The sequence below is a fragment of the Martinezella sp. CNPSo 3959 genome, assembly GCF_057784355.1.
Map to the genome: position 1 here is coordinate 171,821 of NZ_JBXSOV010000009.1, position 55,446 is coordinate 227,266.

Sequence of the window (55,446 nt, forward strand, 5' to 3'; positions counted from 1 at the left end):
GAAACCAGAAATGCGCAGCCACTGCGCTCCATCGTGCCGAATGCACGAAGCACGATATTTTTCCTAAGAAGAGGCTGCAACTTCAGGCGGCAAGCCTATGAATTTCAGAATGATTTCTTTCTTCGAAATGCGATTTGGACGGCCCGGTTCAGCGCGACCGGAAGGACTGACATGTGGTTCTCTCCGGCGTATTCTTCAAAGGTGATCGTTCCTGTGGATGACACCAGTTTGCCCCAGCTCTCAGCCATCTCGCGGGCAAGTTCTATCGTACGTGTTTCCTTCGCACGTTCCTGTCGTTTTTGCTCGTCGGCGGTGCCTTTGTGGAAGGGCGCGAGGTTCTCGCCTTCATACTGACCGGCGGAAAGATGCAGTTCCAGGTCGAGCGGCTCTTGGTGCCTGTCGAGGAATTCTCTCTCCATCGAAAGAATTGCTGAATCTTCCCAGTAGATCGCTGGGCTTGCGGAAATCCAGCGGCTAAAGGCATCGGGTTTGCAAAACAGCGCGTAGAGCGTGAACAGGCCACCAAACGAATGGCCGAAAAGCGTCTGGCGCGAGCGGTCGATCCGAGCTTGCCGCTCTATCCAAGGCTTGAGCTCGTCCTCGATGAGCGCCAGAAAGCGTTCGGCACCCCCGGTCTTTACATCCGGCGTATCGGGAAAGAACGGCGGATAGACGCGTCCGGGCGGCGGGCTCAAATCCCAGGAGCGGCGGAGCGGGTCATATGGCTCGTCCGTGGGATAGCCGATGGCAACGATGACGCCTTCCGCGACATTGGTTCCGTTCGGATAGCTCGCCTGCACTTTCAGCGCGTCGACGGCGGTCGCAAAGCAGGCGTTACCGTCGGTCAGGTATAGGATCGGCCAGCCCTCCGGCGGTGCCGGTTTGTCCGGGCGATAAAGAAAGATCCTGTGCGGATGATCGGCATTGTCAAACTTCAGGTCGATGAATGTGCAACCGGGAAGGGTGGCCGGCGCCAGGATGGAAGCGGCATTGTATGACGATGTATGAAACATGGCCTCTCCGGCTGACCGATCATGTGGGGCGCCGGAATAACAGCGCCGATATTTGCAGAAAGATGACGAAAAGTCTCATATTATTGGTGGCGCGATCTGGCAAGCGGGCCAAATGCTTTGCTAAGCGTAATTTTCAGGTGCCTTCCGCAGTTCGGTGTTCGGCCATCAGGGGCGATTCTGCAACATGAGAGTGGAAACGAATAAAAAATATGACTCTTGTACTCATGTATTCTTGACGCCGGCTACGCCTGCGAACTAATTTGCGCCATCTTTTCCGAAACGGGCAGGCGCAAAGGGCTTATGAAGCAGAAATCCCATAACTATATCAGTAATTTGACACGAAAGAGATTTCATCTTGCAAGCGGCGCCACCGCACTTGCGACAGTGTTTGCTTTAAGCGGAAATGCCTTCGCGCAAGATGCTGCGGCCGATGCGAACAATGGAAATGCCACCCAGCTCGCGCCGATCATCGTCAGCGGCCAGTCGAGTGACGCAAGCGATAACACGACCGTGGCGGCGAAGAAGAGCATGGGCGCCACCAAGATCAATACGCCGATCCTCGAGACGCCTCGCTCCGTATCGGTGGTGACCAAAGAGGAGCTCGAACAGCGCGGCGCTCAGGATATCGTCGAGGCGGTACGCTATTCGGCTGGCGTCCAGACCGGCTCCTATGGCTTCGATCCGCGCTTCGATCAGGTCTATATTCGCGGCAATGATGTTACAACCGTCGGCGATTATCGCGACGGGCTGCGTCAGCCCTACATGAATTATGCGATGTTCCGGACGGATCCCTATGCGCTCGACCGCGTCGAGATCATCAAGGGACCGGTATCCGTGCTCTATGGCGCCGGTTCGCCGGGCGGGATCGTCAATAAAATATCGAAGCTGCCGACAGACGAGACGATCAGGGAGGTCGGTGTTCTCTACGGGACATCGGACCGTGCCCAGACGATGTTCGACTTCGGCGGCCGGGTCAATCAGGACGATGACAGTATGCTGTATCGCATCGTCGGCCTGGCACGAAAGGGCGACACCAATTTCGATATCGCCGACGATCGTTATCTGATCCAGCCGTCCTTCACTTGGAAGCCGGACGACACGACAAAAATCACCATCTATGGCTCGGCGCAATCCACCGAGACGGACGCAAATCCCGGCGCGATGATCGGCCCCGATGGCAATGTTCTCGATTATCGCGACAGCGACCCGGATTACGATTATCAGAGGACCAAACAGCAGCAGGTCGGCTATCAGTTCGAGCACGAGTTCGATGGCGGCTTCACCTTCCGTCAGAATCTTCGTTTCTCGCATCTTGATCTGAAGTCGCGTTATCTCGGCACTTACAGCTGGGTCGGCGACGTTGCCCAGCGTGGTGCGACTTCGATCGGCGACAGGATGAACGTCTTTCAGGTCGACAACCAGCTTGAATCCAAATTCGATACCGGTCCGGCAGCCCATACCATGCTGTTCGGCCTCGATTATACCCGCATGAGCGATTCCTTCGCCTATGGGATGGATGCGACGACCAGCCCCGCCTATGACTTTGATATCAGCAATCCGAGATATGGCGTATCCGGCCCGACACCGGCCTATAATTTCAGCCGGGTTGACGCCAGCCTGCAGCAGTTCGGCGCCTATGCCATGGATCAGATCGAACTCGACAGGTGGCGCTTCACGCTCGGCGGGCGTCAGACCTGGGTGAAGCAGTCGACCGACACCACCATTGTCTCCACTGATACGACAACCAAAGACAGCTTCAACAAGAATGCATTTTCCTACCAGGCTGGTGCGCTCTATCTCTTCGACAACGGCATTGCACCCTTCACCAGCTATTCCACCTCGTTTAATCCGGTCACGCAGCGGTCTGCATCCGGCAGTATTCTCGATCCGACCAAGGGCGAACAGTACGAGCTTGGCGTAAAATACCAGCCGCCAGGCACCGACATTCTGCTTTCGGCCGTCGCCTATCATCTGGTGGAGAAGAACAAGCCGGTTCTCGTCGATCCGCTGTTGGGCATTTATGCCTCGCTCGGTGAAGTGACCAATAAGGGGATCGAACTGGAAGCCAGGGCAAACATCACCGATGGCTGGGATGTGGTTGCCGCCTATGCCTATAACCACTCCGAAATCACGCGTGGTGACAATGCCGGAAACGCACCGGCCGTAACGCCCCAAAACATTGCCAGCCTGTGGTCGAACTACACGTTCCAGGATGATTCTGCCGCCAAGGGTCTGACCGTCGGCGCCGGCATTCGCTATACCGGCGAGACCTATACCAGCACGGCCAACACCGACAAGAATGATGCAAGCGTCTACCTGGATGCTGCCGTGTCTTACGACTTCGGCGCGGTCGATCAGAAATATAAGGGCCTGATCGCATCCGTCGATGTCCGCAACATCGCCAACCGCCGCCTGACGGTCTGCAACGAAGGCTATTGCTACCTCGGGCAGGGCCGCAACGTCACGGCCTCGTTGAAGTATCGCTGGTAAGCTTATCGGGGCGCCGTATTCTGTGCGGCGCCCGCTCCGCCCCGGTAGCGTCCTTTCGTCGGCTGAACTCGACCTTACTGTCAGCAACGCTACTTTGCGGCCTGAGCCTGCTGCAAAAGATACCCGCATTCTTGCCGATGCGGCTATGAGGCTGTAGCTAGCAGAAAATGTACCCGACCATCCCATCGCGAGGTTCCGTATGGCTGAGGTTCTTTTGTTCCACCACGCACAGGGATTGACCCTGGGTGTGCGAGCATTCGCTGATGAGTTGCGGGGTGCCGGTCACATCGTGCACACGCCTGACCTATTCGATGGGCGCATTTTTCAAAGCATCGAAGAGGGGCTCGCCTATATCGGCGATGTTGGATTCGACGATATGCGGGAGCGCGGCGCCTGTGTCGCTGACGATCTGCCTCCTGCGCTCGTCTATGCCGGGTTCTCGTTCGGTGTGCTGCCTGCGCAGAAGCTGGCCCAGACACGGCTCGGAGCCCGAGGAGCTCTCTTCTTCCATTCCTGCCTGCCGATCAGTGGCGAATGGGCCTTCGGACCTTGGCCAGATGGCGTGCCTGTCCAGATTCACGGGATGGAAAACGACCCGATCTTCGTAGGCGAGGGTGATATCGATGCCGCCCGGGAGATTGTGGCGAAGGTCGAGGACGCGAAGCTTTTCCTTTATCCCGGCGATCAGCACTATTTCGCCGACAGTTCGCTTCCGTCATATGATGCGCGTGCAACTGCGCTGCTGACGAGCCGAGTACTTGAGTTCCTGGGTCGCGTCTGATCGAAGCCAGTGTTTTGATTTGAACTTGGTTCCCAAAAGTGGTCGTGCAGCAACGCAAGCAATCTGCCCGCCTTCGGCTGGCAAGCATCCCGTTTGCATTATATGCCGCGCTCGGGGCGCAACTGCTACGTGAGACTATGCCACCCTTCGCCGTTTCATCAGCAATATCAGCAGAAGCGGAGCGCCGACGAGAGCCGACACAAGGCCGGCTGGCATCTGATAGGGAAAGGCGATCATCCGGCCGAACCAATCCGCAAGCACCATGAGACTGCCGCCGGCGAGTGCTGCACCCATAAGCTGGGGAGCCGCGCGTCGCAGGCCGAGCTCTCGTGCCAGATGCGGCCCCATGAGGCCGATGAAGCTCAAGGGGCCGACGACAAGGGTGGCGGCCGCGGTCATGGCGGCGGCGAGGGCAAATAGGCAGGCGCGGGCGAAGTTGACGCGAATGCCGATTGCCTGCGCCGCCTGAGCCCCAAGCGGCAGCAGGTCGAGCCAGCGATGAGCCAGAAAGGCAATTGCGAGGCCCGCTGTCGCCGCAGTCATCGCCGAAATTGCCTTTGGTGTATCAACGAGATAAGTCGATCCGCTCATCCATTGCATGACGATCATAGCGCGCGGATCGCCGCTCGCGGCCAGCACGCTGATGAAGGAATCCAGCATGGCGCCGAGCGCAATGCCCGTCAGAAGTACTCGTTCCGGCGCGAAACCGGATCGGATGCCGAACAGGAAGATGGCGATGAGCACGGCGAAAGCACCGATACCCCCGAAGCCCAGTTGGGCGGCCATGCCGGGAGCATGTAGAAGGAAAAGCGCGGCGGTGACGCCGAGCGTGGCGCCTGCCGAAATACCCAGAACCTCCGGACTTGCCATCTCATTGCCGCTGAGGCGTTGCAGGATCGCGCCGACAACGCCAAGCATCGCGCCCGCAGCAAAGGCACCGGCGATGCGCGGAAGGCGATAAGGCAGCACGTCGGGCCAATGAAGATAGGCAAGCAGCGTCCATGTTCCATCCGGTGCGCGCCCGAAGAGGATCGCTCCGGCCAGGAGAAGGACGAGCGCCGGAACTGATGCAAACAATAGTAAGCGCGGCGTATGTAAGGCGCGGCTCGCATTCTGAGAGGGAGAGGGCGCGCTGCGCTGCACGGCCTTCAAACGCGGCAGCATCAGGAGCAGCAACGGTGCGCCTAGCAGTGCAGTGATAGCGCCCGTCGGCAGGAAGGTCGAAGAGGCTCCGGAAAGCAGCACGAGGGCTTCATCGGTCAGCAGCAGCAATCCTGCGCCGATGAGGGGCGACCAGACGAGTTGGCTCTTCATCTGTCTAGCGCCGGCAAGCTGGGCGATGCGCGGCGCGATGAGGCCGATGAAGCCGATAACGCCGACCGCACTGGTGACGATCGCGGCAAGCGCAATCGCGATGCAAACGGCAGCAATGCGCGTGCGCTTCACCGACAGGCCAAGTCCGCTCGCGCCGCTGTCGCCCAGCTCCATGAGCGCCAACGGCCGCGCCATTAGCAATGCCGCGACAGAGAGGGCGGCGATTTTCGGGAGAAGGGAAAGCGGAATGGTCCAGCTTTGCTGCGCCAGCGATCCGGCGCCCCAGATGAAGAGGCCGGAGAGATAGCGATCGTTCATCAGAACGAGAATGGCAGCGAGTGCTCCGCTCCAGACGCCGACGATCAAGCCGGCAAGCACCAGCGCCAAGGCCGAAAAGCCGCGTCTTGCGCCGATCAGGAAGACGACTGCAGCGGCAGCGGCGCTCCCGAATAGGGCAACGGCGTCGCGGCTGAGACCCTGAAGAGCGGGAAAGGCAAGCATGACTGCGACGAGCGCGAGATTGGCGCCTGCGGAAATGCCGAGTGTGGAGGGCGAGGCGAGCGGATTGCGCAGTACCTGCTGCAGCAGGCTTCCCGACAGCGAGAGTGCTGCACCCGCCAGCAAGGCGGTGACGATCCTCGGCAGCGTCGAATAGATGAGTAGCAGGCGTTGCGGGTCGTAGCCTGCTTTCTGCTCGAACAAGCGTGAAAGGTCAGGCGCCAGTTGATGCCCGGCAAGCAGGCTGGCGAGCGCGAACAGCGTCAGAGCCACGGCTGGAGCACCGAGGCCGTTATTTGCTTCGGTGCGGATCATGCGAATGTTTCCAGATGGTCAAGCAATATGCGCGCGAAACGCTGCGCCTCCTGCACCATGCCGAACATCAAGGTGCCCGGCAGTACGGATACCCGCCCGGCTCGGACAAAGGGTAGGCTGGTCCACAACGGACTATCCTGGAGATTGTCGAGCACGTTCGGCGGAAGCAGGGGTTCGAATGCGATCAGACGCAAGCTTTGATCGAGCGTCGCCAATTGCTCCAGCCCGATCGTCTCGAAGCCCCAGTAATCGCCCGGCCTGGTCCAGGCGTTTTTGAGGCCGATCCTGGTCATGACGTTCTGGTAGAGGCCTGTGCCGCAATAAATGCGAGCATGGCGCGGATCGACAAAATTAATGAGCGCCAACGGCGGAGGGTTGAGCTTTTTGACGCGGTTTGCGCAGTCATCGAAGAATTGTTCCGACCGGGCAAGGAATTCTTCCGCCTGTTGCCGCCGGCCGATGGCGTCGGCCAGCCGACGCGTCGCCTCGATGGAGCGTGGCAAAGCCTCGCCGCCTTCGGCATAGATCGTCAGTTCCAGGACCGGCGAAATTGCCTCCAGTTGCGGCTTCAAAGGCGCGAGATAGGGCGTGGTCAGGATCAGTGCCGGCTTGACGCTTGCCAGGACCTCGAGATTGATCTCGCTGGTGGTACCGAGATCGATGACGCCAGCAGGCATTTTCGGTTCGACGACCCATGTGTCCCAATCGGCAAGCGAAGCGATGGCGGCCGGTGTTACTCCGAGTGCCAGCAGCGTCGAGGCGAGCCCATAATCGAGGGAAACGATCGGGCCGGACATGGTTTCTGCAGCTACTCCCACTTGCGGAACGGCAAAAAACGCCGCGGTGGCAAGCAGCGTGCGTCGCGAAAGCATCAGGTTCTCGAGGCTGCTTTCAGATGACATAGGCAAGCGGCGTTCCGTGTACGGGATGGGCGGTGACGCCCATGTTCGTGCCGTAGATCATATTGAGCGTTTCGGCCTTCATGAGGGTTGGCGACGGGCCTGCCGCAATGAGACGCCCTTGCTTCAGCGCATGCAGATGATCGCAGAAATGTGCCGCGACATTGATATCGTGCAGGACGAGAATAACGCTCAGATCCTTCGTCCGGCAAAGCTCGCGAACGAGGCCGAGGATTTCCAACTGGTGGGCGATGTCGAGTGCCGATGTCGGCTCGTCGAGTAGCAGGCAGCGGCTGTCCTGCGCGACCAGCATGGCGATCCAGACGCGCTGGCGCTCGCCGCCGGAGAGCGTATCCACCATGCGGCCCGCCAAGGTATCGACATGCGTGAGCTTCATCGCTGTTTCCACCTTTTCCCGGTCGACATCGGTGAAGCGCCCGAGCGCACCGTGCCAGGGATAGCGCCCGCAGGCGACGAGTTCCTCGACGGTCATGCCGGCCGCCGATGAGGTGTCCTGCGGCAGATAGGCGACGGCGCGCGCAAAGGCGCGCATATCGTAGGAGCCGGCGGCGACGCCATCGAACAGGATGCGTCCGCCCGTCGGCTGAATCTGTCTGGCAAGCATCTTGATCAGCGTGGATTTGCCCGAGCCGTTATGGCCGATCAGACCGGAAATCTCGCCCGCCTTGAAGCTGATATCGAGCGGATGAAGAATGGTTTTGCCGTCGACCTCGAAACGCAGGCCTTCCGTCGCGAAGACCGTTGCGTGACTTTGATCATTTCCGGTGATCCTATCGTTTTTCATTGTCATTCCTGCTGAAGCCCACCGGCTCCCTAAAATTCCGGTCGCCGGTGAGCGATGCGTTAGTTGATCGAAGTCAATGGCTTGACGAAGAAGAGACACGGATCGCTTTCGCGCCAGAGGGTTGGAAATATTTCGGCGCGGATGAAGCCGTTTCTGTCGTAGAAGGCGCGCGTCTTTTCATACTGCGGTTCGTCCCGGCCGCGCGGCGCGAGCGTCTTGACCGTTAGAAGCTTGCAATCGGAAGAGCGGGCGAAAGTCTCGGCTGCGGCCAGCAATCGCTTGCCGACGCCGCTGCGATGATGCCGGGGCCGCGTTGCGATCACGAGAATCTCCATCGCGGATGGCGGATGGGCGCGCAGCGACACGAAACCGGCCACAGTATCCGCCTCGACGCAGCCGAACATCGGCAAGTTTTCCACAGCGCCGGCGCAAGCTTCGATAACATCCGGATCGGCGAACCAGTCGGTGAGTTCCGACATGATGTCACGACAGATGGCACCCTTCGATTCGGTTATCTCGATGGTTTCCTGCATCTATTCCTCCCTTTCCTCGTTGTGGAGCATTGATTGCAGACCGGGAGAGTGCGCGGCCATCAGGCCCGCATCTCCCGCACGCGTGTCGGCCGGTTTCGCCTGTGAGTACCGCCTGCATCGCAGTCATGCGCCGCTTCGAGCGAGATTGCGGCGAGGCACCGCGAATGAGCTTCGCGCAGAAGTCCGCATACGAGCGCGCAGGACACACCTGCCTCTTTGGCGATGGTTTTCTGAGGGACATCGTCGAAATAATGCTCCTCATAGAACTTTCTGGTTCTTGCGGGCATGGCTTCGACGGTGCAGCGGAAGGCCTTATAGGCTTGAGCTTCGTGAAGATGTTCCTCGGGGCTCCCATAGGCGGAGGTATTGCCGCCGACTTCCTCTTCAAGGAAAAGGCCGCGCTCATATTGCAGTCGCCGCATATGATCCGTCGCCAGATTGCGCACCATGCGCATCACATAGGGCGCGGGTGCCGCTATATCTTCCTTCAGCGGTTTGGAGACCAGCTGCAGGAGAACCTCTTGCACCACATCCTCTGCCAAGCTCATGCAGCCGGTGATCCGGCGTGCGACGGAGAGGAGCTTCGGATAGGCGTGAAGTGCTGTTTGGAGTTGCTCATTGGAAGTCGACTGCGAATGGTGGGCAATCATGTCGGGCTCTCGCTGAAATCCAAAGTTGCATTTCTGTGTGCCCCTCTTTTTGAGAGGGAACCTATAAAACATGACAATGATAGTCAAGATAGCAGAGTCGAAAAGTGAAGCATCTCGTAAATCGAGGCTTATCCGCCTGATTTTATTTTAATTTTTTTGCCGATCTAGAAGAAAATCCCGCTTTTGTGATGCTGCCATTTCGGTCTTGTTGCAGCTCTGGATGTCGCGATAGCCCATTGAAAATCCCCACTTTCTCCATTGCTGATCCGGCCGGAATGGATGAAAAATGCTTCGCCCGACATCTGATTTTTGCTTTTAAAGGTTGTATATCCTGGCATCAACATCACGCTTTGCGGGTCGGCCAGGAAACCCTGGCCGAAGCATTTCAGCGCGGCCTCTTTTTGGACCCAATAGGCGAGAAAAACATCGCGGCGATCTCGCTCATCCAATTGATGCACCTGATTGAGCTCTTGTTCGGAAAGGATTATCGGCATGATCTCCGAGGCTTCCTTCTCCGAAAATGCGTCGAGGCGCTCGATATCGATGCCGATGTGGCCGCCGCGACAGATCGCGAGCGCTACGCCGTCTTTCGTGTGTGACAGATTGAAGTCGATGTCGGGATAATCGCGCAGGTAGGGCCTGCCGGAAGGGGTAATCGCAAGACAAAGTGCTTGCGGGGCGCAGCCAAGCCGATTGGCGAGAATGCTTCGGCATAGGACCCGCCCAGCAACGAAAAGCCGCCGCGCCGAGCGTGATTTGAATGCTGCGGCACGGCTTTTTTCTGCCTCGCTCAAAATCGAGTCCGGTACGGGATGCCCGTCAGGCAGGTGCAGGCTATGAAGTTCCACCTGCGCCGTCTCTTCCCCCGATTGGCCCGTCTTCACCTATTCGGCTGCCTGTCCCATGTGAGAGGGAAGGTTCGAGGCCTGTCCGTGTGTTTCCCACTGTACGATGGGATCGAGCTGATCGAGATCGAAATGCTGGCGGCCGAGCAATGCGTTGGCGATGACCGCGCTACGCCATGCGGCAAGGCTGAGCTGCGGCTCGGCGATGCCGTGGCTGTGGCGTCCGGCATTGAGAACGAAGATGCGGTTATTACGCGGCCCATCCCATCTGAGCGAGAAATCGCTTTCCAGCACCGGTTCGCCGATGGAGTTGAGCTCGATGCGATTTTCGAGCGAATGCAGAAACTCCGGAAGCACGAAACGATAGCCGGTTGCAAAGACGACCATGTCGACCGTCAGTGTCTCGATGGTGTCATCGAAGCCGTTGCGCATGGTCAGCGTGATTTCGGGACCATCCTGCTCGGCTGCGATGACGTTGCGGAAGGGGCGCAGCGATATGCCGTGATCGGGGTTACCGGCGGCATCGAACTTTCGCTCGTAGAGCCGGCGATAAAGCTTCTTCAAGGTGGAGGCGGAAACGCCGTCGCTCGCCAGTACCTGCCGGCGCGTGTGCGTGAGCCGCAGCTCCTCGGGCAGTCCGTGGAAGCGCTCCATATAGCTTGGTGTGAAGAGCTCATTGGTGAACGGCGTCGCATCGAGCGGCTCGAAATTCGGCCGGCGGCTGATCCAGTGGATGGATGAAACCCTGTTCAGATCCAGGAGCGCGTCGACGATCTCAGCGCCGCTTTGGCCGCCGCCGATAACGGCTATGCGGGGCGCTCTGACATCACCGATGCGCTGCATCGCTTCGCTGCTATGGAAGGTCAAAGATTTGGGCAGTTGCTCGGCCCAGCTTGGCCGAGAGGGGATCTTGCCGACGCCGACGGATAGATTACGGGCGCTGATCGCGCCGTCGTCGGTGATGATGGCGAAGAAGCCGTCATTGGCATGGACTTCACGCACGCTGTTGCCGAAGCGGAGCGAGGCCAGGCCGCGCGCGACCCATCCGAGATAGTCGGCGAATTCCTTGCGCGGAACGGCTTCATATTCCGCATTGAGAAACTGATAAAAGCGTTTATGCGCAACAAGATAGGAGAGAAAGCTCCAGCGGCTTGTCGGATTGGTGGCGGTGACCAGATCCTTGAGGATGGATGTCTGCATTTCCGCACCCGGCAGCATCATTCCCGGATGCCATGCGAAGGATGGACGCCGTTCGAAGAAGCGGACGGAAAGTTGCGGTATGGAATCGAGCTGAGCGGCAAGGCTGAGGTTGAAAGGACCGATTCCGGCCCCGGCGAGGTCGAGCACGTGCGATGTCATGATGCAGCTCCAGAATGATGTCGAAGAGGGGGTTACTTGACGGCGTCTTTGGACAGCGGCGCCGGCGCAAAAGCATGGTCGAGGCGCCGGGCGAACCGCTGGTGGAAGGGCGTCTTGCCGATGATCGTCAAATGATTGGTGCCGGTGACGATCTCCGATGCCGTGGCATTGGGCGAATAGCGTCGCCAGTCGATGACGTTGAGGGCACGCGTGAGAGAATCTTCGGCCGCAAAGGCATGGATGCGGAAATCGGATTGCTCCAGGCGGTAATTTCGGAAGATCATCGCATTATCGATGAGGATCCAGAATGTGTGCTCTTCCGAGCCGATATCGGGACCATCCGTTGGCAGTTTGACGTTATGCTTGACGATATGGTGGAGGAATTGTTCGTAAACCTCCTCGTTCATGGCGGCGAATAGCCTCTTCCAGTCCTCGCGCATCGGCGTAGTCGCAAGCCAGCTCTGCACGGCGACATGGGTGCGATCGCGGATACCGTCCTCGAAGTGCGGCATAATGCCGACGGTGAACTCCTCGTCCATGTCGCAGACATCGACCATGCCGATCATGCGCAGGTCGATATCGTTGCCGAGCTGACGCGCGGCCTCATAGGCGAGCAGCCCGCCCCACGACCAGCCGAGAAAGGCGCAAGGCCTACCCTTGGCTTGTCTGCGTACGGCTTCGGCGTAACGCGCGGTGATATCTTCGACGCGGGTACTCAGCGTCTTGGTCTCGGTCAGCGAATAGCAGATGAAGCCGGTCGCCGGCTGTTCCGGGCCGAGATAATCGACGAGGCGCATATATTCGCGCGTGCTGACGAGGAGGCCCGGGAAGCAGTAGAGCACCGGCCGGTCACCGTTGCGTCTGAGGTAGACGACATCGACGCCGGTTTCGTCGCGACTGCCGTCGATGGCGAGCGCAAGATCGCGCACGGTAGGGTGATTGAACATATCGGCGATCGTCAGCGGCCATTCGGGATGGCGCATCTTCAGGCGCGAGACGATGCGCACGGCCATCAGAGACTGTCCGCCAATATCGAAGAAATTCTCCGTGGCACCGATATCGCCGATGTCGAGGATATCCTTCCAGACATCCAGGATCGCTTTTTCCTTGTCGTTGGCAGGTAACGCCATTTCACGTTCGATGCGCGGTGCGGGCAGGGCCGCGCGGTCTAGCTTGCTGTTCGGCCCCATCGGCAGCTTGTCGATCAGCATGATGGTCTGTGGCACCATGTAGTCGGGCAGGGCGGTCATGGCGGTCCGGCGCAGCTCGGTCACACTGAGGCTTTCACCCTCGCGCGGCACAACATAGGCGACCAGCGAACTGCGGCCGCCGTCATTGTGAAGCAGGATAACGGCCTCGGCGACACGCTGATCGGAGCGCAGCACGGCTTCGATTTCGCCCGGCTCGATGCGGAAGCCGCGCAATTTGATCTGGTGATCGACGCGGCCGGCGAATTCGACGATGCCGTCTTCCCGCCAGCGGCCGAGATCGCCGGACTTGTACAGTCGTCCGCCAGGCGTGAAAGGATCCGGAATGAAACGATCCGCCGTCAGCTCCGGCTGGCCGAGATAGCCGCGTGCCAGGCCGCTGCCGCCGATATAGATTTCGCCAATCACGCCGATCGGAACCGGCGCAAGGTCGGCATCGAGCACATAGATGCGCCGATCGCCCACGCCGCGGCCAATCGGTGCAACGGTCCCCTCGAAGCGGGTGCCAGCCGGGATCTTCCAGATCATCGGCGTCATGATCGTTTCGGTCGGGCCGTAGCCATTGATCAGCAGCTGCGCCTTCAGGTTCTCGGTGATCATGTCGAATACCGCCTGCGACAGCGCCTCGCCGCCGAAGGAATAGAGCCGCAGCCGCGGGATTTCGCCGTTCTCCCCGGCATATTCGGCAAGGCCGCGGACATAGCTTGTGGGCAGGCTTGCATTGTTGACGCCGTGCCGCTTCATCGCCGCGAAGGCATCTTCTGGTGTGGCGAGCTTGTCCTGCGTCAACACCACACCTCCGCCGGCCATCAGTGGCACCATCCAGCGCTCATGGCCACCGTCCGAGGTGAAGGGAAGCACGGGATATTCGCAGGATTCCTCGCTCATCTCGTAGATGCGCAGGGTCGCCTTGCAATGGTGCGCGAGTGGTCCGTGCTCGACCGCCACTCCCTTCGGGACGCCTGTCGAGCCTGACGTGTAGATCACATAGGCAAGTTGCTGCGGGGCAATGGTCGTTGCCGGCGCGCCCACGTTCTCCGCGGACAGGTCGATGGCATCGAGATTGAGATAGGGCGTGGCGATATCGCTCGGCAGGTTGGCGATGTGCTTTGCGCGGGAAATGACGAGCGAGAGGCCCGGGGCCGTCAGGATGTGACGATTGCGCGCTTCAGGATGATCCGGCTCTACCGGCGTGAATGCGCCGCCAGCCTTTAGCACAGCAAGGATGGCGATGATCGCGTCGATCGATTTTTCAAGGGCGATGGCAACGCGCTTTTCCGGGCCGATCCCCATCGCGATCAACCGATGAGCCAGCCGGTTGGCGGCAGCTTCGAGTTCGCCATGTGTCACGGATTTCTCACCCTGTGCGACGGCAAACGCATTCGGCCGCCGTTTCGCCTGCGCGGAGATGACCTCGTGGATCGGCGTGCCGTCGTCGGGCTCCGGTGCGTCCGGATAGGGTGCCGAAAGCCTGTCCAGCTCTTCTGGTGACACGAAGGGAATATGTTTGAGCTGAAGGCCGGGGCTAGCCTGTACCTGCGCAAGTGCCAAGGCAAGATCGTCGGCGAAGCGTATGATTTGTTTTTGATCATGCTTCTGCGGGTCGAAGCCGATGCCGATGCGCAATTTGCCGATGGATGCGGGGGAAACGGTAACGACCAGATCGGCATCGCGGCGCGCCGGCGGTGCGATGGGGCTGCGCAGCGTGACTTCGTTCGAGGTTGCTTGCAGGAGATGCAGGGGCGGACGCACATCGAGGAGCGTCTTGACGAGGACGGTAGTGTCGAAGGATTCGTCCCGTCTTATCAGCGCATCGGCAAGGGACTCGAAAGGCAGGGATTGCCTGATAGCCGTATCGATTTCGTTGACGAATGCGTTACGAACGTCCTTGAGTGTCATGGTGCCGTCGAGTTCCGGCGTCAGGATCAACACGTCCTCGCAGCGGGCGACAACTTTCTGCCCTTCCGGCCGCCTGACCAGGCCGATCCTTTGAGTGCCGTATCCGGTATGGCGCCGCAGGGCGATTCCGAGGGCGGCAAGCATGTCGCCGGAGACGTTAGCGGACGATTGTACCGGCACTTCAAGCATATGCTCGACCCAGGCCTCGTCGACCGTGTTTTTTCCCGCCGATGTTTGCGGCGGGAGTGACGCAATGTTCTCCTGAGCCGTCAGCCGCTGGAACCAGAAGTCGACCAGTTCCGGTGCCGCATGGCGCGGTGCGCCATTGGCAATCATCCACGAAGCGGCGTTGGGCAGTACGGTCTCTGCGATATCCGCCGGGTCATGACCGTCGATGTTGTGAAGGAAATCCGTCGCAAGCAGGTCGAGCGCCGCAGCGTCGGCAAGGATGGCGTGGAGGGAGAATAGGGCGCCCACCGCCCGCGCTTCTTGCGTCAGGAGGATGAAGCGGGCCGGATTGCCATCGGTAAGGTCGATCGGGCGGGCCTGTTCCGCTGTGGCAGCCGCGGTCAGCGCGTCGTCCAGGTTTTCGCCTGCAGTCAACTTCGTCTCGATGATCTCGACGAAACGGCCGTTCCTCAGGATCTGCTGGACGGCGCCGCCTGCCCGTGCCTCGAATTCCGAGGTAATGAGGGGATGTTGCCGTGAAAGCTTTGACAGGCCCTGATGTGCGACAGCAAGAGGGACGGGAGGAAACGCGATGGCGAGTATTTGTCGCCCGTAGACGACTTCGTTACCAGTCTCGGACAAGAGCCAGATACGTGACTGTGTCGGCGATAGGGAGCATTTGGCGAGAAAATCCGTATCGTTTGCTGCCTTGGCGTTGCGATCGTGGATAGTCATTTCTTCGCGGCTCTCCTTGAATGTATTGAAATACATATCCAATCGATCGAAATACAATAACGTATACTTCTCAATATCTATGAGAGATATTAAGTTAAATCGATCGATATCCATGTCTTATGGCGTCGATAAACTCGGATGTTCCGAAAGTTACATTGACGTAGCTGCATAACGAATGAGGTTTTGGAAAATTCAGATGATTTTCGAAAAATATTTTTTTGGAAAATATTTTGAATTTTTGCTGACGTCGTTCGTCACCGCAGAATTAGCGCTGTGTTTGGCCTGCGGTTTTCAACCGGCGTGGTTCTGAAGATATGGAGATGAAAGATGGATGCTTCCCTGGCGATCAGGAGCGATGGGACGGCGGAGAAATCCTTTGATCTGCGCCTGCCGGCTTCGGGCTTCGAGAGCAGCGCGCTTGCCTGCGGCCAGCCGCTCATCATATCGGCAGGGCATGCACCGGGGAGTTTCCGTGTCGAGCACTACGGAGTGAAGGTGGCCTCAGGTCATCTAGCGGGGCCGGCCACCAATCTCCTCGTCTTCGATACAATCTCCACCGCGGTCCCGCCGCTTTCTGACGAGGATATCGTCAACGCCGTGTCGGAAGCCGTTCTGGCATGCAATCCGCATCTGGACTGCTTCCAGATCGAGCTCCCAGATGGCGACCTCGTAAGGCGCCTGATGGAAGCGGGTGCCATCGAACGGCGCGGCGAGCGCCTGATCGTGCGGCCGGAATCCCTCTTCCAGCAGCCAAGATCCTGGCTTGGAAGCGTGCCAAGCAGCTATCCGGAAGTGTCGACATTGACAAATGGCGCCGTTCACCCGCAGCGGCCGCCGAAGCCCGCCGGCCCTGTCTACAGCCGCTTCATTCCCTGGCTGAATACCCAGCTCGGCTTCCATGTCGCCGATATCGAGGCCGATCTTCCCCATTTCCATCGCTGGATGAACGATCCGAGGGTCGCCGCCATATGGGAAGATAGCGGCGATCTTTCCTATCACCGCGATTTCATCGCCGGCCGCCTTGCCGATCCCCGCACTCTGCCGCTGATCGGAACCATCGGGGGTGCGCCCTTCGGCTATTTCGAGCTCTATTGGGCGAAGGAAGACAGGATCGGACCGCATTACGAGGCCGACGGGTATGACCGAGGCTGGCATGTGGCGATCGGCGAGGATGATTTCCGCGGGAAGGCCTTCGTTAGCGCCTGGCTGCCGTCGCTGATGCACTACATGTTCCTGGCCGATCCACGCACGCGACGTATCGTCGGCGAGCCGATCCATCATCACACCCAGCAGATCCGCAATCTCGACCGTTCCGGCTTCGCTAAGGTCAAGCATATTCAGTTCCCGCACAAGAAGGCGTTGCTGGTCATGCTCCTGCGTGAGCGCTTCTTCATGGACCGGCTGCTGTTGCCGGATCTCACCGGCTTGTCCACAGAGGATGGACAGCCTGTCCTTGGCTCGCTGGCGCGAGGCGCCTGATGAAAACAGCCGTCGATATGAACGATCCGCGCGTCAAGCGGCTCGTTCTGGCGGTCGCGCTTCCGGCCGTGGCAGGACTTGCCGCAAGTGCCGGCCATCATGCGATTAACGCGATCTTCCTGGGAACGCTCGGCCCGGACATGCTGGCAGGCATCAGTCTGGTCATGCCACTGTTTTTGCTTGTCGCGGCCGCCGGTCAGGGGCTGGGCATCGGGCTTGCGACGCTGCTTGCGCGCTACCTTGGCGAAGGGGATCTCAAAACTGCAGCGTCGGTCGCCACGACAGCGCTCGCGGCGACGATCCCGCTCGGTATTTTCTTGTCGATCCTGATCTATCTCGGCCTGCCGGATTTTGTCGGCGCACTCGGCGCCAGCGACAATCTCCTCGCTCCTGGGCTCGATTATGGGCGGCTGCTTGCTCTCGGTCTGACACTCGGGCTTTTGCAGGCTATCTGCGATTTCATAGCGATCGCCGAGGGCAATTCACGCTTCTCGATGATCGTGCTGATCGCGAGCTTCGCCTTGAACGCGGTTCTCGATCCGGTCTTCATCTTCCTCTTCAAGCTCGGCGCGTCCGGCGCGGCACTAGCGACCATTGTTTCGTCCATTGCAGCCCATGCATGCTATGCCGTCTACTTTCTGCGCCGATGGGGAACGGTAAGCGTGACCGGCGGGGCGATATGCTGGCAACTGCTTTGGCCGATCGCGCGGATCGGCCTTCCCGCTGCCGCAACAAGCATTGTCACGGGCCTCGGCTTTCTGGTCCTGATGCGGGAGGCGGCGGTCCATGGCGGGGATAAAGGTGTCGCGGCAACGGCGATTGCCATCCGTCTGATGACCTTGGGACAGCTACCGTTGTTCGGCTTTTGCCTCGGCGCCCAGAGTGTCGTCAGTCATGCCTTTGGCGCCGGCGATGCTGAGCGGCTTAAAGCCGTTATTCGGTTCATGCTGGCTGTGACGATACCGGTCGCATTGCTCTATTCCATCCTGCTGTTCTTGGCTGCCGAGCCGATCGCGCGCCTGTTCACGGATAGCCAGGACGTCGTGGATGAGGCAGTCGCCTGGCTGCGGTCCCTCTTTCCTATCTTTCCGCTTGCGGCCTTTCAATCCGTCCTGCTCGTCATGCTGCAATCGCGGGGCAGGGCGGGTCTGTCCGCCCTCGTCGGGCTTGCGCCGCAGGGCTATCTGCTGATCCCGCTTCTGCTCCTGCTGCCGCTTTGGATGGGCTTTGCCGGCGTTTCAGCCGCCGTGGCTACCGCTGCCATCCTTGCTGCCATCCTCGGCGGTCTTGTCTGCTGGCGGGAATGGCTCGCCATTCTGCCGGCCGACGCACCGGGCCGCCTTGTTGGCCAATCGACACTTCACTCCTGACCCAAGAGGACCGCTATGAACGAGACGCCGAGATTCGATGCCTACCGCCACGCCATTCCCGATACGCTGATGCCGCCGCGCGACGATCCCTTCGATGCCGCCGTGCCGCCGATCTATCAGACATCGCTCTTCCTGTTCGATAGCTACAAGGAGCTGGAGGACGTCTTCGCCGGTCGTTCGAAGAAGCCGATCTATTCGCGCGGCGACAATCCGACCGTGCGGCTTCTGGAGCGCAAGATCGCCGAAATGGAGGGCGCGGAAGAGGCGCGTGCCTTCTCGAGCGGCATGGGCGCGATTGCTGCCGCGGTTCTCGCCTTCGTCGGCCCAGGCGATCGTATCGTCACCGTCCGGCACGTCTATAGCGATGCCTTCCGCTTCTTTGAAAAAGTCCTGAAGCGCTTCGGCGTCGTCGTCGACTATATCGACGGCACCGATACGGGGGCTATGCTTGCCGCACTTCCCGGCGCCAAGCTCGCCTATCTCGAAAACCCGACCTCGATGGTCTTCGAGTTGCAGGATCTGACTGCGATCGCCGAGGCCGCTCGCCGGCATGGCGTCGTAACGATGGTCGACAATTCCTGGGCAACACCGCTCTTTCAGAAGCCTCTCTCCGTCGGCATCGATATCGTCATTCACGCCGCCTCGAAATATCTCGGCGGACAGAGCGACACGGTTGCAGGTCTGGTCACCGGCTCGAAGGCGCATATCGACCGGATCAACAGCGAAATCTACCCCTACACGGGTGCGAAGCTCGCGCCGTTCGAGGCATGGCTCGTGCTGCGGAGTCTCGAGACACTGCCATTCCGCATGCGGCATCATCATGAAGCCGGGCTCGAAGTGGCATTTTGGCTTGATGCCCATGCGGATGTGACCAGTGTCATGCATCCGGCCCTCGGCGATCATCCGGGAAAGCGTACTTTCAGCGGATTTGGCGGGCTGTTTTCCTTCGAGGTTTCGAACCGCATCGATGTGGCCGATTTCGTCGATGCGTTGCGCCTCATTCGTATCGGTGTCAGCTGGGGCGGACCGGAAAGCCTGGTGGTGCCGGCAAAGGCAGCTCTCAGCATTTCGCCGGAGACTAATGTCTTCGCGCGCTTTGGTGTCAGCGACCGAACGATCCGCCTGAACGTGGGACTGCACTCGGCCAAGGAGATCATTGCCGATCTCGAGCAGGCCCTTGTCGCCGCGAGGCGCTAGCCAGCTGCAGCACTCTTGTATTCAGAAAGGGGTGGAGTGACACGGTCGCTCCGCCCATACTATTATTCATTGTTGATCCATTCCCGCCCCGACCCGATCGAGACAAGATGACCATCCCTTCCGATGAAACGCTGAGCGCGCTTGCCGCCGAATATGGAACGCCGCTCTGGATCTATGATGCTGCCGCGATCCGCCGCCGCATCGCCCAACTCTCCGCCTTCGACGTTATCCGCTATGCGCAGAAGGCCTGTTCGAACATTCATATCCTGAAAGAGATGCGCAAAGCGGGCGTGCGGGTCGATGCCGTCTCGCTGGGCGAGATCGAGCGGGCGATGCGGGCAGGTTTTTCCGCCGGCAATGCGTCGGGAGAAGCGGAGGTCGTCTTCACCGCCGACGTCTTCGATCGGCCGACGCTGGAACGCGTCATTGCCGACAAGATCGAGGTAAATATCGGCTCTATCGACATGCTGCGTCAATTGGGTGAGCGCTCACCGGGCCATAGGGTTTGGCTGCGCATCAATCCGGGCTTCGGGCATGGCCATAGCAAAAAGACCAATACCGGCGGCGAAACCAGCAAGCATGGCATCTGGTTCGAGCAGTTACAGGAGGCCGTGGCGCTGACGCGGCAATATTCGCTGAAGCTCGTCGGGTTGCACATGCATATCGGCTCCGGTGTCGATTATGGGCATCTGCAGCGTGTCTGCGGTGCAATGATCGGATTCTGCCGCACGCTGGATGTCGATATCGAGGCCATTTCCGCCGGCGGCGGCCTGTCTGTGCCTTACAGGGAGGGTGAGGAGGAGATCGATCCTGCCCATTACTTTTCGCTCTGGGACAAGGCTCGGCGCGAGATCGAGACGCATTTCGGCCATCCAATCCGGCTTGAGATCGAGCCGGGCCGCTTCCTGACAGCGGATGCAGGCGTATTGCTGGCAGAAGTGAGGGCGGTCAAGATGATGGGCCGCAACCGCTTCGTGCTTGTCGATGCCGGCTTCAGCGATCTCGCCCGGCCGGCGATGTATGGCAGCTACCATCACATCGCGGTCATTCCGGGCACGGCGCCTCGCAGTGCTGCCGGAGCAATCTTCCCCACCGTTGTCGCAGGCCCGCTCTGCGAATCGGGCGATGTCTTCACGCAGACCGACAACGGCACGGTGGAAACCCGCGATCTGCCCGAAGCCCATGTCGGCGACTATCTCGTGTTTCATGGTGCCGGCGCTTACGGCGCGACGATGTCATCGAACTACAATAGCCGTCTCTATGCGCCAGAAGTGCTGATCGACGGTGAGACGCATCGATTGATCCGCAGGCGGCAAACGCTGGATGAATTGCTTATGCTGGAAGGCATTTAAGCGCAGCCGATTTCCAGGCGAAAGACGAGCCTTAACTTCGGCCAAGCAGGGGCTTTTCCGCGGTTGCGAAATGAATATAGTGGCCACGTCCGTGTGTCGTGTCCGAATGCTCTCTTATCATCTCTGGCCGCAAGGCGTGAAAGTTCTGCACCGCTATGCTGGCCTGGCTTGATCAGAAAACCGAAATCGTCGAACACGCCGATCAATCCTCGCACTATTTCGAGCCGGCTCACGCAGCTTATTATAGCGGGAAGCCCGGCCAGCCGTTGAAGCTGATGCTGCAGGCGCGCAGCGACTTCCTGTCGATCTGGCGCCGCGCTGATTATCGCGAGCATGTGGCGGAGTTCAAGCTTCTGGGCCGCCAGCTGATCATCGTCAATTCGCCTGAAGCCATCCGCTATGTGGTGGCCAAACGCCATGAGAATTTCGAGCGCAAGACGCCGCAGATGCGCCGCGCGCTGGAATATCTTTTGGGCGATGGTTTATTCATATCCGATAAGGAAACCTGGAGACAGCGCCGGCCGCTGGTCTCCGATATCGTGCATAAAAACCGCGTGCCGGCCTTCGGCGCGATCATGCAGAGCACGGCAAGCGAGCTTGCCGACCGCTGGCAGAGCTTGGGAGAGGGGGCCGAGGTCAACGCCCTATTCGAGATGGCGGGGCTGACGGCGGAGATCATTTCCCGCAGTGTCTTCGGCAATGACCTCGGCGAAGAAAGCGCAAATGCGGTGACCGAAGGGTTTGCGAGCTACCAGTCGTTGGTCGATTCCGTCAATTTCGGCTATTTTCTAGGCTTCGATGAAGGTTTGCCGATCATCAAGACGCCGAGCTTGAGCCGATCGGTGAAACGCATTCACCGCATTATCGATCAGGTGATCGAAGATCATCTGGCCGGCAAGGGAGACAACAGTTCGATGGTCGAACTGCTGATCCGTCGTCAGCAGCGCAATCCCGAGCTGAAACTCGATGTCGTGGCACTTCGCAACGAGGCTGCCACCATCTTCATGGCCGGCCACGAAACGACCGCGGCAACGCTGACCTGGGCCTGGTACCTCTTGGCAGGTGCGCCCTGGGTGGAAGAGGCAGTTCATGCGGAAATCGACGCCGTCTGCGGCGATCGGGTTCCCTCGATCGATGATGTTGCGAAGCTAGACTGGTGCCGTGCGGTCATCGAAGAGACGCTGCGCCTCTATCCTCCCGTGCCGATTCTAGCACGACAGGCGGCCGAGGCCGACCAGATCGGCGACGTGAAGGTACGCAAGGCCGCATTGGTGCTGATCGTGCCCTGGATCCTGCATCGCACGGATTCGCTCTTTCCCGAGCCGCATCGCTTTCACCCCGAGCGTTTCCTCGGCGAGACACGGCCGACGCCCTACAGCTATATTCCCTTCGCGGCCGGCCCGCGCGTATGCCCCGGTCTGCAGTTCGGCCTTACCGAGGCGATCCTTTGCCTGGCGATCCTGGCCAAGCGTTTTCGTGTCCGGATCAGGGATGGACACAAGGTTCAGCCACAATGCCGTCTGACGCTGCGTCCGCGTGAGGGCATGCCCGTCACATTGCATCGGCGTCGGGGATGACGGCTGGGGACGAAGGCGACGAAAGAGTTGTCGCGTCAAAGCGCAAGGCGTGGACCTATGAGCCTGCCAAGGCCCCGCCCTTTGCCGATTTCGCAGCCGGCGGTAACCGCCGCAAGGCATTTCTGCGCTACTGGGTCTTCGAGAACATCGACAATGCCGTCGATCTCTTCTTCTATTTTTCCTTCATGCTCTTGCCGGCCAGCGTCTGCTCGGATCTCGGCGGCTGGCTTGGGCGTCTGCTTGCTCCCCGCTTTCATAAAGCGGCTTACGCGCGCGCGGCAGCCAATCTCAAAACGATAAGGCCCGAACTCACGGATATAGAGCTCCAGCGGCTTCTCGATGCCTATGCCGATTCTCAAGGGCGGCAGATGGCGGAATATTCCGTCGTGCCGCGATTGGCGCGACGGCACGTCCGCATGATTGGCACCGAAGGGTTGGTTGAGCGTTGCAGCCAAGGCCCGGTGATCTTCATCGCGCCGCATATCAGCAACTGGGAAGTGCTCTGGCATTGCCTTCTCGACATGGGGCTTGATGTCACCATGAACTACGACCCGCCCAAACGCCGCTCACGCCACTATATCGTCAACCGGCTGCGCAAGGGAGCGGGGCTCGGAATCCTGAAACCTGGCCGCAGCTTCGTCCGCCCGGCTCTGAGAATCCTGGAAAACGGCGGCAATCTGCTGATGTTCTGTGATGAGGGATTTAACGGACGTATCCGAGCGCCATTCTTGGGCAGGCCTGTGCACCTTGAGGGCAATTATGCGCTCATTGCGCGAATGGCAAGGAAGACAAATGCGCTGATCTATCCGATTTATATTGTTCGGGAAAAGGGGGCGCGATTTGCGCTAACAGCCTTGAAGCCTTTCATGCTCCCCGAAAAATTCGGCGTTGAGGAACATCTTGTTCAGGACGTCGCGCAATTGAATGCTGTTATAGAACCAATGGTGCGTTCGCATCCAGAGCAATGGTATTTTGTTGATAATCGACTGTAGCGAGAATGGAGACTCAACTCGAGGAATCCGTAAGCGATCTTCTAGATGATCCATCGCCTTAGGCACCTCGCGTGGAGCGTCATCATGTAAGTTGAGCGAAAGAATAGCGCGCCACGATCTGTCTCAGCACGGGCATGCCTGTGCTACCAGCCTTATCCGTCGTCCAATCTAGAAAGGCGCGGATGCGGCGGGCGACCTTTTCGGGGTGATGCTGGCTGATGTCGGAAATGCGATGGTCGAGGAAGGGATTGCGGAAGCGGTCGAGCGTCGTTGCGACATAGGCTTTTGCCTCGTCGCCCATACCGTTTGCGGCAAAGCCGGGCAGCACTTCGCTTTCATAGAGGGTGTCTAGCCTGGTCCGTATATTTTTATCGGCCAGGATGGCACGCACGGTTTCATCCGCCGGCCGGCCTTCGCGCTGCCAGATTTCGGCAAGAAACGTGTGGCCGAGATTGAGGATATGCAGTTTCAGGCGCTCGTAAGGTTCGAGATCGTCCGTCAGCACGATGCTCGGATGTTGGCATGGCGCTCGCACGCCGGGCGCGCGCTTGATCGCCCATAGAGCATAAGGTTCGGCAACGGCGCCGATCGGTTCAATCGGCTCGGAAACAATACGATCGACCAGGGTTTCGGCGAAGGCGACGTGGCCGTCGAGCCAGTCATAAAAACCAGCCGCCACATTGTTGAGCCTGGCGCAATCGACGACCGCCTGTTTCAGAACGCGGCCATTGCCCGTTATCAGTTCGCAGGGAAGGATGACCAGGGGGCGGGCGGAGGCCTGCCAGCGTTGGACGAGGAGGGCGGCAAGCTTTGCGGGGAAGGATCGAGGAACATCGTCATTCGAGCCGAAACGATCCTCCTCCGGCCAGGTCTGGTAACCGGTGTCGCCGGTGTTGGAGACGACGAATTCGGCATCCTCGATAAAGAGTTTCGACAACTCCTTCCAATGCTCGACCGCTGAAAGGCCCCGATCGACGCTGGTGACCTGCACGGTACTATTGACTGGCTGGCCATCCGACATGCCGCGGATGATGACCGGATAGCCCTGCGGATCGCCGAATGCGGCGATACGTCCACTACGGCTGCTGGCGCCTGAGACCTGAACGACGGCGATCGGACCGACATCTTGGCCGGATTGCTGTGCTTCATGCACAAATAATGCCACATGCGCCTGCAGGAACCGGCTGGTGCCAAATTGGATGATCCGTGAGCTCAAGCCGATATCCTCGTATATGAATGCTGTTGGCAGACCATGCATAGGGATGCGGAGACCCACGCATTTAGTGATTGTTTTTTATCCATAGAAAACATTGAAGTCGCCGGCCGTCAAATGTTTTCTATGGCGATAACAGAGCATTTCCCTCAGCGGGTTTGCTGTAACGGCCTGATCGAGGCCAGCGTGGCTGCACTCGGCGCTCCCGAAGAATGCTCGGGCAGTTCGGGCGGTGGGCTGTATTTCACGCATTCAGCCATAGAACTCGTGCCACAAGGCCGGTCTGCCTGATCCGTTATTTTCTTGGCGCGGAGGATGATCAGCGCGCCGCAGGATCTGCCGCCCGGCGCATGTTTTCTTCGGTCAGCGTCTGGCCGTGGAATTTCGACAGCGCCGTGACGACGTCATCGATTTCTTGGTTAAGCCGCCGGGCGTCCCATTGCAGGGCCGCTGCGGCAATGGCGCCGATTTCGCGCAGGCCTTGGATCGTCAGAAGTCCTTCGATCGCCACGGTCGTGCGGCGGAAGACGATGTCGGAGAGATGCACGACCATCTCCTGGCGCGCGATCCAGTCGATCTCCAGCGCGCTATGACGTGGCGCGCCGCTTATGCGTTGACTGTCACTACAGTCGCAACGGTGGGCAAGAATTTCCGCGGCGGTCGTGCCGTATCGGCCAAGCAGCTCATCCACTCTGTCTGCCTCGACACCAGTCTTTGTCGCAACGGACCTGATCCAATTCGCCCGCTCATTGGAGGTGATCGGAAAATCCCGTCCGCCGCCGATCGCAAGGCGCTCGGTCGATGTCCTGCGTCTGCGTTGGAGGCGTGCGAGCACGATATCGGTGACTTCCTCGGCAAAGCCGCGGAACGTGGTCCACTTGCCGCCAACAAGCGAGATGATCGGGAAGGGCCGTCCGGCCTGCGGTTCAAAGACGGGTGCGGAGTGATCGCGACTGATCAGGCCGGGCGAGGAGGCATCCGAGGCGGGCAGAGGCCGGATACCGCTATAGCTGTAGGTCACTTGGTCGCGGTCGAAACGCAGGCTTGGCAAAAGCGTGCGTACGCTATCAAGGAAGTAATCGATCTCCGGCTCTTCGCAGCGAACATTGTCCGGATCGTCGCAAGGAATATCGGTCGATCCCACAAGCGCCTGGCCAAGGTAGCCGTAAACAAGGCAGATGCGGCCGTCATCGGCTTCGAAATAGATCATATGGCCGTTCAGGCTGCGCACCAGTTCCGGATGATCGAGCAGGATATGCGATCCCTTAGTACCGCCGATCAGATGGGCGGGTGCTCCAAGAGCGGCATTGACATGATCGATCCATGGGCCGGCAGCATTGATGACGAGCTTCGGCTTGACCGAAAAGGCATAGCCATCCGCGCGCTGGAAGGTCAGCAGGCCGTCGGCTGACGAAACCAGTCTTGTTGCATTTGCTGCGAGCGAGTCCTTGTTTGCCTCCAGCCCGTCTTTGACCAGTTCATAGACCAGCCGTTCCGGTCGGCTGATCTTGGCGTCATAATAGATGCCGCCGGCGACGATCTCCGGCGTGACATGCGGCATTTCCTTCAGCGCCCGGCGCTTCAAAAGGAACCTGTGGCGCGGCATGACGCGGTTGCGCGAGCCGAAGAAATCGTAAAGCGCGAGCCCGATCTTGATAAGCAGGGCGCCGCGGCTGCGCGGGGCGGTGGTCGAGCCCGTCAGCGTGCGAAGGGCGGCCCAAATCCCGCGCGTCCAGGAGAAGATCGGCACGAAGGTCGGCAGGGCTTCAACGCAATGCGGCGCGTTCTTGAGCAAGAGATTTCGCTCGAGCGCCGACTGCGCGACAAGCCGGAACTCGCCGGTCTCCAGATATTTGAGGCCACCATGGATCAGCCTGGATGGTGCGGCACTCGTACCCGAGCCGAAATCCGATTTATCGACGATCAGGCAGTTGACGCCCTGCAGCGAGAGATCGCGGAAGAGGCCGGCACCATTGACGCCGGCGCCGAGAATGACGACATCGACATCTCCGTCTTGAAGTTGCGAGAAGCGTTGTTTCAGATCGGCGGCCATATCGGTCATAACATCATTGTCCTGGTGAACTGCCGCGATAGAGCCCGTCTTCGCGACGCAAGTGGCGGTCTAGCCTTGGGAGTGCTGGGTTACGAGATTGCCGATCCGCGGCCAGAGCGGCGTCATTGCTTCGGCAATGTCGCGAAAGAGCTGATAGCGGATGCGGTAGTCTGCGCTGCGGGCGGGATCCGGAGAATAGGTTCTGGCGATCTTGCCGACATCGCGCGGGTCGCTTTGCGGGCTTGAATAGACGCCAATGCCGGCACCGGCGCAAAGGGCTGCCCCCCAGGCAGCGGCTTCATCGGTTTCCGTCACGGTAACGGGCATGCCGAGCACGTCGGCAAACATCTGCACGACAATCGGATTGCGCGAGACACCGCCTGCCAACCTTGCCTGATCGAAGGAAAAACCGGCACTTAGGGCATCGACGTGAATCTTGTGGTTGAAGGCGATGCCTTCCAGAACCGCGCGCAGCATGTCGCCGCGATCATGCCAGCCGCCAAGCCCGAAGAAGCTGGCGGTGGCTTCGGCACCATAGGGCGAACCGAACAGATAGGGATGGAACAGCGCGCTCGACGGTCGATTGAACGCTGCCTCAATCTCGGGACCGAGCATGGTATGAATGGACGTGCCGGCAGCTTCGGCGCCGGCAATGTCGCTGGCGCAAAGCGTATCCAGGAACCATTCGTAATTGGCTGACGATGCTGGCGAGATCGACATGTTGTTCCATTGGCCAGGCGCTATGGCATTGCGACAGAACCAGCGGCGATCGACGCTCGGTTTCGATGACAGCGTCTCGTTGATCGAATAGGTACCGGCGATGACGGCAACGACGCCGGAGGCATAACCGCCGGCGCCGAGGGCCGATGCGGTGACGTCATGCAGGCCGGCAACGACGGGGGTGCCCTCGGCAAGGCCGGTGCGCTTTGCGACGGCCTCGGTCACATATCCGACGATCTCATCGGATCGCGAGGCCGGCGGTAAGGCGCTGGTGATTTCATCGACACCAAAGAGCCTCAGTGCGTCCGGAGCGTAATCCTGGGTCGTGACATCGGTGAAGGAGGTGCTGGCCTCGGTGCGGTCGGTGCCGACAACGCCGGTCAGGCAGAAGCGCAGCCAGTCCTTGCAACTCAGGATATGGGCGATCTCAGCAAAGCGCTCCGCTTCGTTGGCTTTGATCCAGGCAAGCAAGGCCGATGGCGCCGAGACATGCGGCAATTGCCCGGTCAGCTTCAAGGATTCATCGGCAACAGGGCTCTTCAGCCATTGTTCGACGATCGAGCCGGCGCGGCTGTCGAGCGAGAGAATGGCGCGCCCGAGCGGTTTCTTTGCCTTGTCGAGCAGATAGATGCCATCGCCATGCGCGGTTGCGGCAATCGCCTGGATGTCGCTCGCGGGGCGGTTGCTGAGCTTGATTGCCTCGGCAATGGCGTCGGCCGTCTGGTTCCAGAGTTCGTCCATGTCGCGCTCGACATGGCGGGCCTTCGGCATGAATTGCGTTACACGGCGGCGGGCGACGGCAAGCGGCGTTCCGTCGATGTCGAAGATGACGGCTTTGGTGACGGTCAAGCCGCTGTCAATTCCGAGCAGACTCGGCATTCTCATTGCTCCCGATCGCAAACGAAGAGGGTAAGCCCTGGCGGCTCAGTCTCCGGATCATTCCTTGTCGCCGCCGGCGACGACGACATTGATATTCTTGCTGCGCATGCGTTCCAGATGGTCGGCAGGCGTCTTGCCGTCGACGATGACGACGTCGAATTCGCTCAAATGCGCAAAACTGTGCAGGGCCCGCCGTTCGAACTTGGTATGATCCATCAGCAGGATGCGCTTGGCGGCGCTTTCGAACATTGCACGCTTGATATCGACGATCTCGGGCGACTGATGGAACACCACGTCGTCGATGATGGCCGACATCGAGATGAAAGCGGCATCTGCCCGCAAGCGGTTGATCTCGTTGATCGTCATCCGCCCCATGAAGGCATTGCACCAATTATAATACTGCCCGCCGAGCGCCAGAAGCGTCACGTCATGCATATCCTTCAGCGCATTCATCAGCGTCAGCGAATTGGTGATCGCCGTCAGCGGAACCTTGGCTGGAAGCTGCGAGGCCATCTGCAGGACGGTGGTGGAATCGTCGAGGAAGATTGCCTGGCCAGGCTCGATGAATTGCATGGCGGCTGCGGCGATCATCTTCTTTTCGCTTGCCTGCCGATTGGCGCGATAGACGTCGCTCGATTCGATCAGGCTGGTGGCGGCGGCCGATACGATGCCGCGCGTCTTGCGAAACAGGCCTCGGCTGACCAGCTCATCGACATCGCGATGGGCCGTCATCAGGCTGATACCGAAACGCTCGGTCAGATCCTCGATGCGCATGGAACCCTCCGCCATCACGGCCTCGGCTATCATCTGGCGCCTGGCGATCTGACGCGAATGGCGGCTGTCGCTTGGCAGCTCGTCCTGCAGGAATGCTACGGGGCTTGTCTTGTCTGTCACTTTGGCCTCTGACGCTGAACCTTGCGGAGATCAGCTAACTGCAGCGAATATCGTAAAAAAATATGAAAGAACAATTCGCTATCAGGATTTCTGCAAGTTCTGTCTGATGTTCAGCCAGGATGCCGCTCATTGCGGCCAAGGGATGGGGACGCCGGTGTGCGGCGTCCCCAATGTCATTACTGGGCGAGAACGAAGGGTGCCGTGTACTTGTCGACATTGTCCTTGGTGATCAGGATGCAATCGAAAAGCTGCTTTTCGCTCTTGGCACCGGTCTTGCCGGTCTTGATGAAGCTGTCGGCCTGCTTGACGGCTTCCTCGGAGAAGATGGCAACCGGCTGCAGGACGGTGTACTGAAGCTCACCGGCCTTGATGGCGGCGACAGCGTCCGGCGAACCGTCGAAGCCGCCGACCTTGACGTTGGCGAGCTTGCCGGCTTCCTTCAATGCGGCAATTGCGCCAAGCGCCATTTCGTCATTGCCGGAGATCACGCCGGTGATGTCGGGGTGCGCCTGCAGCATGGACTGCATCTTGTTGTGGCCCTGGGTGCGGTCCCAGTTGGCAACTTCCTTGGCAACCTTCTTCAGGTCGGGATATTGCGTCAGAACGGTTTCATAGCCGTTCGAGCGGGTGGCGGCATTGTTGTCGGAGGGCGAGCCGAAGAGTTCGGCATAATTGCCCTTGTCGCCAACGGCTTCGACCCACTGCTGAGCGCCGATCGCCGCACCCTGAGCGTTGTTGGAGACGAGCTGAGCCTTGGCAAGGCCTTCCTGGTTGATTTCGGCATTGACGAGGAAGACCGGAATGCCGGCTGCAACGGCCTTCTTGACTGCACCGACCGAGCCGTCGGCATTGGCCGGATCGAGGATGATGGCGACCGACTTGTTGGTAATGGCCGTATCGATCAGGTTGCTTTCGGTGTTGGTATCGCCCTTGTGTGCGCCGACTGTTGCCGTATAGCCGAGCTTTTCAGCGGTTGCCTTGGCGATATTGCCTTCCGTCAGCCAATAGGGGTTGGACGGATCGTTGACGATGACGGTGATCTGGCCGGCGGCCCAGGCGGCCCCGGTCAGAAGCGGTGCCACAGCAACTGCTGCCATGACGATGCGCAAGCCTTTTTTGAACATTAGTCTCTCTCCCTTTGATGAGCTCTGGTGATGCCGGCGAACCGGCGGTCCTTTCTCCGGCCGGTGTTTTCGCCGGCCAGTGACAAGTTTCGGTGCGACGTCAGCCGGACTTGGTCCTGCGTCCGTACTGAATGCTGTTCATGAGCACGGCGAGCACGATGACTGCGCCGGTAAAGACCGTCTGCCAGTAGGCCGAGACGCCGATGATGACGAGGCCATCCGCCAGAAAGCCGATGACGAACGCGCCAAGCATGGTGCCGCGCACCGTGCCGCGGCCGCCGGTCAATGCGGCACCGCCAATGACGACGGCGGCAATTGCGGTCAACTCGTAGCTGGTGCCAGCGTTCGGACCGGCCGAGGTCAGCTGTGAGGACAGGACGAGGCCGGCCATGGCGGCACAAATGCCCGACAGGACATAGACAGCGATCTTGACCTGCTTGACAGGAACGCCGGAAAGATCGGCGGCGCGTTCGTTGCCGCCCGAGGCATAAAGCCAGCGGCCGAAGGCAGTGCGGCTGAGCACGATGCCACAGATGATCGCAAGCACGGCAAGGACGATGACGCCGATCGGAACGCCGGCGAGGCGATTGAAGCCCAGCCAGTTGAAACCGGTATTGCCGAGTTCGGCACGGCCGCCGAGATTGTTGTAGGTTAGGCCGTTGGTCATCAGCAATGCGATGCCGCGGGCGACATAGAGCACGCCCAGCGAGGCAACGAAGGCCGGAACCCGCAGGTAGGCGACGAGCACGCCGTTCACTGCACCGACCACGCCGCCGAGAATGCAGGTCAGCACGACGACGGCCCAGACCGGCGGATAGAGAATGACGCCGAAGCTCGAAAGCGTGACACCCTGCATCAGGAAGCCGGCAATGCAGCCGGCAAGGCCAAGCGTGGAGCCGACGGAAAGATCGATGCCGCCATTAAGGATGACCAGCAGCATACCGATGGCAAGGATGCCGAAAATCGCCACATGCGAGGCCATGGTCAGGAAGTTGCTGAGCGAGAAGTAATAGGGCGACAGGAAGGAGAAGACCGCGATGATGACGATCAGCGCAAAGAAGGCGCGTCCTTCCAGGATCAGCCGCACGAGACTGAAATTCCGCCGCTGTCCGTTGGAAACTGGCTTTTTATCTGTGATGTTCGTGACTGACATAATCAGTGCTCCATGAATGCGGCTAGTGCGCGACCACTGCTTCGCCCGAGGCGGCCATGATCTTTTCTTTGGTGACATCAGGACCGAATTCGGCAGAAATCCTGCCGCGGTGCATGACGATGATGCGATGGGCGATGCTCAGGCACTCGGCGACTTCCGACGTCGAATAGATCACCGCCAGACCCTCTTTGGCGCGCTCGGCGAGCAGCTTGAAGACCTCAGCCTTCGCGCCGATGTCGATGCCGCGGCTCGGCTCGTCGAGCAGGATCACGCGAGGTGCCGTCGCCAACATCTTGCCGATGACAACCTTCTGCTGGTTGCCGCCCGATAGCGAGCCGATTGCCGCGTCGCCGCCGTCGGTCTTGATATGAACCTTGCGGATGGAGTCGCTGACCAGCGATCGCTCGCGACCGCTTGAGGTGAAAAGACCCTTGGTAAAGGCGCCGATGCTGGCAAGCGACAGGTTCGAGCCGACGGTCATCGTCTGAACGAGACCGTCGCGCTGCCGGTCTTCGGGGACCAGCACCAAACCTTGCGCGATGCGTCCGGCGATGCTGAGACCACCGACATCCGTGTTGCCGAGGAGCACGCGGCCCCCGCTCGAGCGCAGCCGTCCCGCCACGCATTCGAGCAGTTCGGTACGGCCGGCGCCCATCAGGCCATAGATGCAGACGATTTCGCCGGCGCGGACATCAAGCGATAGGCGATCGACAGCATTATAGGCGGCGCCCGAAGGGCCTGGAACGGTGAGATTGTCGATCGTCAGCGCCACGTCGCCCATTCTGTGGCCGGTCGGCGGGCTGCCGAGGTCGAAATTGTCGCCGACCATGTTGCGCACGATCCATTCGAGATCGATGTCCTTGCGCTCGGCATAGGCGGTCATGTTGCCATCGCGCAGAACGACGGCGTGATGGGTGATCTGCAGCGCCTCTTCCAGGTGGTGCGAGATATAGACGATCGACACGCCGCGGTTCGTCAGGTCGCGAATGACCTTGAAGAGAACTTCGACCTCGCTGGCGCTGAGCGCCGAGGTCGGCTCATCCATGATCAGGATGCGGGAATTGACCGATAGAGCGCGAGCGATCTCGACGATCTGCTGCTGGCCGAGACGCAGATCCTCGACCGGTGTCATCGGATCGATATTTTCTTCGAGCTCCTCCATCAGCGCCCGGGTCTGGCGTTCTTCCTCGGCAAAATCGACCACGCCTCCCTTCATGATCTCGCGACCCATGAAGATGTTGTCACGGACGCTGAGGTTCGGCGCCAGGCTCAACTCCTGGTGGATGATGGAAATGCCGCAGGCGCGCGCATGCGTGGAGGAGGCGAAGGAAATGGGGGCGCCATCGAGGATGATCTCGCCCGATGTCGGCTGGATGACACCGGAGAGGATCTTCATCAGGGTGGATTTGCCGGCGCCATTTTCACCGAAGAGGGTGGTGACTTCGCCGCGGCGAATATCGAAATTGACACCCTTCAGCGCATGGACGCTGCCATAGGATTTGGCAACGTTGCGGGCGGCGAGAACGACTTCACCCGTGCTTGCGCCATTATGCTGGACCTGGCTCATTTCACATCGACCTTTACCGGGGTGACGAGCCAGTTCTTCGGATTGATGAGCTTGAAGACCCCGACGACCGTCGCCGTCTTGCCGGTCAGCTTTTCAGGATCCAGGCCGCCAAGGGTCGCCTTCTTCATCTCGTTGTTGATGGCGGAGCCCGCGTCCTGATATTCGATCTGGTTGGTGAATTGCCCGAATTCAATCTTGCCCGTGGCATCGCGAAGATCGGTGCCGTTGATGGCAGGACCCGTCTGGACACGAACGGTGATGCCGTCGGGCATGCCGTCCACCTTGAATTCGTTGAGGTTGGCCTTGCGCTCGCCGAAGGCGCCCGTCAAGGAGACCGGAAGGACCGGACCGGTCGTAGTCGCGACGCCATATTTCTCGCCGGCCGCCTTCTTGTCGGCGAGAACCGCGCTGGCGAGCGTCACCGCATCGACGGCGCGCTTTTCGACATCAGCCTGCACTTTTGGGAATTCGGCAGTGCCATAGGTATCCGGTTGGAAACCCTGTTCGCGCACGTCGTGTTCGGAGCCGATCTTGACGACCTTGGTATCGGCGGCGATGGCGCCGATCACGATCACAAAGGCGGCGATGCCGGCGACGATCTTCGCCTTGGAGCCGGTCGGCTTGGCAGTTGCGTATTGAGCTTGCGTATTCATGTTCAAACGACCTTGGGCATGTCAGCCGGATTGCCTGATGGAGAAAGGGAGAAAAGTGCCGCGATCCGGCTTAACGGAAGTCGGACTTCCGCACGTGGCGCGCAGTGCGTCGGCTTCGGGCTGCGCCGTCACCGAAAGGGAAATTCAACATCAGGAGCCTCCTCAGCATATAGGCGACTGTCTCCTCCAATCGCCCTCTTCACAGCTTTCGTATCTATGCGATATTTGTGATATAAGTATGTTAATAACCGCACTTCATATGTTATAAATCTTCCAGGCTGTCAACCGCGATTTAGTGCACTTTGTATTCGGTGGGCCTCTATGAGTTCCAGTGTTTCCTGTTTTTTCGCGCTTGAGCTTGCTGCTCTATTGGTGCTGTACGGACGTCCTGCGATCGGTGCCGCTTTAGTCGCCTTAACCACAGGGAAATTGCTTAAGTAATTAAAATAATTCGTAAATATGGAAACGCTGCACACATATTTTGCAACGTCTTACTAACCCTTTCTGAGAAGCTCCGTCCGTTACGTCAATTTTCTTCGATTGCAGTCGCCGCTCCCACTTGTGACGGCGCGGCGTTCATTCACATCTATTTTATATGAAAAAAATTACAACGCCAGAAAATTATTACTGCAGCCGCGATATCTTTGTGTTATGAGAACGGTATCTGGATGAATCGTGGATCCAATGTCTGTTAGGTAGCGCTTCATTCGTCATTCTGTCTGTGGAGTGGCAAATATAGCGACGACGAATGCGGACAAGCATAGCTTATGCCCTTGGTCGTAAGGGGAGGAATGAAAATGTTTGTGGTGTTTGCTTGCGCTCGTGTTGCAAGACGCGGAATGGTGGGGTCGGCGTCCAATGCCTAAGGCTGACGGGATCATCATCGGGATCGATGCGGGGACCTCTGTTTTGAAGGCGGTTGCCTTCGACCTAACCGGAAAGCAGATCGCTTCCGCTTCGGCGCGAAATCGCTACCGGACGGGTGAAGACGGATCGGTCACGCAGTCGCTCGGCCAGACCTGGGCGGACTGTGTCAGCGCATTGCGCGGGCTTGGGGAGAAGGTCGAAAATCTCGCCGCCCGGACGGCTGCGATCGCGGTTACGGGGCAGGGCGACGGCACCTGGCTTGTGGGTCCAGGCAATGCGCCCGTCGATGATGCCTGGCTTTGGCTTGATGGCCGCGCCGCATCGACGGTCACGCGTTTGAGCGCCCTAGAGGGTAACCGCGCCCGTTTCGAGGCGACCGGAACCGGTCTCAATACCTGTCAGCAGGGCGCGCAGCTCGCCCATATGGATCGCTTCATGCCTGAGCTTCTCGATCGGGCCGAGACGGCGCTGCATTGCAAGGACTGGCTCTATCTCAATCTGACAGGCATTCGCGCGACCGATCCATCCGAGGCGAGCTTCACCTTCGGTAATTTCCGCAATCGTCAGTATGATCCTGTTGTCATCGATGCGCTCGGCCTTGCCCGCCGGCGCACGCTTCTTCCCGAGATCGTCGATGGAACGGAGATCAGCCATCCCTTGACGGAAACAGCGGCAAAGGCCGCCGGTCTGCTGGCCGGAACGCCGGTATGTCTCGGCTATGTCGACATGGTGATGACCGCACTTGGCGCCGGAGTTCGCACCGGCGGCCAGAACGCGGCCTGCTCAACGATCGGATCGACGGGTGTGCATATGCGCGCAAAGGCCGTGCCGGATGTCCAGCTCAATGACGAGGGAACCGGTTATGTGATCGCTTTGCCGATCCCTGGTATCGTCACGCAGGTCCAGACCAACATGGGTGCGACCATCAATATCGACTGGATTCTGAAGATCGCGGCAGATCTGATGTCCGCAAGCGGGAGCGAGGTTTCCTATTCCGACCTCATTCCGCGCATCGACGCCTGGTTTGCCGAAGCGCGGCCGACGAACCTTCTTTATCATCCTTATATTTCCGAGGCCGGCGAGCGCGGTCCCTTCGTCAATGCCCATGCGCGTGCCGGCTTTACCGGGCTTTCGACGCGGCATGGATTTGCCGACATGCTGAGGGCTGTCGTCGAAGGGCTCGGCATGGCAACGCGCGATTGTTATGCCGCCATGGGCGACATGCCTTCGGAGCTGCGCATCACGGGAGGAGCTGCCCGGTCGCGCGCACTGCGGGGTTCTCTGTCGGCCGCCGTCAAGGCGCCGGTGCGCATTTCCGACCGCGAGGAGGCGGGGGCCGCAGGTGTGGCGATGATGGCCGCCGTCGCGATCGGCGCCTATCCGGACATGGACAGCTGCATTGCCGATTGGGTGACGCCGCTGCTCGGCGAAGCCGAAGCGCCGGATCAGGAAAATGTCGAGCGCTATGACCGCTTGTTCGACGCCTACAAGGACGTGCGCCAGGCGATTGCGCCGGCTTGGGACAAACTGGCCCAGCACTAGCCGTTATCGGGCCGGCGAGCGAGCGCGGCTTAAAAGATTGAATTGATGATGCCACAGGCATCCTTAGGAGCATGACATGATGGAACCGGAAATCTTTGATCTTTTCGTGATTGGCGGAGGCATCAATGGTGCCGGCATTGCCCGCGATGCGGCCGGCCGCGGCCTTTCGGTTATCATGTGCGAGAAAGGCGATCTCGCCGAGGGGACGTCTTCGCGCTCCGGCAAGCTCGTGCATGGCGGTTTGCGTTACCTCGAATATTATGAATTCCGCCTGGTGCGCGAGGCGCTGATCGAACGTGAGGTGCTGTTGAACTCGGCGAGCCACATCATCTGGCCGATGCGCTTCGTTCTTCCTCATAGCCCGACGGATCGTCCGGCCTGGCTGGTTCGTCTCGGTCTGTTTCTCTACGATCATCTCGGCGGCCGCAAGAAGCTGCCGGGCACCCGCTCGCTCGATCTGCACCGCGATCCGGAGGGAGCGCCGATCCTGGATCAATATTCCAAGGGTTTTGAATATTCCGACTGTTGGGTTGATGACGCCCGACTCGTTGTTCTCAACACTCTCGACGCTTCCGCCAAGGGTGCGCGGATCCTGACGCGCACTGCTTGCGTCAGCGCGCGCCGCGAGCAGGGTAACTGGCTCATTCAGATGCGCAGCGAGCGCTCCGGCGAGGTGCGGACGGTGCGCGCCCGCGTATTGGTCAATGCCGCCGGTCCCTGGGTCAACGACATTATTGGCCGTGTCGTCGGCTCGAACAGCCAGCGTAGCGTCCGGCTCGTCAAGGGCAGCCACATCATCGTTCCGAAATTCTGGGCCGGCCAGCAGGCCTATCTCGTGCAGAACCACGACAAGCGCGTCATCTTCATCAACCCTTACGAAGGCGACAAGGCACTGATCGGCACGACCGACATTCCCTACGAAGGCAAGCCGGAAGAGGTGAGGGCCGACGAGAAGGAAATCGATTACCTGATCACGGCGGTCAATCGCTACTTCAAGGAGAAGCTGCGCAGGTCTGATGTGCTTGAAAGCTTCTCCGGTGTGCGGCCGCTGTTCGACGACGGCAAGGGCAACCCGTCTGCTGTCACGCGTGACTACGTCTTCGATCTCGACGAGACCGGTGGCGCGCCGCTCCTGAGCGTCTTCGGCGGCAAGATCACGACCTTCCGCAAGCTCTCCGAGCACGCGATGCAGCGGCTTGCGAAATTCTTCCCGAAGATGGGTGGCGACTGGACGCGGAGTGCTGTTTTGCCGGGCGGCGAAATCCCCGATGCCGATTATGTCGCCTTTGCCGATACGCTGCGTGCGGCCTATCCCTGGATGCCGCGTGCGCTCGTGAATCACTACGGCCATCTCTATGGCGCCCGCACCAGGCAGATCGTCGGCAATGCCACGTCGCTGGCGGACCTCGGCCGGCATTTCGGCGGCTATCTCTATGAGGCCGAAGTCCGCTATCTCGTCGCCTCCGAATGGGCGCAGGCGGCCGACGACGTGCTGATGCGGCGTACCAAGGAAGGTCTGCACATGACAGCTGAGGAAAAGGCGGCCTTCGCCGCCTGGTTCGATGCCGAACTGGCGCTGGCCGCCTGAACCACCAGATCCTGCCGGAGAATACGCATGCCCTTGACGCTTTCACTCAACACCAACCCGCTTGTCAATCGCTTTGCCGAGCCGGCCGATTTGATCGAAACGGTCGCGCGTGATCTGCGCATCCGCGATCTGCAGCTGACGCACGAATTCATCAATCCGAGCTGGCAGGCGCCGGTCATTCGCCGGCTGACGCGGGATATGCAGGTGGCACTGAAGCGCACCGGCGTCCGCGTAACCTCAGGCATGACCGGCCCGTATGGCCGTCTCAATCATTTCGGCCATCCGGACAGGGATGTTCGCCGCTACTATATCGACTGGTTCAAGACTTTTGCCGATATCACCGCCGATCTCGGCGGTCATTCGGTCGGCACGCAGTTCGCGATCTTCACCTATAAGGATTATGACGATCCGGTCCGCCGCGCGGAATTGATCGAGATTGCGATCGATTGCTGGGGCGAGGTGGCCGAACATGCCCGGGCTGCCGGCCTCTCCTATATCTTCTGGGAGCCGATGAGCATCGGCCGCGAATTCGGCGAGACAATCGAGGCCTGCCTTTCCCTGCAGGACAGGCTGACCAAGGCGCCATTCGCCATTCCAATGTGGATGATGGCTGATATCGACCACGGCGATGTCACCTCGGCCAATACCGATGACTATGACCCTTACGCCTGGGCGCGCTCCGTGCCGAAAGTGTCTCCGATCATTCACATCAAGCAGAGCCTGATGGACAAAGGTGGACACCGCCCCTTCACGGCGGAGTTTAATGCCAAGGGTCGCATCCAGCCTGAACCTTTGCTCAAGGCTTTCGCGGAAGGTGGTGCCAAGGACAATGAGATCTGCCTGGAATTGTCGTTCAAGGAGCGTGAGCCCAACGATCGTCAGGTTATCGCTCAAATTGCCGAAAGTGTCGCCTTCTGGGCGCCTCATATCGACACGGGCGCTGGTGACTTGCATATCTAGCCGGTGGAGCGGCCGAGTCCCGATTCATCAGGTACCAAATTCTTTCGAGGAGGTGGCCGGATCGGACACTATGGCCGGAGAGAACAGGCGAGGGACTATGTGTAGAAAAATGAAGGGGAACGGACGATGACGGATGCAGATGCTTCGCTCGCCGTGCGGGCGGCCTGGTTGCACTATGCCGGCGGGCTGACTCAGTCCGAGGTGGCGAAACGTCTCGGCGTTCCCTCGGTGAAGGCGCACAGGCTGATCGCGCGCGCGGTTGCCGAAGGCGTCGTCAAGGTAACGATCGACGGCGATATCGTCGAATGTGTCGAGCTTGAAACGGAGCTTTCAGCGCGGTTCGGGCTGCAATATTGCGAGGTCGCACCCGATCTTGGCGAGGAAGGTTTCGAGTTTCGCGCACTCGGCCAGGCGGGTGCCGGCTTCCTGCGTCGTGAAATCGAGAGTGGCAACAATAAAGTCATCGGCCTCGGCCATGGCCGAACGCTCTCTTCCGCCGTCCATCACCTGTCGCGCGTCAGCGCCAAGGATTTGCGTTTTGTCTCGCTGCTCGGTGGCCTGACGCGAAACTATGCAGCCAACCCCTATGACGTGATGCACCGCATAGCCGAAAAGACCGGCATGCAGTCGCATGTCATGCCGGTGCCCTTCTTCGCCAATACGCGGGAAGACCGGGATGTGCTGCTTGCGCAGCGCGGCGTGAAGGAAGTCTTCGATCTTGCAAACGGTGCCGATCTCAAGCTTGTCGGTCTCGGCACCGTGGATACCGATGCGCAGCTCGTCTTGTCGGGCATGGTCGAGCCGAAGGAGATCAAGGAGATCACGGCGGCCGGCGGCGTCGGCGAAATTCTCGGCCATTTCTTCGATGGCGACGGCAATATTCTTGAGACGACGCTGACCTCGCGCACATTGTCTGCCTCCCTGCCGCGCTTCAAGGGCGAGCGGCTGGTCGCGCTCTCGGGCGGATTGCCGAAGGTCGAGGCCATCCGCGCCGTCCTCAAGAGCCACTGTCTCTACGGTTTGATAACGGATGAGAAAACGGCGCGGGCACTCCTAAAGGATGAGGTGTGATGCTGCGGCATAAAACAGAAATTCATCTCAATATAACAGAAGAAATGTTGATTTGTGAGATTTTGATGTTATATCTCCTTTAAGATCCATTTCGAGCCAAAGGCCGGAGTGCAAGGTGAAACGCGAAGAGCGCCAGCAATCGATCATCAATCTGCTCATCGAACACAAGACCGTCGATCTCGACGATCTCGCTGACCGCTTTGTTGTGTCCAAGATGACTATCCACCGCGATCTCGATGATCTCGAACAGGCCGGCGTGTTGCGCAAGGTCCGAGGCGGTGCGACGATCGATGCCGGCACGCAGTTCGAAAGCGATTTCCGTTTTCGCGAGCGCCAGGGTCATGACGAGAAGCTCGCCATGGCGCGCACGGCGCTGGAACTGGTCGAGCCCGGCATGACAGTCATGATCAACGATGGGTCGATGGCGGCAGTTTTGGGCGAGATGCTGCTGCAGAAGCGGCCGTTGACGCTGATCACCAACAATGCCGCAATCATCGATCGGATGAAGAACGAAAGCGGCATCACCTTGATAGCGCTCGGCGGCATCTATTCCGCCAAGTTCAACGCGTATTTAGGTGTCGTTACCGAGGAGGCGTTGTCGCGGCTGCGGGCCGATATCGCCTTCCTGTCGACGCCGGCCGTTTCCGGCAAGCTTGCCTATCACATGGACGATAACGTCGTGCGCACTAAGCGGGCGATGATCGCATCGGCTGCCAGGAGCTGCCTGCTTGTCAGTCATCAGCGCATCGGCCATACCGCACTGCACGTAATGGCAGCTCTGACCGATTTCGATGCCGTAATCACCGATCACGCGCCTGATGCCGACATCCTCGAGCAATTTCGCCGCGACGGCATCGCTCTTACCATCGCCTCGAACCAGGATATGCCATGACAGAGAAGCTTCGCTATTGGATCGGCACGAGCTGGAAGATGAACAAGACGCTTGCCGAGGCCCGCGCCTTCGCCGAGGCCTTGTGTGCCGCCGATGTTCTTCGGGATCCTCGCATCCAGCGCTTTGTCATTCCACCCTTCACGGCCGTGCGCGAGGTCAAGTCGATCCTGTCGGAAAGCTCCGTCAAGGTGGGCGCCCAGAACATGCATTGGGCCGACCAGGGTGCGTGGACGGGGGAAATCTCGCCGTTGATGTTGAAGGATTGCCATCTCGATATCGTCGAGCTCGGCCATTCGGAGCGTCGCGAGTATTTTGGCGAGACCAACGAAACCGTCGGCCTCAAGACAGAGGCGGCCGTCCGTCATGGCTTGATCCCGTTGATTTGCACCGGCGAAACGCTGGCTGATCGTGAAAGCGGCCGTGCAACGGAGATCCTCAGCGAGCAGGTCGTCGGCGCTCTGTCGAAACTCTCGGGCGTGCAGAAACAGGCCGAGATCCTGCTCGCATACGAACCGGTATGGGCGATCGGGGAAAAGGGCATTCCAGCCGAGCCATCCTATGCCGACGCGCGCCAGGCCGAAATCATTACGGTCGCGCAAAAGGTGCTCGGTCGCAAAATTCCGTGCCTCTACGGCGGATCGGTCAATCCGCAAAACTGTGAGGAACTTATATCCTGCCCGAATGTAGACGGGCTCTTCATCGGCCGCTCCGCCTGGAACGTCGAGGGCTATCTCGACATTCTCGCCAAGTGCGCCGCCAAACTCTGAGGAGACATATCATGAAGCTTGCTATTGCTGGAGACAGCGCCGGTGAAGGCCTCGCCAAGGTTCTCGCCGATCATCTGAAGGAGCGTTTCGAGGTGTACGAAGTATCGCGCACTGACGAAGGGCCTGATGCGTTTTACGCCGACCTCGCCGACCGCGTTGCCTCCGGCGTCATCGACGGCACCTATGATAAGGCGATCCTCGTCTGCGGCACCGGCATCGGCGTCTGTATCTCGGCCAACAAGGTGCCGGGTATTCGCGCTGCTCTGACCCATGACACCTATTCGGCGGAGCGCGCGGCGCTCTCGAACAATGCCCAGATCATCACCATGGGTGCCCGCGTCATCGGCACTGAGCTCGCCAAGGCGATCGCTGATGCCTTCCTGGTGCAAACGTTTGACGAGAATGGCCGCTCGGCCGGCAACGTCAAGGCTATCAACGAGGTCGATGCGAAGTACAACGCCCGTTAAGAGCGATTTTGGGAAAGGGCAGGCGGTTTGTCTGCGCTGCCCGGATGGTTGCCTCCCAGGCTGGATCGAGCCAATATCAGGCGAAGGCACGTGAAGCGCCTTCGCCTGATTATTTTTGTAGGCCTACGACGCGGCCTGTCAGGCAGCGGGGGCCAATGGCTGTGTCGCCTGGTGGCGTGCCCAAGCGATACCGTCATCGAGCGAGGTCGCGCGGTAGGCAAGATCGGTGCCGCCGGAGAATGCCGCCATGAACCGACGTATCTTGCCATAGCTGTTGTCCAGCACCGCATGCGGCCGTCCAAGCAGGATCGAGCAGATATGGACATGCAGACGGTCCGTGACGATCGCCTGGCCGCGGGAAATCTGGCGTATGCCGCGTCTAAGACGATTATGTGCCGCTGCGTCGAGCTTGCGCAACCTTATTTCCGCCGGTTTGAGAGCCATGAGAGCCGTTGCCGCGCCGATCGCCTTGGAGATGCGCACTCGCTTGGCGGATTCGGTCGTCCAGTCCTCTTTCGGAATATCGGGATAGGCGGAGAGATTGGCCTCGCCCACCTTCTCAAGATCGGATCTCAACATGGCAAGCACGGGAAATTCCGGGGCCTCCGGCCGGATTGGGCCAATGCTGAAGGCCATGTCCGGGCAAAGGCGCACCTCGCAATCGAAGTGCTTATGAGCAAACTCTTTCGATTCCTCGTCGCGCACCAGCAATACGAAATGCTTGTGACGTCCGATGACGCGGGCGCTTTCCTCTATGCGTGCCTGCGATTTGTAATGGATGGATTGCGGGAACTGGATTACCTGCCGATTGGGAAATCGCTCCAGAACCCGTTCACGGAAGTCCTGATGCGCATCCCATATGTCGCCGAAATTGCCGCCGCCATGAATGAAGATTGGGCCGGTCGGCATAGTGCGCTCGAGTTGCTCGGGCGAGAAATCGTCGATGCGCGAGACATAGGCCGGGCGCTTGCCGTATCGCCTGTTGAGATAAGCCATTTCACCGAGCCAAATGGCGGAGTCGCCGCAGTTGCGGATGTCGGGAAAGTCGAGGATCGCCAGAGGTTCATCATTGCTGATGTAATCCTTTAGGCAATCGTGGATCATATTGTCCAGTTTGGCGATCAGCTGTTGATTTGCTGGTAATGTCATTTCCCCATTCCCCCATTCAGATGACAATCGGTCCGGCCGGTATCGGCCGCGCTTCAGGCAGGCCGAAGTCTCGGCAGCACCTTGCCGAGTATGTTTCGGACCTCCGTTTCCGGGCCGGCCGGCCGCTTCATCAGCGTCCACAGCAGGAGCGTCGAACCGCAATAGAGCAGGCCGCCGAGCAGGATCAGGATTGCGAGATGCGTCACGAGCACGAACTTGTCGTCCGTGTAGGCAAGATGGCTCGAGGCGAGCGAGACGCCCGCTGCCATGATGGCGACGCTTGCGAGTGCCCGAAGGTTCACCGACAATTGCTTTGCAACGGTAATGCCGGTGAAGCGTCGCACGAGCATCATGTTGACGGCCGTGCTGAAAAGGCCCGTGAAGACGCGCCCAGCAATGACCCCTGGAAGGCCATAGAGCATCAGGCCGCCGATCATGATCGGTACGCGCAGGCAGAACATCTGCGTGTCCCGGACGAAGAGCACGCGCGTCTCGCCCTTTGCCATGCCGAGCGGCTGTACGAGCGAGCCCAGCGTCTGCAATGCAAAGACCGAAGCAAGCGACTGGATGATGAAGATGACTGGCGCCCATTTATCGCCGAGCGCCAGCCTGACCAGCGGATCGGCCGTCACGGCAACGCCGATCCCGGCTGGAAGGGCGACTGCCGCGACCAGCGCCTGTACGCGCTGATAGGCGGCGGCTAACCGGCCGGGATCGTTGTGAATACCGGCAAACGCCGGATAGATCGTCTGCGTGAGCGGAGCGGTCGCCTCCCGCGTTGGCATCATGGCGAGGTTGCTGCCGACCGAATAATAGCCGAGCTGGATGCCGCCGAGCATCTTGCCGACAAGCAGGTAATCGAAACGCCAGTTGAGCGTGCTGACGATCTGGCCGGCGGTCAGCCAGGCGGAGAAGGAGAAGAACTCCCGCATGTGCTGGAAGGTGATCCTGGGGCGGAAGGGCAGCACGAGATAGGAGACGATGACATTCGTCGCCTGGCTGATCAGCGTGCCCACGATCAGCGCCCAATAGCTTTGATAGATGATGGCGATTGCAACGGAGGCGACGAAGCCGGCGAATTTCTGCGAGACCGCAAGCACGAACTCCTGCCAGAAGATCAGATCACGTTGCAGCATGATGCGGCGCGGATTCGTCAGACCACCAAGCAGCATGCTGATGCCGAGAGCGAACATGACGCCCGCCAGTCTAGGCTCATTGAAAAGGGCCGCCGCCGGATAGGCAAAGATCGCAAACAGGATGCAGATCGCCAGCCCGCGCGCGGCATTCAGCGTCCAGGCAGCACTGAAATGGGATTCGTCCGGTGCGGCATGACGGATCAGCGCCTCCGAAAGGGAAAGTTCGGTAATGGTCGTGACGATCATCAATATCGTCATGCCAAGGGCGACGACGCCAAAATCGGCGGGCGCCAGATAGCGGGCCAATACGAAGGTGCTGAGCGTTGCAAGTCCGTTCACGATGGTCCGGGACAGGCTTAGCCACATGCTTCCTTTGACGAGCCGTCCAGTGATGCTGCTCATGCGATACCGAAGTCCCACTGCGCTATGATGCGACCTCTTAACCGCACGAATATTCCTTGCCGTAACAGCGTCTTAGCTGCTGCAACGGCTGCACAGGATTATGCAGGATCATATGGTCGCTATGGATGGGGCGGACCCCGGCGTATGACCGGGAACTAGTTCAGCGATTCCTTAAGTCAACATTCAAAATTCATTTTCACATCAGTTTTAATTCATTTTCGTATCATTTTCTTCGCGGTGCAGCATTTGCCCTTCAGAGGACCAAAATTGGTAAGGTTGCTGCCGAGAAACGCTCCCTCCGCAGGCACGAAGGCTTCGCTTTGGATTGCTGACAGCGCCGGAGGACGCAAAAGCCCGGGCGATGAGAAACCGCCCGGGCTTTCTTGTCTGCGCGTTAAGCCGAAGGGGCTTTATTTGCCGCTTCTGGTCGCGAGCCACCGCTTGAATTCGACATTCGTATCGGTCTGGATGGCGCCGACGCCAGCGTCAACAAGCGTTCCCCATACGCCTTCAGGGTCGCTAAGCGCCCGGCTATCGTTGAAGTCGAGATTGTAGGAGACATCGAGCGTATTGATCCAGAGCCGGATATTTTGGCGTTCGAGTTCCTCGCGCCCGGCTGCGAGATCGGCAATGTCGGTAAATTTCACCTCGATCATCGGCGCCTTGAGCGGTTCGATCATTCGAAGGTCCTCGGTAAATTTGCCGGGCCGGACGCGAAACATCGGCATATGCGGGATCGATCCGAACCAATCGGCATCGAGCACGGGGAATGAGCCGCTTTGCGGCTCGACATCCGACTTGATGATGACGTGATCCTCGGCACCTAGCCGGCGCACCGCGGCAATGACCTGCGGCAATTCACGCGGAAATTTCGTGTCGATATTGACGAAGACGCGCCCGCGCGCCTCCTCCAGTGCTTCTTCGAGCGTGGGGACACGCTCATCCGTCAACGCTGCCATCTCTCCGCCGGCGCCGGCACGCAGTCGAGCCTCGCGGATTGTGGCGAAGCTGCTCGCTCCGACCACACCTTTAGCCGACGTGGTGCGGTCCAGCGTCTTGTCGTGAATGACGACGAGATGGCCGTCGGCAGTCGCCTGCGTGTCGATTTCGACGAATTCCACGTCAAGCTCGGCTGCCGCACGGATTGCCGCCAATGAATTTTCGGGAGCTGCCGACCAAAGCCCACGATGGGCAATCGTCAGAATGTTTGGATTGGTCCGGGAGAGGAGGTCGTAGATATCGGCATTGCGGGATAAGGGCGAGGTGGCGGTCTGGCTGTGCATGGGAAGAGCTTTCGTGAGCTGTCGGTTTTCAGGCGGAATGAGCGGATGCGGGGGCGATGTCGAATGTGAGCACCAATGGCTGCGGCCGACGCGGTGCATTGGCACCGATCGCTGTTATGGTTATTAATACACATAAAGTGTAATATTTATGACGAGCAGCCGCGAATATGGGTCTGGATTGTGCCCGGATAGGCGAACGGCTAGGTCAGAATGACAGGATCAGGATTGCAGTCATGGTAGCGCTTGAAAAATTCCCACTGGCAAGCGAGAACGAGCGCCTCATCCTCGATATTGTCCGCAGCCGCGAGCCGATCCCGCGCGCGACCATGACGGCCCACACCAACTTAACGCAGCAATCGGTACATCGTCTCGTCGAGGCGCTAATGGCCCGCGGCTTGCTTCGCGCCGGTGCGCCATTCAAAGGCGCGCGCGGGCAGCCGAGCCCAACAATCGAACTGGAGCGGCAGGCGGTTTATTCGGTTGGTATTTCCGTCAACACAGATGCCGTGACACTGTCGCTTGCCGATTTCGGCTGCAGCATTGTCGATCAGGAGGTGCTTAGTGGCGTGTCCGCCGACCGCAAGGCAACGCTCGCAATCCTTGACGAGAAACTGGGTTCGATGCTGGCGCACCACGAAATATCGCGCGAGAACCTCATTGGGCTCGGCTTTGCCATGTCGGGTTTCTTCGTCGGCGATGATCGTCGCTTTAATGCCCCGGAGCCGCTGCGCGACTGGTCTCTGGTCGATCTGCAGCCGGAACTCGAGCATGTGTTCGGAGTTCCGGTCTGGTTGGAAAACAACGCAACGACGGGCGCCATAGGCGAGAGCCTGCGCGGTGTCGGGCGCTGGTGCAAGACCTTTGCATACCTCTCCTTCAATTATGGATTTGGCGGCGGTCTTGTTCTGGAAGGCAGGCCTTATCTGGGCTTCCATGGGAATGCCGGGGAATTCAGCGTCATCTACAATCCGGACGAAATGCTGCGCCGGCCGGCTTTGCAATATCTCATCGCCACATTGCGGGAGAGCGGTGTCGACATAGGCTCCATCGAGGAACTGAAACGGAATTTCGACCCTTCCTGGCCCGGCGTCGAGAGCTGGCTCTCCGAGACCATGCCGATGCTCGATCGTCTGATCGCTACGCTTGCCGGGGTGATCGATCCGCAGGCCATCGTCTTCGGTGGCCAGCTACCGCCCGAGCTTGGACGAATGATGATCGCGCGCGCCCGCCTGCCGTCGCAGCGTCCGCACCGCTATGGTGCCGCACCGCCCGGACCTCGGCTGGTTCTCAGCGAAACCAAAGGTGATGCCAGCGCGATCGGCGCGGCGCTGCTTCCACTGAAGTTCCGTTACTTTCTGTAGCCAATTCATTCGCTTTGCGCTGCTGCGACTGGGTCGAAGGGATTTCAGTTCCGCCTCATCAATGTTTCAGTGTGCTGTCAGAACCTCTTGCTAATGCACGGCCCGTATTTTCTGGACGACCGTATTGGTGCGTAAGACTGCAATCATTGTCGGCAATGGCAAGCTGGAACGCGATATCGCCGGTATCGTGGACGAGGCGCAATTCGTCATGCGTTTCAACGAGCCGATCCTTTCCGGCGGCTTGAGCGGCGAGCGCACCGACATGATCATGCTGGCCGCATCGAGCAAGATCTTGTATCGGCGGCTTCTCGATCCCGGCTTCATGGATAACGCTGCGCTTAAGGCCGCAAAGGTCTTCATGCTGGCCTACCACCCCGATATCATTCGTAAATATCATCCAAGACCCAACATTTTCCAGCGTCTGCAGGGCCGACGGGCTGACTGGACGATGCAGGCAATCGAGTTACTGGGCAGGGCTGGCAAGGAGATCCGCATCATGCCGCCGCAGACCTATATTGCAGGCTGCGGTGAGCTCGGTATTTCCGGGCGCCGCATGCACAAGGTCTTTCCCAGCACAGGCTTTCTTGGCATCCGTTATGCGCTCGCAAGGTTCCCTGCGTCCGAATGGGACATCAAGCTATGCGGCTTCGGCTGGGAAGGATGGAAGCGGCATGATTGGCAGAATGAACGAGCCTGGGTCGAAAACAAGATTGCCAATGATCGCGTCAGCCTGATCGCCTGATTAGGCCGATGGTCTTCATTGGTGAAGTTCTGCCGGCCTATTGGCTGTTGTCGCTGCCGAGCAACCCGCGCAGCTCCGGCAGTTTATCATTCACCAGCCAGCCATAATAATTTTCTTCCGGCAGTTTCTTCCCGCCTGTAGCGTCCGCTGCTTGCCGCAGGGCGGCCGCACGGCGGCGCGGCTGACCGACATTGTAAAGCGTTGCCGTCAGGCCGGGGTTGTCGGTGATGTCGAAACCCTCCGCGCGGTAGGCGTCGATGGCATCCTTTACGATAGCGGCGATATAGATCACGCTGCGATCGGGATCCATGATGTCGCGGTAGATTGCCTGCGGATCATCGACGGAAAGCTTCGGCAGGCCGCTCGTCGCATGGACGAGATCGGTGACTTCAAGGGCCGTCAAAGGGCTGATCTGCCCAAGGCCGAAGGTCTGGCCGGCAAAGAAAGGCTGAAAGAAGGCGCGCTGGAAGGTCATGTTTTCGTAAGCGACGCCGTCGATGACCTTGCCTCGGAAACTCTTGTCCCAGGTCTCGTCACGGCATTCCCACAATTCGGCGCTGCCGGTAAAGGCGTCGCAATGGGCGAATTCCGGCTTCTTCAGGAAGGTCTGGACCGTCACGTCCTTATAGGCAAACTTGAAATCGGACTGCGAATAGGCGAGCGCCTTGACGTAATAGGACTTTACCCTGTTGACGATCGTGATGTTGTAGGTGTGCTCGCCGACAAGGGCGCCAACGATGTGAATGGGATCGATCTGGTAGGCCTGTCCGGCCTTCCTGATCGAGGCCATCAAGTCCTTGTCGTCGCGAAGCACTCCGACGATCTTCTGGTATTTTTCGTCGTAAGTCGTGTTGAAGGCCTTGGCCCGCAGCACCGAGGTATTGGGTATGGGCGGCTGAACGCTGTTGCGATTGCCCGGCGGTACGCGTACGAGCTCACGCGCGGAAGTGGCATTCGTCAATGCAAGGATAAAAAGGAGACCGAGTGCCGGGAGTATCGACAGGCGTGTTCGCATTCGCAAGCTGACTTTCCAAAATGTACTCCGGCGCGGGGACGATCTTGATACGCGATCGTTATCCGAAGGCAAGAGCGCAAGCTTCTTCCGCCTCGCGAATCACAATAAACTTTGATCAAAGCAGCTTTCGGCTGCAGAGGCATACGGGATATAGCCGTCCAGGGTTGCGTTCCCGTGGTCGAGGCTTTCGAAAGGATGTCGATGCAACATCTCGTGATCGCAGGGAGCATTTTGCTTGCAGCCGCCCCCGGCGAAGCCTTGCCGACCATGGCGGATGTCCCGGCGCTTGCCAAGGCAGCGGTCGCGCGGCGCATAGAGGTGCCGCCCTCTGCCATTCATATTCTGGCGGCCAAGCCGAGCGAACGAATGCCAGGCTTCGTCGTCTGTGGTCGTGTCGACGCGGCAAGTGCAAATGGCAGCGCCGGTGCGGAAAGCGGAGAACGCTTCTTCGTCGTCATTCCCGGCAATTTTGCCATCCTGGACCAAGACGGCAAAGGTCTGGTCGATAGCTATTGGGCTGCCAATCACTGTGAATGAGACGCCAAGGCCTTGCTGATCATGGCAAGCTCTTCAGGTGTGCGACCCGATTCCAGCCGGACCCAATTGTTCGGATCGTTGGCCGTCTGGCGCTTGATGAAGGTATAGCCTGTTCCGTTCCAGTTTTTGACTGCATCGGTAAGGTTGTCGAGGATGAGGTCGCCGTCGCTCGTGCGCGCCATCAGGACAAGATGCCCCTCGTTATGGGTATCGAGGACGACCGTCAGTAGCAGGGCAGACCGTGGCCAGCCTGCTTCGATGAGCAATTTCTTCTTCAAGAGGACATAGTCGTTACAGTTGCCGGCACCATCGTCGGGATAGGTCCACCAATTGACGATGCCGAGCTTGTAGATGCCGTAATGATCATTGTCGCCGATGCCCTGGATCTCGTGATTGACCAGGCTGTTGATCTGCCGCAGTTGCAGCCGATGATCGCGATCGAGATTGACGAATTCCGTGCTCTTTTGGCCGGCCACGCATTCGGTTGGTTGCGCTTTGCAGAAGTTGATCCAGCCGACGGGTACGCTCGCATCTGTCACCTCGCGCGCAAATTGGTGCGCGTGCGCCGCGGCGGTATTGGCCACGGGCTTTGCCGTCGTTGCCGTCGAAAACAACATGCCGACGACGAAGAGAAAGCTTGCAGCGACGAGAAGTGAACGCATACTCGGCTCCATGAGTTGGGCTCATGAAATCCGACGCGGTCAAATTTATTCGGAAAAAGATTATTCGCATTTTAGCGAACCGGCGCTTTTGCCAGGCGCTGCCATCGGCGATACCCGTGCAAGCACCAAATTTATGATTTCCGACTGGTTGCCACGCATGTCCCGATGCGGAAAAGACCGAATATTACGGAAAAATATATGTTATTTCATTGGTTTACCGATTTATCCAAAGAGCATCTGGCGTGTTTATGATTTGTTGGTCTTAAATGCGAATCTTCGTCGCCGATGGACGGTGGAACAGCCAGGGAATTGCTCGGGAGGCCTAAATGATCGACGATATTCTCGACCGGATGACGCTTGAAGAGCAGGTTTCGCTGCTGTCCGGCGCCGATTTCTGGACCACGGTGCCGGTTGAGCGCCTTGGCGTCCCGAAGATCAAGGTCACGGACGGGCCGAACGGAGCCCGCGGCGCCGGCTCGCTGGTTGCCGGCGTCAATGCGACCTGCTTTCCCGTTGCGATCGCGCTTGGCGCCACATGGGATCCCGCCCTTGTCGAACGTATGGGCGTGGCGCTCGCCGGCCAGGCCAAGAGCAAGGGCGCCTCGGTGTTGTTGGCGCCGACGGTCAATATTCACCGCTCCGGCCTCAACGGCCGCAATTTCGAATGCTATTCGGAAGATCCGATGCTGACGGCCGCTCTTGCCGTCGCCTATATCCAGGGTGTGCAGAGCCAGGGTATTGCCGCCACGATCAAGCATTTTGCCGGCAATGAATCCGAGATCGAGCGCCAGACGATGTCGTCGGATATCGATGAACGCGCCCTTCGCGAAATCTATCTACCGCCGTTCGAGCAGGCTGTGAAAAAAGCCGGCGTCATGGCCGTCATGTCCTCCTATAACAGGCTGAATGGCACCTATACGAGCGAGCATCCCTGGCTGTTGACCAAAGTCTTGCGGGAGGAGTGGGGATTCGACGGCATCGTCATGTCGGACTGGTTCGGCTCCCATTCGACGGCGGCGACCGTCAACGCCGGGCTCGATCTGGAAATGCCTGGTCCGACGCGCGACCGTGGCGAAAAGCTCGTGGCGGCGGTGCGCAACGGCGAGGTCAAGTCGGAAACGGTGCGCGAGGCTGCTCGCCGCATTCTGACATTGCTTGAGCGGGTGGGCGCCTTCGAGAAGACGCCCGATTTGAGCGAACACGCGCTTGATCTGCCTGAGGATCGCGCGCTGATCCGCAAGCTCGGAGCCGAGGGTGCCGTGCTCTTGAAGAACGACGGCATTCTGCCGCTGCAGAAGGCAGGCCTTGGGCATGTGGCTGTTATCGGGCCGAATGCCGCCGAAGCCCGGGTCATGGGTGGCGGCAGCGCCCAGATCGCAGCGCACTACAGGGTCAGCCCCTTGGAAGGCATCCGGCAGGCACTGTCGAATGCCAACAGCATTCACCATGCTACCGGCTGCCGCAACAATCGCCTCATCAATGTCTTCTCCGGTGAGATGCGGGTGGACTATTTTAGGGGCCGCGATCTTGCAGGACCGGTGATGGCCACCGAAACGGCAAGCAAGGGTGAGTTCTTCTGGTTCGATCTGCCGTCCTCCGAGCTCGATCCCAATGAGTTCTCCGCCCGGATGACGGCCTCCTATGTGCCGACGGAGAGCGGGGAGCATGTATTCGGTATGACGAATGCGGGTCTTGCCAAGCTCTTTGTCGACGGCAAGCTCGTCGTCAACGGTTATGACGGCTGGGCTCGCGGCGACAATTACTTCGGCACCGCCAATGTCGAGCAGCGACAGGGCATCCATCTGGAAGCCGGACAGAGCTACAGGGTGGTGGTCGAATATTGCTCGTCCGCGACGACCGAGGAGGGGATCAATCTGACGGCGGTACGCTTCGGCGTGGAGAAGCCGCTCGGCGAAGAGGCGATGCTGGATGCCGTCCAAAAGGCAAGCGATGCAGACGTCGTTCTGCTCTTTGTCGGCCGCGACGGCGAGTGGGATACGGAGGGCCTCGATCTGCCAGATATGCGCCTGCCGGGTCGTCAGGAGGAACTCATAGACCGGGTAGCGGCCACCAACGCCAATACCATTGTCGTGCTGCAGACCGGCGGCCCCATCGAGATGCCCTGGCTCGGCAAGGTTCGGGCCGTGTTGCAGATGTGGTATCCCGGTCAGGAGCTCGGACATGCCGTTGCCGATGTCCTCTTCGGCGATGTCGAGCCTGGCGGACGTCTGCCGCAGACCTTCCCGAAGAGCCTATCGGATAACTCCGCCATGGTTGGCGACGCATCCGTCTATCCCGGCAAGGATGGGCATGTGCGTTACGCCGAGGGCGTCTTCGTCGGATATCGCCATCATGATAAGCGCGACATTGAGCCCTTGTTCCCCTTCGGCTTCGGTCTGGGCTACACGCGATTTTCCTGGGGCGAGGCGCAGGCTTCGGCAACAAGAATGGACCAGGATGGCATCACCGTGACGGTCGATATCATGAATACCGGCGACAGAGCCGGTTCGGAGCTTGTGCAGCTTTACGTGCGCGCGGCTGCTTCGACAGTCGAGCGGCCGGATAAGGAGTTGCGCGCCTTTGCCAAGCTTCGGCTGATGCCGGGTGAAAAAGGCACCGCCTCTCTTGTCGTTCGTCCGCGCGATCTGAGCTATTTCGACGAGCGGATCGGAGCATTTCGAGCTATCGCCGGTCGCTATGAGCTTCTCGTGGCTGCCAATGCTCTCGATATCCGCTCCGCCGTTGCGATCGAGCTTGAAAGCGAATGGATCGGTGAGGTTTCGGACCGTTCGATCTGATATCGCGAACGGCCGCAGCTGACGAAATCAAGCATAAGTAAGGGAGGGCGCGGTCTGCGCCCTGCAATTGCTGAAGATTTGCATTGACGCGTGTGGAACTTCCTAGCGACGGCGCATGCGATAGGGCGGCAGCCGGCCGGAAAATGCCGATGCCTCGTCATCCTCTGTCGATGCTTCCATTTGAAAGATCTGCCCGACGGGCTTTGGCCGGCCGAGGAAGAAGCCTTGTGCCTCGTCGCAGCCTTCGACGCGCAGGATTTCGAGCTGATGGTTGGTCTCGACGCCTTCCGCCAGAACAGGGATATCCAGGCTCTTGCCGAGCGTCAGTACCGCGCGAACGATCGCTTTTGCCTGAATGCTGTGATCCACCTCGTTCATGAAGGAACGATCGAGCTTGATCTTGTCAAAGGGGAAGGATCGCAACGTATCGAGCGAGGAATATCCGGTGCCGAAATCATCGATGGCAACGGTCACGCCGAGATCCCGGATCTGCCGCAGGACATGCAAGGTCCGAGTTTTATCGGCAATGATTGTGGATTCGGTAATTTCAAGTTCCAGCCGCGATGGCGCAAGGCCGGTTTCGAGAAGGATCGTATGAACGAGCTTTGCGAGATCCGCATAAGCAAACTGTACGGGCGAGAGGTTGACGGCGATCTTGTAGGGCTGTTCCCATGATGCTGCCTCCTTGCAGGCCGTGCGCAAAACCCATTCGCCGATGACGAGGATCGTGCCGCTTTCTTCCGCGATCGGAATGAATTCCGAAGGCGGCACCGCGCCATGCTCGGGATGATGCCAGCGGACGAGGACCTCGTAGCCGCAGATCAGCCCTGTGCGAACTGATGTCTGTACCTGATAGTGCAGGTCGAGCTGATCCAATTCGACAGCGCGGCGTAGATCTTGCGCCAGCGTATGACGGGCGCGGGCAGCTTCATCCATCTTGGATTCATAGAAGCAGACGGCGCGGCCGATGTCGGCCTTGGCGCGATACATTGCGAGATCGGCGTTGCTGACGAGGCGCTCCTGGTCGACGTCATCGTCGGGATAGATGGCAACACCGATGCTGGCCCCTGTCGCCGTCTCGAAATCGTCGATCCGGATGGGCTCGAACAGGACCTTCTCCAGCCGGGCCACGAAATCCAGCAGCTCGCTCTGCTCCCGGAAGCGCTTGGCGGCGGCGAACTCGTCACCGCCGACACGGGCAACGAACTCGCCGTCCCGGACGAGGCGCAGCAGGCGTCGTCCGATTGCCTTCAGTGCCTGGTCGCCAGCCTTGTGTCCTCGCAGGTCGTTGATTTCCTTGAAGCGATCGAGGTCGATGCCGATGACCGCGAGTTTTACGCCGTCTTCCTTGGCATGACCGATCTCGCGCTGCAGATGGTCAGTGAAACTGCTGCGGTTGGGCAGGCCCGTCAGCAGGTCGTTGAGTGCCATATGCTGAAGCTTCTCGATGGATTCGCGCGAGGCCCGCTCGTCGATCATGTAGCTCGCCACGCCTGTACCGATGATCAGCAATCCGCCGCCGGCAACGGCAACCGCCATAGCCTTCAGTGCGTAGGCGTCCGCAATCGCAGCGCCGGTTGCGAGCGGCGTGACAGAGACGGCCGTCATCGCCGTAAAATGAAGCGAGACCACGGCGATGACGAAGAGAGCGAGGCTGGCGATCGGGGAGCGCTGCCAAGGCCGGCGCACGACCTGATTGAGGGCAAGCGCTGCAAAAATCACCGAAAGGGCAACAGAAGCGGTAACATAACCCTGGTTCCACTCAACGATGCCATCGACGTGGTAGGCCAGCATACCGGTATAGTGCATGCTGGTGATGGCAAGGCCGACGACGGCTCCGCCGAATTCCGGTGCGATGCGCGGCAGGCGCGACAAGGCGATCGCAAAACCGCCGGCACAGCCGATGGCGGCCAAAAGAAACGAGGCCATCGTCAGGATGGGATCGAAGGTGACCGGCGCGCCGACTTCATAGGCCAGCATGGCTATGAAATGCGTGCACCAGATCGACGAACCGGCAGCCACGGCGGTCAGAAAAATCCAGCCGCCACGTTGAAGGTCGCGCGTCTTTTCGGCTCGGCGGAGCAGATTGAGGGTGATCCATCCGCCGCTGACGCAGACGAACGCCGCCAGGAGAACGAGCCACAGATTGTGCTCCGTGAAGATGCAGGAAAGAACGCGCACGCAAAGATCCCAACAATAACCATCAGGGTGAGGGGCAGTTTCCGATGCGGTCAGCTGCGCCTGATATCGACACTGCTGCTTTCACGGGTAAACACTGAAAATCAAGTAAAGATACTTGGCGTGAAATTGCAATTTCTGCAACCTCCGGCTTTGTGCCCGCTGCATATCTTCTTTACGAAGTATTGGATTTTGCGCATCTTTTTCGTTTCGGACGAGCATTTCATCGCGTTCGATTTTCATCCGCCGTTTGCGCTATGCGCAGATATATTACGGATTCTTGGTAAATTTCCC

The 55,446-nt window shown here is 59.4% G+C and carries 43 protein-coding genes (1 of these 43 running past the window's edge); 19 read left to right on the forward strand and 24 right to left on the reverse strand.

The features are described from left to right. Positions 1 to 53: the 5' portion of a hypothetical protein gene (locus AC13RE_RS19615; RefSeq protein WP_488564203.1), read on the reverse strand. It extends 250 nt beyond the left edge of the window; 53 of the gene's 303 nt are visible here — the first part of the coding sequence; the start codon lies at positions 51 to 53; its stop codon lies off the left edge, out of view. A 51-nt stretch (positions 54 to 104) separates the two neighbouring features. Beyond that, positions 105 to 1,013 (reverse strand): alpha/beta hydrolase, encoded by a 909-nt coding sequence (locus AC13RE_RS19620; RefSeq protein WP_488564163.1) that lies wholly within the window; start codon positions 1,011 to 1,013, stop codon positions 105 to 107. Between the two features lie 300 nt (positions 1,014 to 1,313). On the opposite strand from AC13RE_RS19620, the gene AC13RE_RS19625 reads away from it, so the two are divergent. Further along, positions 1,314 to 3,503 carry a TonB-dependent siderophore receptor gene (locus AC13RE_RS19625; RefSeq protein WP_488564164.1) on the forward strand — a complete coding sequence of 730 codons (2,190 nt, stop codon included), beginning with the start codon at positions 1,314 to 1,316 and terminating at the stop codon, positions 3,501 to 3,503. A 199-nt stretch (positions 3,504 to 3,702) separates the two neighbouring features. Further along, positions 3,703 to 4,284 carry a dienelactone hydrolase family protein gene (locus AC13RE_RS19630; protein ID WP_488564165.1) on the forward strand — a complete coding sequence of 194 codons (582 nt, stop codon included), beginning with the start codon at positions 3,703 to 3,705 and terminating at the stop codon, positions 4,282 to 4,284. 135 nt (positions 4,285 to 4,419) lie between these two features. On the opposite strand, the gene fhuB is transcribed toward AC13RE_RS19630, so the two are convergent. The 8 genes from fhuB to AC13RE_RS19670 form a co-directional block, all read right to left on the reverse strand. Next, entirely contained in the window at positions 4,420 to 6,411 is a 1,992-nt protein-coding gene (gene fhuB / locus AC13RE_RS19635) for a Fe(3+)-hydroxamate ABC transporter permease FhuB (protein WP_488564166.1), read from the reverse strand. After that, the gene (locus tag AC13RE_RS19640; protein ID WP_488564167.1) at positions 6,408 to 7,313 is read right to left on the reverse strand and encodes an iron-siderophore ABC transporter substrate-binding protein; all 906 of its coding nucleotides are present in this window, start codon (positions 7,311 to 7,313) and stop codon (positions 6,408 to 6,410) included. Before AC13RE_RS19640 ends, fhuB begins: the two co-directional genes overlap by 4 nt. Then, positions 7,303 to 8,115: an ATP-binding cassette domain-containing protein gene (locus AC13RE_RS19645; RefSeq protein ID WP_488564168.1), complete on the reverse strand. Its 813-nt coding sequence runs from the start codon at positions 8,113 to 8,115 to the stop codon at positions 7,303 to 7,305. The genes AC13RE_RS19640 and AC13RE_RS19645 overlap by 11 nt, the downstream gene beginning before the upstream one ends. Before the next feature lie 59 nt (positions 8,116 to 8,174). After that, the gene (locus AC13RE_RS19650; protein ID WP_488564169.1) at positions 8,175 to 8,648 is read right to left on the reverse strand and encodes a GNAT family N-acetyltransferase; all 474 of its coding nucleotides are present in this window, start codon (positions 8,646 to 8,648) and stop codon (positions 8,175 to 8,177) included. Between the two features lie 59 nt (positions 8,649 to 8,707). Continuing rightward, on the reverse strand, positions 8,708 to 9,298 hold the full coding sequence (locus tag AC13RE_RS19655; RefSeq protein ID WP_488564170.1) for a sigma-70 family RNA polymerase sigma factor: 591 nt from the start codon (positions 9,296 to 9,298) through the stop codon (positions 8,708 to 8,710). Between the two features lie 164 nt (positions 9,299 to 9,462). After that, a complete protein-coding gene (locus AC13RE_RS19660; protein WP_488564171.1) occupies positions 9,463 to 10,182 on the reverse strand; it encodes a 4'-phosphopantetheinyl transferase family protein in 720 nt (239 codons plus the stop codon). Continuing rightward, entirely contained in the window at positions 10,183 to 11,502 is a 1,320-nt protein-coding gene (locus AC13RE_RS19665; RefSeq protein ID WP_488564172.1) for a lysine N(6)-hydroxylase/L-ornithine N(5)-oxygenase family protein, read from the reverse strand. It lies immediately after the preceding gene. Between the two features lie 32 nt (positions 11,503 to 11,534). Continuing rightward, the gene (locus AC13RE_RS19670) at positions 11,535 to 15,512 is read right to left on the reverse strand and encodes an amino acid adenylation domain-containing protein (RefSeq protein ID WP_488564173.1); all 3,978 of its coding nucleotides are present in this window, start codon (positions 15,510 to 15,512) and stop codon (positions 11,535 to 11,537) included. 327 nt (positions 15,513 to 15,839) lie between these two features. Between AC13RE_RS19670 and AC13RE_RS19675 the strand changes: the two genes are divergently transcribed. From AC13RE_RS19675 to AC13RE_RS19700, 6 genes are all read left to right on the forward strand, one after another. Further along, positions 15,840 to 16,991, forward strand: coding sequence for a GNAT family N-acetyltransferase (locus AC13RE_RS19675; RefSeq protein WP_488564174.1), 1,152 nt, complete (start codon positions 15,840 to 15,842; stop codon positions 16,989 to 16,991). Next, positions 16,991 to 18,361 (forward strand): MATE family efflux transporter, encoded by a 1,371-nt coding sequence (locus AC13RE_RS19680; RefSeq protein ID WP_488564175.1) that lies wholly within the window; start codon positions 16,991 to 16,993, stop codon positions 18,359 to 18,361. The genes AC13RE_RS19675 and AC13RE_RS19680 overlap by 1 nt, the downstream gene beginning before the upstream one ends. A 15-nt stretch (positions 18,362 to 18,376) precedes the next feature. Further along, positions 18,377 to 19,558, forward strand: coding sequence for a PLP-dependent transferase (locus AC13RE_RS19685; protein ID WP_488564176.1), 1,182 nt, complete (start codon positions 18,377 to 18,379; stop codon positions 19,556 to 19,558). 107 nt (positions 19,559 to 19,665) lie between these two features. Beyond that, positions 19,666 to 20,910 (forward strand): diaminopimelate decarboxylase, encoded by a 1,245-nt coding sequence (lysA, locus tag AC13RE_RS19690; RefSeq protein ID WP_488564177.1) that lies wholly within the window; start codon positions 19,666 to 19,668, stop codon positions 20,908 to 20,910. 155 nt (positions 20,911 to 21,065) lie between these two features. After that, complete coding sequence (locus AC13RE_RS19695; RefSeq protein WP_488564178.1) at positions 21,066 to 22,487, forward strand: cytochrome P450; 1,422 nt, start codon at positions 21,066 to 21,068, stop codon at positions 22,485 to 22,487. Further along, positions 22,484 to 23,479 carry a lysophospholipid acyltransferase family protein gene (locus tag AC13RE_RS19700; protein ID WP_488564179.1) on the forward strand — a complete coding sequence of 332 codons (996 nt, stop codon included), beginning with the start codon at positions 22,484 to 22,486 and terminating at the stop codon, positions 23,477 to 23,479. The genes AC13RE_RS19695 and AC13RE_RS19700 overlap by 4 nt, the downstream gene beginning before the upstream one ends. Before the next feature lie 82 nt (positions 23,480 to 23,561). On the opposite strand, the gene AC13RE_RS19705 is transcribed toward AC13RE_RS19700, so the two are convergent. The 8 genes from AC13RE_RS19705 to AC13RE_RS19740 all read right to left on the reverse strand — a co-directional run bounded on the left by AC13RE_RS19705 (position 23,562) and on the right by AC13RE_RS19740 (position 33,735). Beyond that, complete coding sequence (locus AC13RE_RS19705; protein WP_488564180.1) at positions 23,562 to 24,695, reverse strand: mannitol dehydrogenase family protein; 1,134 nt, start codon at positions 24,693 to 24,695, stop codon at positions 23,562 to 23,564. A gap of 316 nt (positions 24,696 to 25,011) precedes the next feature. Further along, positions 25,012 to 26,754, reverse strand: coding sequence for a glycerol-3-phosphate dehydrogenase/oxidase (locus AC13RE_RS19710; protein WP_488564181.1), 1,743 nt, complete (start codon positions 26,752 to 26,754; stop codon positions 25,012 to 25,014). A 60-nt stretch (positions 26,755 to 26,814) separates the two neighbouring features. Then, entirely contained in the window at positions 26,815 to 28,344 is a 1,530-nt protein-coding gene (locus AC13RE_RS19715; protein ID WP_488564182.1) for an FGGY-family carbohydrate kinase, read from the reverse strand. Between the two features lie 57 nt (positions 28,345 to 28,401). Continuing rightward, entirely contained in the window at positions 28,402 to 29,238 is an 837-nt protein-coding gene (locus tag AC13RE_RS19720; protein WP_488486321.1) for a DeoR/GlpR family DNA-binding transcription regulator, read from the reverse strand. Positions 29,239 to 29,414: 176 nt separating this feature from the next. Then, entirely contained in the window at positions 29,415 to 30,362 is a 948-nt protein-coding gene (locus AC13RE_RS19725) for a D-ribose ABC transporter substrate-binding protein (RefSeq protein WP_015343135.1), read from the reverse strand. 100 nt (positions 30,363 to 30,462) lie between these two features. Further along, the gene (locus AC13RE_RS19730; RefSeq protein WP_488564183.1) at positions 30,463 to 31,515 is read right to left on the reverse strand and encodes an ABC transporter permease; all 1,053 of its coding nucleotides are present in this window, start codon (positions 31,513 to 31,515) and stop codon (positions 30,463 to 30,465) included. A 22-nt stretch (positions 31,516 to 31,537) separates the two neighbouring features. After that, positions 31,538 to 33,082, reverse strand: a complete 1,545-nt coding sequence (locus tag AC13RE_RS19735) for a sugar ABC transporter ATP-binding protein (RefSeq protein WP_488564184.1) — start codon at positions 33,080 to 33,082, stop codon at positions 31,538 to 31,540. Then, positions 33,079 to 33,735, reverse strand: coding sequence for a DUF2291 domain-containing protein (locus tag AC13RE_RS19740; protein ID WP_488564185.1), 657 nt, complete (start codon positions 33,733 to 33,735; stop codon positions 33,079 to 33,081). The genes AC13RE_RS19735 and AC13RE_RS19740 overlap by 4 nt, the downstream gene beginning before the upstream one ends. 858 nt (positions 33,736 to 34,593) lie before the next feature. On the opposite strand from AC13RE_RS19740, the gene AC13RE_RS19745 reads away from it, so the two are divergent. From AC13RE_RS19745 to derI, 7 genes are all read left to right on the forward strand, one after another. Beyond that, positions 34,594 to 36,144 carry an FGGY family carbohydrate kinase gene (locus AC13RE_RS19745; RefSeq protein ID WP_488564186.1) on the forward strand — a complete coding sequence of 517 codons (1,551 nt, stop codon included), beginning with the start codon at positions 34,594 to 34,596 and terminating at the stop codon, positions 36,142 to 36,144. A 76-nt stretch (positions 36,145 to 36,220) separates the two neighbouring features. After that, a complete protein-coding gene (locus AC13RE_RS19750; protein ID WP_488564187.1) occupies positions 36,221 to 37,732 on the forward strand; it encodes a glycerol-3-phosphate dehydrogenase in 1,512 nt (503 codons plus the stop codon). 27 nt (positions 37,733 to 37,759) lie between these two features. Next, positions 37,760 to 38,692 (forward strand): sugar phosphate isomerase/epimerase family protein, encoded by a 933-nt coding sequence (locus AC13RE_RS19755; RefSeq protein WP_488564188.1) that lies wholly within the window; start codon positions 37,760 to 37,762, stop codon positions 38,690 to 38,692. A gap of 126 nt (positions 38,693 to 38,818) precedes the next feature. Further along, positions 38,819 to 39,763 (forward strand): sugar-binding transcriptional regulator, encoded by a 945-nt coding sequence (locus tag AC13RE_RS19760; RefSeq protein ID WP_488564189.1) that lies wholly within the window; start codon positions 38,819 to 38,821, stop codon positions 39,761 to 39,763. A gap of 115 nt (positions 39,764 to 39,878) precedes the next feature. Further along, on the forward strand, positions 39,879 to 40,655 hold the full coding sequence (locus AC13RE_RS19765; protein ID WP_132720122.1) for a DeoR/GlpR family DNA-binding transcription regulator: 777 nt from the start codon (positions 39,879 to 39,881) through the stop codon (positions 40,653 to 40,655). After that, entirely contained in the window at positions 40,652 to 41,422 is a 771-nt protein-coding gene (locus tag AC13RE_RS19770) for a triose-phosphate isomerase (protein ID WP_488564190.1), read from the forward strand. The genes AC13RE_RS19765 and AC13RE_RS19770 overlap by 4 nt, the downstream gene beginning before the upstream one ends. An 11-nt stretch (positions 41,423 to 41,433) precedes the next feature. Then, positions 41,434 to 41,889: a D-erythrulose-4-phosphate isomerase gene (gene derI, locus AC13RE_RS19775; protein ID WP_488564191.1), complete on the forward strand. Its 456-nt coding sequence runs from the start codon at positions 41,434 to 41,436 to the stop codon at positions 41,887 to 41,889. Between the two features lie 138 nt (positions 41,890 to 42,027). Here derI and AC13RE_RS19780 read toward each other — a convergent pair whose 3' ends face one another. The 3 genes from AC13RE_RS19780 to AC13RE_RS19790 all read right to left on the reverse strand — a co-directional run bounded on the left by AC13RE_RS19780 (position 42,028) and on the right by AC13RE_RS19790 (position 45,859). Beyond that, positions 42,028 to 43,038, reverse strand: coding sequence for a polysaccharide pyruvyl transferase family protein (locus tag AC13RE_RS19780; protein ID WP_488564192.1), 1,011 nt, complete (start codon positions 43,036 to 43,038; stop codon positions 42,028 to 42,030). Positions 43,039 to 43,091: 53 nt separating this feature from the next. Further along, positions 43,092 to 44,576: a lipopolysaccharide biosynthesis protein gene (locus AC13RE_RS19785; RefSeq protein ID WP_132720119.1), complete on the reverse strand. Its 1,485-nt coding sequence runs from the start codon at positions 44,574 to 44,576 to the stop codon at positions 43,092 to 43,094. A gap of 410 nt (positions 44,577 to 44,986) precedes the next feature. Next, a complete protein-coding gene (locus AC13RE_RS19790; protein ID WP_488564193.1) occupies positions 44,987 to 45,859 on the reverse strand; it encodes a glycerophosphodiester phosphodiesterase family protein in 873 nt (290 codons plus the stop codon). A gap of 233 nt (positions 45,860 to 46,092) precedes the next feature. Between AC13RE_RS19790 and AC13RE_RS19795 the strand changes: the two genes are divergently transcribed. Beyond that, on the forward strand, positions 46,093 to 47,220 hold the full coding sequence (locus AC13RE_RS19795) for an ROK family protein (protein WP_488564194.1): 1,128 nt from the start codon (positions 46,093 to 46,095) through the stop codon (positions 47,218 to 47,220). A gap of 124 nt (positions 47,221 to 47,344) precedes the next feature. Then, entirely contained in the window at positions 47,345 to 47,962 is a 618-nt protein-coding gene (locus AC13RE_RS19800; protein WP_488564195.1) for a glycosyltransferase family 29 protein, read from the forward strand. A gap of 37 nt (positions 47,963 to 47,999) precedes the next feature. On the opposite strand, the gene AC13RE_RS19805 is transcribed toward AC13RE_RS19800, so the two are convergent. Further along, complete coding sequence (locus AC13RE_RS19805) at positions 48,000 to 48,977, reverse strand: DUF1402 family protein (protein WP_488564201.1); 978 nt, start codon at positions 48,975 to 48,977, stop codon at positions 48,000 to 48,002. Between the two features lie 201 nt (positions 48,978 to 49,178). Between AC13RE_RS19805 and AC13RE_RS19810 the strand changes: the two genes are divergently transcribed. Continuing rightward, entirely contained in the window at positions 49,179 to 49,514 is a 336-nt protein-coding gene (locus AC13RE_RS19810; RefSeq protein WP_112610652.1) for a hypothetical protein, read from the forward strand. Here the strand turns inward: AC13RE_RS19810 and AC13RE_RS19815 are convergent. Next, complete coding sequence (locus tag AC13RE_RS19815) at positions 49,502 to 50,176, reverse strand: transglutaminase-like cysteine peptidase (RefSeq protein ID WP_488564196.1); 675 nt, start codon at positions 50,174 to 50,176, stop codon at positions 49,502 to 49,504. The genes AC13RE_RS19810 and AC13RE_RS19815 overlap by 13 nt on opposite strands. Positions 50,177 to 50,502: 326 nt before the next feature. On the opposite strand from AC13RE_RS19815, the gene AC13RE_RS19820 reads away from it, so the two are divergent. After that, on the forward strand, positions 50,503 to 52,974 hold the full coding sequence (locus AC13RE_RS19820; protein ID WP_488564197.1) for a beta-glucosidase: 2,472 nt from the start codon (positions 50,503 to 50,505) through the stop codon (positions 52,972 to 52,974). A gap of 102 nt (positions 52,975 to 53,076) precedes the next feature. Here AC13RE_RS19820 and AC13RE_RS19825 read toward each other — a convergent pair whose 3' ends face one another. After that, entirely contained in the window at positions 53,077 to 55,155 is a 2,079-nt protein-coding gene (locus tag AC13RE_RS19825) for a putative bifunctional diguanylate cyclase/phosphodiesterase (protein ID WP_488564198.1), read from the reverse strand. Positions 55,156 to 55,446 lie beyond the last annotated feature (291 nt).

What these genes read in the sequence shown, in the direction of transcription:
- AC13RE_RS19620 (WP_488564163.1), bottom strand. Translation starts at nt 1,013, where the DNA reads ATGTTTCATACATCGTCATACAATGCCGCTTCCATCCTGGCGCCGGCC.
- AC13RE_RS19625 (WP_488564164.1), top strand. Translation starts at nt 1,314, where the DNA reads ATGAAGCAGAAATCCCATAACTATATCAGTAATTTGACACGAAAGAGA.
- AC13RE_RS19630 (WP_488564165.1), top strand. Translation starts at nt 3,703, where the DNA reads ATGGCTGAGGTTCTTTTGTTCCACCACGCACAGGGATTGACCCTGGGT.
- fhuB (WP_488564166.1), bottom strand. Translation starts at nt 6,411, where the DNA reads ATGATCCGCACCGAAGCAAATAACGGCCTCGGTGCTCCAGCCGTGGCT.
- AC13RE_RS19640 (WP_488564167.1), bottom strand. Translation starts at nt 7,313, where the DNA reads ATGTCATCTGAAAGCAGCCTCGAGAACCTGATGCTTTCGCGACGCACG.
- AC13RE_RS19645 (WP_488564168.1), bottom strand. Translation starts at nt 8,115, where the DNA reads ATGAAAAACGATAGGATCACCGGAAATGATCAAAGTCACGCAACGGTC.
- AC13RE_RS19650 (WP_488564169.1), bottom strand. Translation starts at nt 8,648, where the DNA reads ATGCAGGAAACCATCGAGATAACCGAATCGAAGGGTGCCATCTGTCGT.
- AC13RE_RS19655 (WP_488564170.1), bottom strand. Translation starts at nt 9,298, where the DNA reads ATGATTGCCCACCATTCGCAGTCGACTTCCAATGAGCAACTCCAAACA.
- AC13RE_RS19665 (WP_488564172.1), bottom strand. Translation starts at nt 11,502, where the DNA reads ATGACATCGCACGTGCTCGACCTCGCCGGGGCCGGAATCGGTCCTTTC.
- AC13RE_RS19670 (WP_488564173.1), bottom strand. Translation starts at nt 15,512, where the DNA reads ATGACTATCCACGATCGCAACGCCAAGGCAGCAAACGATACGGATTTT.
- AC13RE_RS19675 (WP_488564174.1), top strand. Translation starts at nt 15,840, where the DNA reads ATGGATGCTTCCCTGGCGATCAGGAGCGATGGGACGGCGGAGAAATCC.
- AC13RE_RS19680 (WP_488564175.1), top strand. Translation starts at nt 16,991, where the DNA reads ATGAAAACAGCCGTCGATATGAACGATCCGCGCGTCAAGCGGCTCGTT.
- AC13RE_RS19685 (WP_488564176.1), top strand. Translation starts at nt 18,377, where the DNA reads ATGAACGAGACGCCGAGATTCGATGCCTACCGCCACGCCATTCCCGAT.
- lysA (WP_488564177.1), top strand. Translation starts at nt 19,666, where the DNA reads ATGACCATCCCTTCCGATGAAACGCTGAGCGCGCTTGCCGCCGAATAT.
- AC13RE_RS19695 (WP_488564178.1), top strand. Translation starts at nt 21,066, where the DNA reads ATGCTGGCCTGGCTTGATCAGAAAACCGAAATCGTCGAACACGCCGAT.
- AC13RE_RS19700 (WP_488564179.1), top strand. Translation starts at nt 22,484, where the DNA reads ATGACGGCTGGGGACGAAGGCGACGAAAGAGTTGTCGCGTCAAAGCGC.
- AC13RE_RS19710 (WP_488564181.1), bottom strand. Translation starts at nt 26,754, where the DNA reads ATGACCGATATGGCCGCCGATCTGAAACAACGCTTCTCGCAACTTCAA.
- AC13RE_RS19715 (WP_488564182.1), bottom strand. Translation starts at nt 28,344, where the DNA reads ATGCCGAGTCTGCTCGGAATTGACAGCGGCTTGACCGTCACCAAAGCC.
- AC13RE_RS19725 (WP_015343135.1), bottom strand. Translation starts at nt 30,362, where the DNA reads ATGTTCAAAAAAGGCTTGCGCATCGTCATGGCAGCAGTTGCTGTGGCA.
- AC13RE_RS19730 (WP_488564183.1), bottom strand. Translation starts at nt 31,515, where the DNA reads ATGTCAGTCACGAACATCACAGATAAAAAGCCAGTTTCCAACGGACAG.
- AC13RE_RS19735 (WP_488564184.1), bottom strand. Translation starts at nt 33,082, where the DNA reads ATGAGCCAGGTCCAGCATAATGGCGCAAGCACGGGTGAAGTCGTTCTC.
- AC13RE_RS19740 (WP_488564185.1), bottom strand. Translation starts at nt 33,735, where the DNA reads ATGAATACGCAAGCTCAATACGCAACTGCCAAGCCGACCGGCTCCAAG.
- AC13RE_RS19745 (WP_488564186.1), top strand. Translation starts at nt 34,594, where the DNA reads ATGCCTAAGGCTGACGGGATCATCATCGGGATCGATGCGGGGACCTCT.
- AC13RE_RS19750 (WP_488564187.1), top strand. Translation starts at nt 36,221, where the DNA reads ATGATGGAACCGGAAATCTTTGATCTTTTCGTGATTGGCGGAGGCATC.
- AC13RE_RS19755 (WP_488564188.1), top strand. Translation starts at nt 37,760, where the DNA reads ATGCCCTTGACGCTTTCACTCAACACCAACCCGCTTGTCAATCGCTTT.
- AC13RE_RS19760 (WP_488564189.1), top strand. Translation starts at nt 38,819, where the DNA reads ATGACGGATGCAGATGCTTCGCTCGCCGTGCGGGCGGCCTGGTTGCAC.
- AC13RE_RS19770 (WP_488564190.1), top strand. Translation starts at nt 40,652, where the DNA reads ATGACAGAGAAGCTTCGCTATTGGATCGGCACGAGCTGGAAGATGAAC.
- derI (WP_488564191.1), top strand. Translation starts at nt 41,434, where the DNA reads ATGAAGCTTGCTATTGCTGGAGACAGCGCCGGTGAAGGCCTCGCCAAG.
- AC13RE_RS19780 (WP_488564192.1), bottom strand. Translation starts at nt 43,038, where the DNA reads ATGACATTACCAGCAAATCAACAGCTGATCGCCAAACTGGACAATATG.
- AC13RE_RS19785 (WP_132720119.1), bottom strand. Translation starts at nt 44,576, where the DNA reads ATGAGCAGCATCACTGGACGGCTCGTCAAAGGAAGCATGTGGCTAAGC.
- AC13RE_RS19790 (WP_488564193.1), bottom strand. Translation starts at nt 45,859, where the DNA reads ATGCACAGCCAGACCGCCACCTCGCCCTTATCCCGCAATGCCGATATC.
- AC13RE_RS19795 (WP_488564194.1), top strand. Translation starts at nt 46,093, where the DNA reads ATGGTAGCGCTTGAAAAATTCCCACTGGCAAGCGAGAACGAGCGCCTC.
- AC13RE_RS19805 (WP_488564201.1), bottom strand. Translation starts at nt 48,977, where the DNA reads ATGCGAACACGCCTGTCGATACTCCCGGCACTCGGTCTCCTTTTTATC.
- AC13RE_RS19810 (WP_112610652.1), top strand. Translation starts at nt 49,179, where the DNA reads ATGCAACATCTCGTGATCGCAGGGAGCATTTTGCTTGCAGCCGCCCCC.
- AC13RE_RS19815 (WP_488564196.1), bottom strand. Translation starts at nt 50,176, where the DNA reads ATGCGTTCACTTCTCGTCGCTGCAAGCTTTCTCTTCGTCGTCGGCATG.
- AC13RE_RS19820 (WP_488564197.1), top strand. Translation starts at nt 50,503, where the DNA reads ATGATCGACGATATTCTCGACCGGATGACGCTTGAAGAGCAGGTTTCG.